The sequence below is a fragment of the Vibrio sp. 10N.222.49.C9 genome, from assembly GCF_041474985.1.
Lineage (GTDB): Bacteria > Pseudomonadota > Gammaproteobacteria > Enterobacterales > Vibrionaceae > Vibrio > Vibrio crassostreae_C.
This window is the reverse complement of sequence record NZ_JBFRVD010000042.1, coordinates 1-57,671: the sequence shown is the minus strand read 5'-3', so window position 1 is coordinate 57,671 and position 57,671 is coordinate 1. Positions and strand designations below refer to the sequence as shown.

Sequence of the window (57,671 nt, the reverse complement as noted above, 5' to 3'; positions counted from 1 at the left end):
AGGGGATACCTACGCCTTTGTCGTAGATTGCCATAAAGAGCTTGTCATCAATCATGTCACAACAAAACCACCAATGTTTACATTCATGGGGCTCTTCTGGATAAGCATGCCTACCAACATTGTCTAGCGTCTCCATGATTGCAACCCCCAATTCCCGACTCCGATTTGTAAAATCATCGTCATCTTTATCTAAGTAAAGCTCTACTAGATTCGCATGTATCTTCCTAGATAAAGCAATAACAATACTATTATTCCCTTGTATTACTGGTGACAACTTGTCATCAAGCATTGTCAACCTATCTTCTGATGACTTAAAATCACCTGAAGATTTAATGTTACGATTAACGACTTCAGATTTATCTGAATACACTACATTGATCTTTTTGCCTTTTTTACTAGTATCCACGAATGAATAAATGACAAGAAGAGCTGTAGCTTTCAAACTTTTTGTCTCTTTAAAAGAAATTGTAACTTCATTTGAGTTTGACAGCGCAATCCTCAATCTTTCTAGAAACAGAGCATTCTCATCATCAAAGTTGCTATCAATAATGTCAACATGGGTAGGAGCTAAGATTATTGGGTTATTTTTTGGGATAAAGCGACTAAAAGGTAATTTCACCTCTTTTTTCTGATACCGCTTCTTTCTGGGTGCTTTTTTGGCGGGCATACTTTTATACTCTACACAGTCTGCGGACAGCCGTTAATTTGGCCGTGAATGATGTATGTCGGAGCGCTAATGCATCATAGGTAATTTGCCATGCATCGCAGATTGTTATCGCTTTCACTCTAAATCACCGCCTTCATGACGGTGGTAACAACTTTCCCGATTACCGCGAACTCGTTGAGTTTCTCCTCATTCACGATAAACGAATCATATTCTTCTTTGTTGTCTGAGATGACGCTATAGCCCTCAGCCATGATGTCGTACTTCAGGCGTTTTATGTAAACGTGCTTTCCAATGCGAACAACATAGACACCATGCTTTACTGGGTGATCGAGTTCTCGGGTATCGACTAATACTTCATCGCCATCACTCAAGGTGTCTTCCATTGAGTCACCGTGGCAAATGATGATACGAGCATCTTCTTCTGTCAGACCGAAACGCCTTAGCCATAAGCATGGTAGGAATTCAGTCCTGAGTTGGTACTCGGTATCGTTTTGAGCACCAAACCCACAAGAAGCATAAACGTTGTACACAGGTACAGCGCACATATCGCCTATTTGAGAAGTGGCTTTTACAGACTTAACATTTGAAAGCTCTGTGACATTGTCATCGGTATTCCGAGAAGTTCGGTTAGCTTTACTGCTGCCAACATCTACTTGCCCTACTGACATATCGGCTGGTGTAGAAACTACGCTAGGTTCGGTTAAAGCTAATAGATACTTGGCCTCTGCTTCATCCGTAACGTATTTATCGATCACCTGTTTTTTTACATCAGGATGAAAGTTAGAAATATGGAACTCATAGGCATTATTGGATTTAGCCGACTTTCGCTTAGTCCAGCTATTTCTTTTAGCTTTTTGACTAACCCCTGTTATGGAGTTTGCCATTCCATCTAGTCCAACTAGTTCAGAACTACTAAACCACTCTTTCAAAACAAACACCCTCAAATAAAAGAAACCAAAAAAAGATCAAATCTATATTAAACAATTTCAATATAAACATTGACACTCACTAGTATCTGAAGCTTAATCAACTCAAACAAACTTAAACACTAGGTTTATCTTAATTGTATTTCAGACGAACTAAGATAAACACCGATTAAAAGTCATATATACCATATTCAGGATGTGGTGTAACGAGGGTAAATCCATGAATACGCTACCGAAGCCAAGATCTATAACACGCACAATGTTTTTTGACATGTTCAATACACCTGTCGTGCAAGTAAAGGACATCTGTGAGTACTTTTTAGATATGAAGTACGAAACAGCCAAAATGAAGATACGCAAACACGAGTTCCCTCTTCCTGCTTTTCAATCTCATGAACCAACAGCAAACAATGCTGGTACTAAAGCACCATGGTTTGTTCACGTTGATGATTTGGCTGAGTTTTATGACCGTAAACGAGCTGAAGCAAAAAAGGAATGGGAGTCAATTTATGGTCAATTTAGCCGTCATTGATATCCACCTTCGAAGCTAACCACTTTTCTTATGTTTCATAGTGAGTATCAGACATGGAAGTGAACCAGACAATGTGCGTCTTTTTAGCGGATGTACAAGAACAGTACAACGAAGCATGCAGCTTGTTTCGAGCACGACACCGTAACGAGCTAACAGACATAGCTAAAGCCTGTGGCCTTCGTTCAAACATGTTGCGTAACAAGCTGAATATCGAGCAACCGCACGTACTTTCTTTACCTGAAATGATGGCAATTTCTAAAGCTACGGATGACTACGTAATTTTAGAAGTTGTACTTCGCCAGTTAGGGCTAGTGACCGCTCATATTCCTGAAGGTGAAAGAGAAACGTTTATCAAACGTGCTCTAGACAACTCTGTGATTGCAGGAGAAATCTCTCAGCTTGCGTTAGACACGGCAGGCCAAAGAGCCCTGCCTCGCTCAACTCGAAACTCAATTATCAAAACGGCACAAGCTGGCATTAGCAACTTGGTGCTACTCATCAACGACCTAGAAGACCGCACAAGTGGTGCACACCCTTTCTTATGTATGGGTGTGGACTTGCTAGCCAACGGTGCGCCTTTACCCGGTCTCACTTAATTACGGGGTGTAATTATGAAAAAACCATTTATCGCGATTCAAATCAATTCATTAGAAGAAGCACTCAACATCGAGAATGTTGCGGCACTCGCTATCACCAAATATCAAACGAACGAAGTGGAAGGCCAAGAGCAACTACAGAATAACTTGATCGCAATGTGGCGCGGCATTCATAAACAAGCGGGTGACGCTCTCGACCAGTTCAAGGTTTGCCAGGAGGAATCACGATGAAAGCTCTACTCAAAACCATCACTTCAGGTGAAGACAAAATTTATGTCTACGAAGCTGGATATGTAGAAGGCGTGAAAGCTGCTCAAGCTTATTTAGCAGGCCCTGACGGATGGGGAGCTTCTATGTACTTCCCTTTGTATAAGGTCGAAGACTTCGCTCAAAACCAAACTCAGATTGCCAAGTTCCTTGAGCTTGCCAAAGAGAAACTCGGGATGGAGGCAGAACCATGCAATACGTACCTCACCCGAAACTAATTTTTTAGGAGCAATGACGTCATGAGTAATCTCGAAAATCACCTCTTTGAACAATCATTTGAACTCATTGCACAGCGCTTTAGTTCAAGTAACACAGAACAACAGCATGAATTGCTATGCCAATTAGATGCAATTGCTAAGAAGCAAACACCCATTGAAACGCATCGTTCTCAAGCTGACGTATTAGCCGATATTAAAAAGGCAATGGAAGGTGAACGTGCTCGTTTGTTTTTCGGGCATTCATTTCCTAGTTGGTATCGCAACGGTTCGATCGAACAAGTTTCACAGCTTCACCACTGGACGAGCTTAGATATGGGTAACCGCCACCTGTTTCTTGAAATGCTTGGTCTACGTGACCTAGGCCACTTTGATGATGAAGCGTTATATCAATTCGAACAGTTTTGTTTGTCAGCTGTGGGAGCGAACTGATGCTGAGTTATATAGCGGTAACTTTGAACAGCGGTGGCGGCGTGGTTCGTCACGCTGAAACAAATGAGGTAATGAACCTTCACTTAGGCGAGTTTGATACGCCAAAACTTGCAATTGAGTCAGCATGTGAGGCGTTGAACTGCGAACACGTTATGAATGGCGTGATCATAAAGGGCAATCAAACTGGCGGCCACATGATTATGGACACACAGGAGTTTAGCGAATTATGAGTGACGTTACTTTTAGACCAGCTAAATCGACGGCTGACTTGCCTATCACTTCTCCAATACATAAGCCCTGCCCTGATATGGCAGGAATGGAGAATCCAGATCCAAAGAAACGAGAGCGAGCGCGCTTTTTAGTGTCGAAGTTGCGCGAAAAACACGGCATTAAAAAGCGTGTTAAGGGCAACTCTCAGCCAATGAATTATGTGTGTAGTGAAAAAGGGTGCGCTGAACCTTGGGGCTCGGTAAGTAATGCGAATCCAGGGGATGTGAAGCAGTAAGCGATGAAGATCGAAACTCTGTACCATGTGGCCGGAGCCGTCCGGCCTATTGATGAAGTTAAAACTGCTAATGCCAGCTATGAAGCTGGTTTTTTAGGTTCTAAAATTCCTCACTACACAGAATACGAGCAACAATTGCTCGATTCTGGCGTGGTTAAATCTCTTCCTATTTACGACCGTGTTTTTAATCAAAAATCAAAACACGTTACAGATGTTAAGTTGGCAACTGAACATTTCAAAAGGCTAAATTCACACTCCAAACCCGACCGCGAAGCGGCGGCCGAAAGGCCGGAGACACTAGGCTTGTCCAAGGGCGCAAAAGTCCGACACGAGAAACAGCGCTTAAAGTTGGCTCGAATCAACAAGCGTGTGAAGGTTATTGGGCAGCCCATTGGCACCAAGACAGAGCTTGATAGCCGAATGGGCCATGAAAGCTTTGATGCGTTATACGCAAGTACAGAGCGAAATACCGCGCGAGTATTGCCACTGAAGCATGAGAAAAGGCCCCCTTTCGAGAGGAAGCTCTCCCCTATCTCTCTTCAACTGCAAAAACGAGACTGGTCTGGGCAAATGCGCGCTCAAATTGTTACCCAGACGCCCGCAGGAAATGCACCCGAGGCTAATTCGGGTACTCGTTATACGGAAAAGCTAACACCAAAGAGCGTTTCTAACATGTTCGAGAGCGGTGCATATGTTGCCCAATGCCATGAAGGGTTTACGACATTTCTGACTTTGACTTTTACACCGGCACAACGTCACGCCATTTTTGGCGCGATGGATGAAGGTATCGATGCTGACGGCCCGTTTACTCCAGTAGAGTTTGAACGAGATACAGGTGATCTTATTCCTGGCAAAGATGGCTTGTATACGCGGCTACCAAAACAACCTTTCAAAATCATTAAACCACTCGATACCAGTATTGGGCGCGAAACTTCCCGCTTTCTCGATGGCAGCAAAAAGATGTTTCACCGAGGTTGGTACACAGAAGATGGTGACTACGTTTCTGGGCAGTTCAAAGCGAAGCCTTCACCCTTCGGCCCTGATAGAGAGAAAGCAGATTTTCATTATATGTGGGTAGCCGAAAGCCCCATGAATGAAGACGGCGAACCCAACCCACACGTTCACCTGTTGTTGAAGTGGACGGTCGATAAAAAGCATTTCAAAGACTGGGCCAAACGTTTGGAATCTCTATGGGGTCATGGCATGGCTCACATCGAAAGAATTAGACAGCCCAAAGCAGCCAGTACTTATCTCATCAAAGCGGTTGGCTATGCGGCCAAAGGTAATAACGCAGACCAGGGTTTAATTAAGGGGAATCGCTACAGCATAGCGAGGGTCTCACGCGCACCAAGTTGGGAAACTCTTGCCTCGTTTGAAGCTGACAATATTACGGCTGTTATCCGTGAATTGGGTTACAAGCTTGAGCAGTGGAAAAAGCCTTTGCTGCGAACTATCTCACGTATCAATAAGCAAAAAGCTCAAACCGTGAAAGCGTCGAGTATCGCCAAGCAACAAGGCAAGCCTGAAGATCACCTGAAAAAACTTCAGTCGCGAATTATTCGCTTAGAACATGCGGCCAAGAAAACCACACAGCAAATGAAGTCACGGCAAATGCACGCTTCTAGTGGTAACCGGTTCTCAATAACTTTTGACGGTGATGAAGCCAAAGAACGGATGGATAACTTTTTAATGTGGGCAGCTGGCGCTAGAGGTTGGTCGATGACTTGTCGTGATATCGATTGTAGCGATTTAAAGCAAGAAGCCGATGAAACTTATCAAGCGCAATATCATCACTTTTTAGAACGGCGAGCTTATTGGCGATCGGTTCTTGGCGAACCTTACATACCCGAAGAACCCGATGAGGATGAAGTGAGTTATTGGCAAAGTGCCAAAGCAGATTATTTAGAAGGGAGATTACAATAATGCTAGTGACATGCCCAAAATGTGAAAGCAAAACTCGTATTGCGACCTCGCGTTCCATCAGTTCAGAAACGCGAGAGCTGTACTGCCAATGTTTAAACCTGAATTGCGGAAAAGTGTTTGTAGCGCATACGTCGTTCTCGCACTTCATTGAGCCAACAGGTCAGAAGCCAAGCTCAGAACTACAGCCCGAGCTGTGCAAAGGTGATGTGAACCAAATCGATATATTTGAATCAGAACAGCCAAGTACTTAAAACAAGCAGTCTAGACTACGGATATTTTGAATAAATGAACCTTATTCCTAAAAAGCGCCTTGATGCTTTGCTTGAAGTGTTCTCAAAAAGAGATATGCCAGAACAAACTCGCAAAGCCGTGAAGCTGGTGTTCGAGTCTGGCTATTCTTACGAGCTGGCTTCACTAAGAACTGGCGTATCAAGCAAGCGCGTTTCATTGGCCGTGCGCAAGCTAAACCAAATGGATGAGATCTTACTGAAGGCATATAGGGTGTGATGATGAATAGAAACTCAATGGATTTATACTTTACCCAAGAAATAAAGAGGCTTACTTAAGTAAGCTCCCAAAAATTTTTGATAGTCTTGTATTCTGGAGACCCAGTGTTGCTAGCTATATCGCGTAGTTGATACAACAGATATTCTGTGGAAACTCCGATTTTCATATCAGGGTCTTGAAGATATTTATCACAAATGTCATGTAGATCAGCCATGCTTTGAATTAATGGCTTCTGTGCTACTTTGCTTCCTTGTTGTTCATTTACTTCAGCTTTGTTAGAGATAAATCCAGCTGTTGGAATATCGGTTCGGCATATGCCAACGAATTCTGGCTTACCACCTCTTTCTACCCACCTAAAAAAACCAGTAACAAGAATGTCATCCTTTGCTAAGTCTCTTATCTTGTTCTTTTTGATGCTTGATTCTTCAGCGAGTTCCCTTGCCATACCATACCTAATCACACCTAAGAGATCGTCAGAGCCTGAATTTGAAATGTCATTCCAGTCTAAGGAGCCTGAACCTGTAGAGACTACGCTGTTAATACTTATTTGAGCGTTGCTATTTTGAATCCAAAAAACCAAATTGTTATCCGCAGTAAGAGCCAGCAAAGTAACGCCTATGTGATTGGAAAAACCTGATGATGCTATGTCTATAAGTTCCCCGTCTACTTGAGGGATCATGTTGTTAAAATTTACTGTAGTGTCAATGTTTGACAGGACTTTACCGGATGCTTCATTGGTGAGTAATGAACAATAATATGAAGTTTTACCTAGATGAATCAGACCACGTTTTGGGTATACATTACTCATCAAAGCTACTTTTTGTTCATTGAACAAATACCCTTGAGCTTGTGCCTTGTAGATTAGAAAATCAGTCAGTTTGCTTCGGCTTTCACTCCACCTTTTGAGTGTTCTTTTTTCGAAGTCTTTATGCAGTTCGAATCCCAAATCTATTTGGTTTATTAAATCTACATTGATTCCATTTGAATGAGATATTTTAGAACTACTTGGTAGCGTTTCAATTTCAAAGGCAGGAGTTTTGTCAGTTTTTAAGTTTTCTAAGAAACCAATAAATTCATCGGAGTTATTACAGTTAGTGTATTGCGACTCCAATTGACCTACATAGCTCAAGAAATTCTGTGACAATAGAACGGTTATACTCAAGTATGTTGTAGAAATGGCAATTATGGCTGGTATCAGCGAAAAAGCAGGAAATAGAGTTAACAACACACATAACACGAATAAAAAAATCGCAATTCGACCATGTGAGCTCAAGTGCTTGTGTTTGTAATACAGTACGGATAGGTTTTCTTGGAAGTGAAAGCGCACTAGGAACCTGCTTGAATTTTATTAAGTCATTGTTTATAAGAATCTATCATGGATAGTTGTATTAGGTGACCATATTTGTGGGATTTGAAAAATTTCTGTGAGATGAATAAAAGGAAATTACCCAATATGGACTATCTACTGTTACTCAATGAAACTGAGATTTACAAAGTTTACTGAAAACGAACGATCACGATCTTCGACGATCTCTAAATCCCCCATCTAAAACAGCCCTCGATGTAGATACATCGGGGGCTGTGCTCCAATACAACTACCGAAATGAAATGCGGTTCTAAGATCGCATAATTGCAGTGTGGAATTTTGGTGTGGAGGGGTGGGTGAGTCCGAACAGGGCCTGAGCGCCCTACTCCATCACTCATTTTATTCTCGCTGCCTAATTCTGATTTTCTTCTGTAGTTGGTGGCTTTTTGATGTGGGAACGACAGTACGAGCACGCTAGATGGAATGGGCTTAAGCTCAACATCCTCTCGACCGCCTTTGATGGTGGTAAGCGCTTGCAAGTCAGCGAAATCCCCTACTCTGACCTACCACACATCAAAGTCATGGGAACAAAAGCCCGTACATACACAATTGAAGCGGTGTTCGTTGGTTCCAGTTCTCTGGCTGATGCTAATGCCCTCATTGAAAACCTAGAAGCAACACCAACTGGCGAGCTAGAGCATCCTTGGTTGGGTGAGCTGGCGCTTGTCTTTGAAGGCGTATCTCAAAGCATCAGTACCAAGAAAGGCTTGGTCACGCTGAGTCTGAAGTTTGCTCGCGCTGGCTCTTCCCCTTCAATCACTGCTCCTACTTCAGTTCGTACAAAAACGCAGGCCAACATAGTCGAGAGCTTATCGAAACGTTCTTTCGTAAAAGAAGTAAACGGCTTGGATGTATCAGACATTCACAGAGTTCAGAGTGATGTCACCAGCGCATTGAACGTGTTGGTCGACATCACCAACCGTTTGAACCTTGAAGATGAAAACCTTCAAGACATTAACTACGCCATCAATAAAGCATTTTCGGCAGTGAGTAGCCTCAGCACCAACCCAACTGAGTTCGCTGACCTATTTTCTGCGTCAGTGAATGCGGTGGCCGATGGTGTTCAAGCTGAGCCTAATTCAAGTAATGAAGCGGTAGATAATTCACGCAGTGCTCAAGCTTTACTACTAGGTGAAGTGAAACCGGACACGCCAACTCAGCACCACAATGTACAAATGGTGACGGGCGCAGTGAAGATGAACAAAGACATCACACACCTAGAGAAAGGCGACCGTTTTGATATTACGCAGTCGGCTAAGCAGCCTGAAACCATCAATAATGATCTATCTACGTTGATTGTCGGTATCGATGAGCGCATCAAAGAGACCACCCAAGTATCGACGCTTGAAAGCATTGAGTTGTTCGACGCAGTCACGACATTAAAAAGTAATGTAAAGGTTCAGCAGGATAAGGTGGTCAGCGGCACTGCGCCTCATAGAACGGTGCAATCACCACGCTTTCAATCCGCGCTGACGATTGCGCACGATGAGTTCACTCAAGAAAAAATCATCACCAAAATGAATGCGCTGCAGCACCCGCTCTTCATTCGTGGTGACATTGCCGTGAGGGATGTGTCATGAATACGCTAACGATGCACATTGATGGCAAGCCGCGCACCTTCTATCAAGCGAATATCAACTACTCCATTGAACAGCTGGCCCACACGTTCAGCTGCTCAATTGAGCCTATGAGTATTGAAAGCCCGTTATCGGTCGAGTTCTTCCTTAACGACAAGTCGATTCTGATTGGTCAGATTGATGGTGTGTATCCCAATACCGATCCAAGCGCTCACGCTGTTTCCATTTCTGGCCGCTCGAAGAGTGCCAACATGATTGATTCACGCATCACGATGGATGCACTTTATAACTTGAACGTGGAAGAGCTACTTCGCCATGTCGCCAAGCCATATGGTTTGAAAGTGAAAAGCCTGGTGAAGAGTATGCCGGTCATCCCCGAGTTTCAGATAAATGCCGAATCACCGGTAGAGAACGTGGCGCAGCTCATTCGAGAGCAAGGCTTTATGTTGGTTGAGCGCAATGGCATGTTGATCATTGAAAACACCGCGCATGCAACTATCAGCAACATTGGCCTAGAAACGGGCAACAACATCGACAGCCTGAACATCAAGCGCACCTTCAATCAGCAATTTCACACCATTGATGTGCAAGGCCAGTGGGATGACGCAAGCTCACAGGTCGTCAATCCAAACGTCGATAGCTCACGCACCATGGTGATCACCTGTGACCAATTACAAAACCGAGAAGCTTGCCTGTCTCGTGCTAAATACGAGCGCAACCTCGCCATTGCTCAAAGCCTGACAGCATCAAGCACAATTGCCGACATATTCCCTGAGTTGGCCATTGATGGATTAAACCGAGTGATTCGAGTCGCTGACCAAGAGCAAAGCTTCAGTGAGATGTTGGTGATCAAGTCGCTTGGCCTATCAGTGTCTGAAAGCTCTACAGAAACATCGGTTGAGCTGTTTAGGCCGTTTAAGGAGCAAAGCTATGTCTAGTGCTCTGCAGCAACAACAGCGATTAATGGCCAGAATCAAAAACGTAATTGGTACCGGCACTGTCACAGGGGCAACCACAGGCCGGCTACAAATCAAAACCGCGACAGGCCGAACCAACGACAAGATAAAACGCGTGCACAACTACGGGTTTATGAGCCGTCCATTACCAGGGGCGAAAACTTACAACCTGTTCATTGGTGGAACCACATCTCGCGGCATTACCGTGAACGTAGAAGACGAACGTCACCAAATAGAGTTACAGCCTGGTGAAGTCGCGATGCTCGATGACAAAGGCAACCTTGTTCATTTTACGCAACAAGGCATCAAGATAAACGCCTGCGCAAAGTTAGAAGTGATATCCGCGCAAGAAACCACAGTGAACGCAACGGCTGTGAACGTTACTGCACCTAAGTCCACGTTTTCTGGTGATGTAGAAATAAGCGGTAATCTGAAAGTCACCAAGAACGCTGATGTGACCGGTTCTGTGGGTGGCGCATCCGGTACGTTCGGCGGTGTCAAAGTTGAAAAGCACGACCACGACTACACAGACGACGGGACAACCAGAACCACCAAAGGGCCAAATAAAGGATGAGCCATTTCAATTTAACCGCCCTAACGGCACCACTCAGCTCTAAAGAGGGATTAACACACGCTGTTTTACAGAGTGTTTATAACTACGCCGAATCCACTCAAAACGATCGCGCCCGTATGGCAAGCAATGAGCGTGGCGGCACTTGGAGCCATGAGTTGATAAGCGTAGTCGGCTCTCGTGACTGGACACTCAAGCGAGCCAAGCTCACAGACGAAACGCTCAGCCTCGCTAAACGGTTTTGTGAAGAGTCGCTCGCTTGGCTCATTACAGACGGCCTCGCTAAAGCGGTTGAGGTGTCAGTATGGCGAGAGAAGCCAAATCAGATGGGTCGTAATGTGATGATCACCCTAACCGATGGCTCTCAGTTTGATGTTCCACTTTCAAAGGTTAACCAATGAGTACACAACGAAGCCTAGACAGTCTGATTGCTCGCGCAGAAGCCAATCTGGTATCTGAAACAGGGCAAAACAACCCCGCAACCAAAGCGATAGCCGCTGCCATTGCTGGTGTCAGCTATGGGCAATATGGTTATCAAGATTTGCTGTTCAGGCAGCTGCACCCTGAAACCTGCTCTGAAGAGTGGTTATACCTACACGCCAATCGCCATAAAGCCCCTCGATTGCTGCCCACGTTCGCAACGGGCCGAGTCCAGTTCACTGAACTGGGTGGCACGGTGGTAATCAAAAAAGGCACCCGTTTAACGCATGCCAATCACGAGTACGAAACCACCAAAGAACAATACAGCAACGTCCCCGTTGATGTCATTGCACTTGAATCTGGCGTAGATAGTAATCTTTCCGAAGGTGCGGTGCTTACGTTAAGCGAAGGACTAAGCGGTATTGACCCAAACCGTGTGCTTTCACTTGGCATTGGCGGAGGCGCCAATATTGAAGAATTAGAACACTGGCGAGCGCGTGTCATCGTAGCATTTGAAAAGAACGAGCTGATTGGCAAAGCGACGGATTACGAAGTGTGGGCGGTATCGGCTCACTCGGATGTGGATTTTTCTTGGGCGCTTGATAACACCCCACAGCGAGGCATGGTTGAAGTGTATATCGGTGCGCGAGAAAACAACCCAACGTTAAACGCTGAAGTGGTCAAGTTAGTGCAAAACACGTTTGAACAAAATCGGCTTGCAGGTTGCCACCCATTGGCTCACCTACCAGAGCAAGTGCCACTTAATATAGAGATCCAAGGCATTGAAGACCAAGTGGTACGTGACGATGTGGTCACTGCACTCGAAAACTTAGTGAAAGAGAAAATGGGCAACATCGATCCGACAACCCAAAAGCCGGAATCCATCACCAATACCGAAATTGTTTTAACTATCTCTACCGTGACCAACAACTTTATTGTTCGCTCTCCGGTTGGAGAAGTCGCCATTAACAACAATCAGATACATGTATTAGGAGGTGTGACGTGGACACCTCCGACTTAATTATTGAATACAGTGCCGGAGATTTTGGAGGCGCCTATCGAGGGCTATTACCCAAAGGCGAATATTGGCAAGACACCGAGAACCTAGAGCTTGCCAACACCATCCAAGGCATTGCCAAAGACTTCAAGCAAACCCATGACGAGCTTGAACTGTCCCTATTAACTGAGTTTGAAGAGCAGCAATTTGGTTGGAAGATTTCAGACTATCAACGGCTCTTGATGACAATGGGTTCAAACGGTGTCGTGTATGACGAGGTCGCAAGCCCAAACCTCATCAAAATAGACCTGTATAGCTACAACAATGACGCGGCTTTTAAAGCACTAGAAGAAAAACGACTGCCTCACACAGAGTTTCATTGGATTTATCCATTAGCCGGTCGTGTCGCTGCTAATCAAAATACTGCAATGACGTTTACTCCTGAGTTTAACCAAGAACTGTCGATTAACGCCAACGCGCAATATCTATGTACCACAGCTATTACTTGGCTGCTAGAAATAGGAGATGACTCGTGAACCAATTACAAGCGATCCCAACAACGCATGGTTTGAGCATATTAACCAGTTCGCTCAAATCCACCATAAAGCAATTTAAACTACTGGGTAATATTGGACCTGAATCGGCTGATGTATATGAATTCTACAGCTCTACTATTCACGCCAGTTACTATGATGAAAATGGCGTCCTAACATTTGAAATGCGTTTACCAACCGAAACCCATTTTGATGAGTACATGTATAAGGTTCACATCGTTGATGATACGAGCGCTGTAGTCATTGAGTGTGTGACGCCGAAAGTCGCACTGCCTAAAGGTATAGGGGGGATATTGACGTTGAAATCAACGGTCACGGGCAGCCCTGGTGATCTTGTTTTCCAAAACAGTGACTTTCTTACTGAAACCGAATTTATCGCACGTTTTGCTTCTAAGATGCAGGCCATGCCATACGACCCCTCTCGAACTTACTCGACAGGTGAAACCTGCTATACGAAAGATGCTCAGACAGGCGAACTCTCATACTGGCAATGGTATTCAAATGTTGAAATGCTTTCGGGTAAAGATCCACTAGACTCCAACAATCGATTTACTAATTGGTCAGACACAACCAAGCCACCTTATTGGGTCCCTCATGTCTCTAGTGAAATTGGTTCAACCGTTTGGTTTGGCGGCACAATACCGCCAGAAACGATGCTAGTTGAAAATAATCAAGACGTACCTAAAGCGGTGTATTGGCGATTGGCCGCTAAGCGCCCAGAGCTTGTGGTTGGCAATGTGGTTCAACTACGTGAGTCTCAAGGACGTTATTTGCGTGCTGCTGATGGTGCTGAGTACGTTGTAGGGCAAACCCACGAAGATGCGATACGTAATCTAAAAGGTGGCGTATCTTCTGTTTACTCTCCTATAAAAATGGATTCAGGCGTATTAGAGTTGAAAGAGTACGGAAACAGTCCGGCTAAGGTAGGCGTCATAGGTGCTGACCCTGGAGGAAATCATTCCATTGAGTTCGATGCATCTAAGATGGTTCCGACAGCCAATCAAAACCAACCCGTAACGATGATTGAATGGAAGGGGCTAGTGATTTAATGACTCAATATTATTACCAATACGATAAAGTAACCAGGGTTGTCATGCATAAGCCTATTTCTGCTTTCATTGGCTCCAAATTACCACAAGTTCCCCGCGATGCGCTGACTATAGAGCCGCTACAAAAAAAAGAAGGCTTTGTAGTAATAGCTTGTGAATTTGACGAACGTGGTAAGCCATTCCTGACTAAATACATCGAAGATCATCGTGGCGAAATCATTTATGACCAAACGAATTGCAACAAATCGGAAACCGTTACCGAACTGGGTGAAATAAAAGAAGGTTGGACAGAGCTAAAACCTATTACTCAATTTGACGAGTGGATTAACAACGATTGGGTAACCAACCAAAGTAATAAATACATCGCTGAATATAACCAAGTCGACAACGTTCGCCGTGGGCTATACGCTCAGATATGCGATCCCTTAATTGCTGAAGCCAACATTAAGCGCTTACAAGGTTTTGAAGATGATGCACAAACAATAGAGGCTCAAGCCCTAGCTGCCCGTGACAAAATCCAAACAGAAAACCCTTGGCCGACACCGCCTACTAACTAACCTCAACCATATTCAAGCCTAGCTTAACCGCTGGGTTTTCTTTTCCTGCTCTCTGAACTTCTATATCTCGACACTAGAAATGCCATCAGTCCCCTTTAAAACTCAGTTAGATACACTGCTTATGGGGGAACTAATCATCTAGCTATAAGAGAGAAACCAATGAATGAATCAGAGGCAAAGGCACTCGTCGTATCACTACTCGATGTCACTGGCCTAAAGAAAATCTTCGCTTCCATTAGTGCAACCCTAATCAGTTTTGGCGTGAATGACGTACTCCAAGTTTTGTCTGTAGCGGTCGGTATTGGCGCAGGCATCATGGCTATTCGCCACTACGCTATTGCAACCAAACTCAGCCAAGCGCAGTTGGACAAGTTGAACTCAAAAAAAGAGGGTTCAGCATGAGCATAAAAACCAAAGCAATACAGGCGGTAGTGTGCTCAGTGGCCTCCGTTCTTGCTATTGTTTTTACCATTGATTCAGAGCTTACTACCAGTGAGCAAGGCCTTAGCCATGTCGCGAATGAAGAAGGTTGCAGACTCAAACCCTACCAATGCAGTGCCGATGTTTGGACTGCAGGGCTTGGTCATACAAGCGGTGTTACACCACAGATAGTGTTAACCGAGCAACAAGCGGCTGAGTATTTTGTTGAAGATATCTCAGCTGCCGAACAAGTGGTAAACAAACACATCAACCAAACCGCTAGCCAGGGCGAATACGACATGATGGTGAGCTTTGTCTTTAACCTTGGCGCCGGTAATTTCACGCGCTCTACCTTACTGAAGAAGTTTAACCAAGGTGATCATCAAGGCGCTTGTAACGAGTACCCAAGATGGGTGTTTGTGAATGGTAAAGACTGCCGACTCAAGCAAAGCAACTGTGCCGGTATTCCTAAACGCCGAACCAAAGAACAACAAGTTTGTTTGAATGGGTGGTGATCATGCTAAACCAATATCTAACTTTGTTTAAAGCCATCGCCTTTGCTGCTGCTCTTAGCGGTGTCGCTTATTGTTCGTATGACTACGGCGTAACCACCACTGAGGTCAAAGCCTTAAAAGCGCAAAATGCCCTATGGGACAAAGTAGAGCAAAAACAAAACGAGGCTTTTCAGCTCGCCGTAAAGCTCGCGAACCAAAAGCCAGATATTCGAATTGAGTTTCGAGAGATAGAAAAAGAGGTGATCAAGTATGCTCAACAGAACAGTGATAAGCAGTGCGTTGTTAACGATCCTGACTGGATGCACATCCGCGCCCAATCAGTGCAAGCGCATAATCGAGCAATCGGTATTCAGCAACCCTCCACCGTCCCTGATGGTGCCGCCAAAACCGCTACAGGTTACGAGCGAGACGCCGAAGTCTTAGCGGAAGATGTGGCGAACCTACAAACCTGTGCTGAAAATGCCCAACAGTTGCTATCATTACAGTCGTGGATCCAAGCATTTAAAACACAGTGATATACATATCTAGTGAAGGACTCTGCTTGTTCTTACGATGGGAATAATCGGTATCTCGACGTTAACTAAGCTTATTGTGTCTTGCCTTATTCTTCCTTATCTCTACAATGCGACGAACTCTTATTTATATTATAGTGAATTTTATGTTGTCTTATCGTAGGGAGCTTGATGGGCTTCGTGCTTTAGCTGTTATTGCTGTGATTATCTATCATGCCAAGCTGGAAATATTTGGTTTTCAGATCTTTCAAGGCGGATTTTTTGGTGTTGACGTTTTTTTTGTATTATCAGGATATTTGATTACTGGAATAATACGTAGTCAAATGGATAAAAACACATTCTCATTTCGGGAATTCTACTGGCGTAGAGCTAAGCGGATCGTACCAGCTCTCGTTACGATGTTATTGGCAACGTCAGTATTAGCCTACCTCATCTTACCGCCAAGTGACTTAGTCACTTATGCTAAATCACTTCAATCAGTCTTGTACTTTGGCTCAAACCATTTTTTTTATGGTGAAGATAGCTATACAGCCGCAGCTAATATATATAGCCCTTTGCTCCATACTTGGAGTCTATCAGTTGAATGGCAGTTCTATGTTGTATTTCCATTGATAATTTGGGGTGTAAATAAATTATCTCATCAACACCTATTTGGTGTGCTGCTTGTTTTAGCACTATTCTCATTACAAGCATCTCACTTTATAGTTAAAGCTGCCCCTGATATGGCTTTCTATCTTCTTCCCACAAGAGCATGGGAGTTGATATTGGGTGGCTTAGTTACTTTTTATAACCGACAAAATATTGAAAATACAATAAAAGGTAGCTTTACAGCTTTTGCACACCAATCTTTACCTGTCATTGGATTATTCCTTGTTGTCCATTCAATGATTTTCATTGGCCATGAAGTTGATCACCCTTCATTTATCACTTTGCTTCCTGTTTTAGGTACTTGTTTGTTCATTATGTTCTCTCACAAAGGTGAGGTTTCCAATGATATTTTATCCCTAAAACCCGTCGTTGCTATAGGTATAATTTCTTATTCTCTTTATTTATGGCATCAGCCTGTTTTCGCATTTTTCAGATGGATTAAACACGATTATTTCCGACCTGAACAATTTATATTATTGTCCGTGATATCTATAATTCTTTCAGTAGCAACATTTTACTTTGTTGAGGTGAGATTTAAGGATAAGATAATAGGGATATATAAGACGGCATCTATTTTTGCTATGTTAATTGCGTGTTTACTATATTCAATTGTTATTATTGATAAAGGTGGGTTGCCAAGTCGATATGGGGAATTATCGAAAGTCATGAATGAACTCAGTGGGTTAGGCCCGAACCGTGATATTCAAACAGATAAAAAGATAGTAGTAATTGGTGATAGTCATGCTGAAGCTTTAATCATTGGCCTGAAGTCAAACTTTCCAAATCATAAAATTGTATCGAAATATGGATATGGCTGCTTAGGCATACCTAATGTTAAAAGGTGGGATAGTTCGGAAAAAAGTTGGATCGAAAAACAGGCTAAAACGTGTAATGAAGATGTAACTCCAGATGTCGCCAATTACATTTCAACCCTTAAGGGTCAAACAATAGTATTTTCTGCTCGCTTACCCTGGTATTTAAGCAAAAAAATGTACGTAAATGAATATGGTGATAAAGAAGGCGGTGATAAAGATGGTTTCACTCCAGACTTTTTCCATGAATCAACAAATTCACTACCTTTAGAAGAAAACATTATTAATGGGCTGACATATTTTGCAAAAAACAACACACTTATTTTAATTTATCCAGTACCAGAAATTGCGATACACATTCCAAATCACATAAACAACCACCTAAGTAAACATATTAGCCTATCCGGAAAGGTAAAAGCTTTCAAAGAGTATGAATATCCGAAAATAAGCTTAAAACACTATATGGAGAGAGCAAGAGATAGTTTTTCTTTATTAGATAAAGTTAAAAGTAAGAACGTAATAAGAGTGTATCCACATAAAACCTTATGTGATGAGAAATATTGTTATACGGATAAAAACAAGCTTCCTTTATATTTTGATGATGACCATTTATCAAAATATGGCTCGGATATTATCAGTCAAGAGATCTCTAGCAAATTACCATAAATTAGTTTTTCCTCTTAAAACTGAGAGCCTAGGTCATATCTAGGCTCTTGTACTTTTTAGGGGTGATGACCGGTTGCCCCACAACATCATTCAATTCTTGCATCATATCAATCAGTGGCAGTAGTTCGTTCTTGTGGAACAGCCAATCGACCTTGTTCAAGTCGAGTGACGTAATACTCTCGCGTCGAATGCTCATCAACTCGATTGGCACACGGTGAACCGAAAGCACCTCGTTCATGGTTTGGTTCTTTACTTCTTTGTATGAGTCTTTGGCTTCCACCTGACCAATTGGTTTAAGCTCTGGGGCTTTGGTGTCTTTACCTTTGGCATTCACAAACAGGTTTTTAAACGCCATGCCTTCTTGAGCCTGCAGTTGTTTTTTGATGGCCTTTTCTTGTTTCTCTGTCATGGTTGGCTCATTCATATACAGCAAGTAACCTGCATGGTTACCGTTACGGTAGTACTGACGACGAAACAAGGTGGCATCATCGTTTAGCCAGATAGAGGTCAAAGAGCTAATGTGACTCGGCAAACCATACAGCTCTTGCGCTACATCGTAATCGCCCAAATGAAACACTTGGCCTTTCTTGTAGTCGATGCGCCCATCATCATCGTAAGCTCTTGGCTTGTACGTCCAACCTAAGTCTTCACGTCTACGCATATACAAAGCAGGTATGTGTTTGAGCTTAATAGGCTCACCCAGCCCTCCATAGCCTCGAATGACCTGTAAGTAGGCATTGCCAAAGGTTAAGTAGTCTTGAATAAAGCGCTTTGCATCTTGGCGTGAAAGTAATCCACTCAGCGCAATGGCATGCATTAACGTATTGCGCTTAAACTCAATCGCACTCGAATGCATCGGGTTCGTGCGCAGTGCCTTGGCTAAGGTATCGAGCGCAATCGGTGGTTCGTATAAACCATCAACCAACGCCACTTCTAAATAGCTCAGAATGTCGCTGTTCATCACGCTCACGGGGTTAGAAAATTCAATCTCTATCACTTGGCCTCTCCAAAATTAGGCTAGAAGAACTCGACACTGGTGTTGGTGTCATTGTTTATATCAATCGGCTCCCAACGCATTACATGCATCGAAGCCCAAGCTAAATCGGCATGAGAGCCAATTTTGCTGCGGTTAGAAACAAAGGTAATTTGGTTACTCACCTTAGTGGTTTGCTGGCGAATCATTAAGAACGAGTGAACGAGATCATCCCATTCCGCTTCAAACTGTAAGCGGCCGCTGTTAATGATTTCTCTCGACTTATAGGCCATCAATCGTTTCACTTCGGGTGAGTAATCCAGCTCGACCAAAGCTGGGTAAAACTTACGAACCAGCTCAGCGGTAGCCGAGCCTACGCCACTAGTATCCATGGCCATGTACACCACATTGTATTTCTCAGTAATGCCGCGAATGGTGTCGGCTTGTTGCTCATAGCTGGAGCCTTTAAGGCGAACCCTTTCGATGAATCGGAAAATTCCACCTTTGCGCTTTGGCTTCAACGCCACTACTAAGCCTGCATCGTCCGAGCTTTCACCCGTACCGCCACCTCTTGGGTCATAACCGACCAAAACCTCTGCGTTGCCTACTGGCCTTGCTTTCTCGTGGTCGACATCTTTCCAAAGTGAACTGTCTGCCTTACATGCCAGTAGCGCTTTCAGTGAGAAGAATGAAGCACTGTCGTCCAAAAACTTACAACGCAATAGGTTGTCGAAAATCTCTTTAACCGGATATTTACGCTTGAGCTTATCCATGTTGAAGAAGGTCGCGCCTTTCTGAATCGCATCATCCACCGTGATCATTTGACGGAAGATAAAATCGACACCTAAAGCACCGGCTTTTAGCGCCTTGTGGCTAATATCAATGCCGTGCTCTTTCTTGCCTTGCCATTTCGGGTAGGCTTCATGGGCCATGGTAGAAGGTGTCGAAATGTAAGTGGTGCGGAACTGCGATTGCATCGACATACCGCCCGCGTAATTATCTAAATCCGCAAAACCTGGGATCCAAAACACTTCATCCCAATACATGTGGCCGTTAAAACCTTGAGAGGTCGCTACGTTGGTGGACATAAAACCAAGGTTCGCACCGTTGCTGAGCTCGACGTCGTCCTTACCTTTTAGGTCAACTTCGCCAATCTCTAGCGCAAACTTACGAATGTAGTTTTTGAAGATATACGACTGCTTTTTCGACGCAGAGATAAACACCTGGTTGTCGCCAGTCAGCACCGCATCTTCAAACGCTTCAAAGGCAAAATAGAACGTAAGACCAATCTGCCGCGACTTAAGATAAAAGCGCACTTCATTGATCTCATCGTTTTGCTTATGGTCATGAATGTCCTTTTGGTATTCGAAGAAGGTTTTCTCTCGATACTCGTCCAACATCTCTTTGGTGATGTGGGATACATCGTTCTTCGTCTTATTTGGCTTGCGACCACGCTTATTCTCGCCATCACTTCGGCCAGCTGGTCGGTTGCGCCTTTGCTCAGCTTCATCACGTTTGAATTGCTGTTCGAGCAACATCTTGAGCTCACGCTCTTGGCTCTCAAGCTTTTGGTCAACCCACATCAAGTAAGCAATGCGCTGTCTCATCATTAATTCGACGGGCGCGTCATCCCTCAGCGTTTTCCAATCAAACTGAGTTATCCATTTTTGAACCGTGCGTGTGGCTACGCTAACCGTTTCTGCAATTTCAGCAGGCTTACGTTGGCGTAAAAACAGTCCCAAAGCTTTCGTTTGGTCGGCGGTATAGAGCGGTTCGCTAACAACATTATTTTCCATGTTTGCATAGTGCTACAGCGCCTGTGATTACTCAGCTTGAACGATTTCTATATCAAGTGTTTAGAACTAGGACAAATACAAAAAGGCAGAGGCATTGGGTAAATTGGAATCATCGAATTTAGGAGAGAAATGATGTTCAAGTCCGAGCCAATTTGCATTTTGAAGGCAGGGCCTACCGTTGATGGGCGTAACGTCCCACAGCAAGTGGTCGATGACATTGCTGAAAGCTATGACCCTAAAAAGTACAACGCGTTAATCAACGAAGAGCACTTTCAATGGAGCTGGAAGTACGGTTCCGTTTTATCCGCTGAAAAGCGTGATGATGAACTCTGGGCAATCATTAAGCCAAATTCAATGCTGCTGCGTACCGTTGAGAGCGGCCAGTTACTTCATACATCTGTTGAGTACCAAGAAGATTTTGGCAAAACAGGGAAGGCTTACCTCACGGGGCTTGCACTAACAGATAACCCAGCCTCTCTTGGCACCACTCAAATTCAATTATCCAATAAGTCAGATGATAAAACCTACGTGTCTACAGGGCAGACGGTGAATTTATCTTCTCTTTCAGGTCAAGACTCCGACCAAACGGATAAAGGTTTATTTAGCAAATTTCAAAGCTGGCTCAAGCGTAATCATGCTGATGAGCAGCTCTCACAACAACAGGATGAAGACGACATGAGCAAAAAAACAGAAGAGCTGCTTGAAGAGAGTATTGAGCAAAACAAAGTCCTATCTGGTCAATTAGGCCAACTGGTTACTCAACTCGCTTCTCAAAACAAACCAGAAGAAAAGCCTAACACCGGTGACGAAGAAACAGCACCCGAAGAAAACAAGCAAGTGATTGATCTGAAAGGTCAAGTCGAGACTCTGTCTTCACAGGTAGAAAACCTAACTGGTCAAATTGAAAAATTTAGCAAATTGACCGATGAAGAGCAGCGCAAGTTAGCCGGCGAAGGTAATGACGAAGAGCGCTACTTATAGGCTTCGACACGCCCTCAACCCATAACGAATTGAATTAGGTAAGAACATGCAAAAGCAGACCAAAATAAAACTCAGCGCCTACGTGAAAGCCGTGGCAGCGCAAAACGATGTAGATGATGCAACCGAGAAGTTTAACGTGAGCCCTAATGGTACTCAGCGCATTATCGCGGCTATCCGTGAAAGCAACTGGTTCCTAGGCAAAATCAACATCATCTCAGTGAAAAACCAAAAAGGAGAATCCATTGGTCTTGGCGCTACGGGCATGATTGCCAGTCGTACCGATACATCGGGCTCGGGCAAACGTACACCGAAAGATCATTCAAGCATGGGGGCGATGCCTTACATGTGTGAGCAAACGAACTTTGATACCGCGCTTCGTTACGCAAAACTGGACGCGTGGGCGCACCATAAGAACTTCAACGCCTTGATTAGTAAAGCAACCCGAGAGCAGATTGACGCCAATAAAATCACCATTGGTTGGTATGGCGTAAGTGTCGCTAAAAATACCGATGCTAGCGCTAATCCGAACGGTGAAGATGTGAATAAAGGTTGGTTCCAAGCCATGCGTGATCATAACGAAGATCGCTTAATCACCACGGGACAAAAAGCGGATGGTGAAATTCGTATCGGTGAAGGTGGTGACTTCATCAACCTAGACCTAGCCGTGCTTGAAACGAAAAACCTACTGCATGATGCCTGTGAAAATGACTCAAACCTTGTGGCCATCATCGGCTCTGACTTGCTTGCTTATGACAAAGCCAAGTTCTACGAAGCGCACGGTAATACGCCAAGCGAAAAAGGCAAAATTCAAGAACTGCAAGTCATCGGTACTTATGGCGGTCTGCCTGCAGTGAAAGTACCAGGCTTCCCTTCAACGGGCATCATGGTGACCAGTTACGACAACCTATCCATCTACATTCAAGAAGGTTCAGTTCGCCGCTCTACAGGTAAGAAGAACGACGAAAAAGACCAAATTGAAAACTTTGAGTCGATGAACATGGCTTACGTGATCGAAGAGATTGGCAAAGCTGCAGCCATTGAATTCAAAAACGTGAAGCTTTGGATTAACGAGGTTTGGCATTAAGCCAACCATTACAAACTAACACCCCCTCAATGCAGGCTCTATTGCTATTTCAGGTGCGCTTTGGTGCTAACTGTTATTCGCGATTGTCGGCCTGCATTCCCTAACACTGTAAGGATACATCATGGAATTTGTCGGTGATAAAAACGAGCGCTATGAATCTGAGTTGCCAGCCTCGGACAAATATCCAGCCCTGAAAATTTCAGAGTTTCAGTCTCTGTTCCATTTCCAAAGTAATGAAACAGAGGCAGGCATTCTGCATCACGCTACGGTGTCACGCATTAAGGTGCATTCTGAGTTGAAAGAAACCTTAATCCCCTTTTCTAGTTTGATGGCGTTATCTCAAGAACGCTTTGGTGATGATGACTCGGCCAAAACACTTTACAAGCAGGCCGTATTCGCACTGACCGCCGCTCAACTGATTAGCGTGCAAATGAGTGGTGACGCCACCGCCGAAGCAGCAGACCGACAAGAAGCGCTCACCAGTAAGAAAGAAGAGTGCGAAGTACAGTCCCGCCAAGCCATAGACATGTTGATTCACGCAGAAGAAACCTACTGCTTTGAGAGGGTGTAATGAAAGCGCTGCAAAGCTTAACAGACCTATTCAAAAGCCATGTAACTGATGCTGCCAAAATGGATGTGTGGGCGGAGGATGGCGCCTTATTTTGTGGTCAGGGTGTGGATGTCGATGGGTTTGAAATTGAGTATACCGCCATCGTTTTCTTACAAAGCGCCAAACTAGAGCCGCAAGTGTTGTTTATGCATTTAGTCAGCTGGCTCAATAAATTTGACCCAGAGCGAGCGGAAAAAGGCTTACCCATGCCGACGTTCGCGCTGGAGCCTCTCGATAAAGGTGCGTTTGATCTCAAGCTGAAAATTGATATTCGTGAAGAGTTCGACCTTCAAGAAAACGAACAAGGCAATTGGAAGCAAGGTGATACCCGTTATGAATGTGTCAGTGGATTCGAAGCGCGAGCCGATGAGGACCAACTCGGTGAATTGGTCTACTTTGTCGGCCACTTAGATGATTTGCCATGAGTGAATTAACCCTCGCGACGCCTGAGCAACTGACTCAAGTTGTGGAAAGTTTAGTGCTGACGGCCAGTGATAAGTTTGAGCTGAATAAACGCATGGCCAACCGCGCAAGGCAGTTCTTTCGTCAGCAAATTCGAGCTCAGCGAGATATAGACAACAACCCGTACCAAAGCCGAACGCGGAGAAAAACAACCCAACTATGGGATGGCACTCAAGCGCAGAACACCGTGAACAATAAAAACATGTTGCTTGGTTTTGGCCAGGCGTTAAGAACTCACGTTACAGAAGAGAGCTTTGAGGTTGGTCTAAAAGGCGTCGCAGGTCGCATTGGCCAAGAGCACAACCAAGGCGCTCAAGTGTCATTTACGACTCGTGTTAATGGTCACTACAACAGTAAAACAGGTCAATGGACAGGTGGCGTGAAAGCCAAACGCAATTACCAAATGCCCAAACGAACCTTCATTGGTTGGACGCCTGCTCTAGAGCGAGAGTTACTCGCCATGGCAGCGGAACACTTTGCACTAGAGGATGCAGCGTAATGGATAAACAACAAGTAGAGCAAACGGCGCTACCCACTTTCAAGATTAAGCCAGCGAAAACAAGTTTGATCGTGAAAGACCCAACAACCCGAGAGCCACTGAAAGCTTCAGGTGAAGATAAACCTCGTAACGCTTACTGGCTACGTCGACTCGCTGAAAAAAGTATCGTGGTCATCGATAAAACAGCCAAGCCCACAGCCCAAAAGGAAACTAAATAATGAGTATTGGTTTTGCTGAAGTACCCAGCACCGCTCGCGTTCCCGGTGTCTACATTGAAATTGATAATAGCCTGGCAAACAGCGCAGAAGACCTGCAAGTTATCTTGGCTATCGGTAATGCGGTCAGTGATGCAATGGTCGCGCCAAACAAAGTCACGCTTTGTATGGATGAGACGATTGCGGCAGCTTCGTTTGGTGCCAATAGCGACATAGTGGAAATGATCACCTATTTCCGTAAGCAAGATAAAACCATGCCTATCTTTGCGGTCAGTGTTGAAGATAGTGATACCGCAAGCGCCTTAGCCGCGTTGGGTGACGTTCAATATCACCACATCATGTGCTCATTGAACGACAGCACCACTATTCGTGAGTTAGGGGCTTTTCTTGAAGAGCGATATGGAGCCTTAGAGCAAGTACCAGGCATCGCGTATCTACCCAAGAAAGGCACACACGCAGAGCTCATCACCTTTGCACCAACAAGCAACTGCGCGTTAATCAACTTTCTGCCCATCAATAACTTGGGTGACTCTGCAGAAGCGCCACTGTCAGACGCGGCAGCGATTGGCGCATGGGTTGGTCAAATCGCCCCGTCATTGGCCATTGACCCTTGCAGACCCCTGCAAACGCTCAAGTTAAACGGTGTTTACTCATTGGCAGCACAAGAATGGGACTGGGCTGAACGTAACCTCTTTTTGTATGAAGGGTTAAGTACCTACACGGTGAACTCAGCGAATGAAGTGTTAGTCGAGCGCGCCGTTACCGCTTACACAGAAAACGCAGCTGGCGTAACGGACAACAGTTACCTTGATGTCATGACACCGGCAACCGCCATGTATTTTCGTCAGAAACAGCGTTCATTGATCTTAAGTGTCTACCCTCGCCATAAAGTTGCGAAAGACGGTACCAAGTTCGCCAAAGGTCAGCCGATTGTGACGCCGACTATGTTCAAAGCCAAGCTGTTGACCTTGTATCGAGATTTGGAATACCAAGGCATCGTGCAAGATTTCGATGGCTACAAAAAGTCGCTCATTGTCGAGCTAGATGAAACCAACAAGCAGCGCGTCAACTACCAAGATTCTCCGCAGTTCGTGAACGGTTTGATTATCGTTGCAGGCAAAATTCAATTTAGGAAGTAAGTCATGGGAACAAAAATTACTAGCCGTGCTGTCCTTAACGCCGGTTCATTGGGACGCCTTCCCATCAAAGAAGGGGCGGAATATGGCCTCGGCAACATGAAGCGCGAAACCATAATGGGTGACGATGGCCCTTTGGGTTTCTCTGAACAATTCTCGGATGCGCCTTTTATTAAATGCACCATCATTCACGCTCAAGACACCGATGAGAAAGCCATTGCTGATTTTGTGGGTGAAGACATCACCTTAGAAACGAACACAAACCGCGCTTACACCTTGAAAGGCGCATGGACAGTCGACCCGCTTACGGTTGCGATAAAAGATGGTCAGCTTGAAGTGCTCTTCAACGGTGACGAACTCATCCCGCAGTAAGGAGAAAGAACATGTTATCCATACTGATGAAACGAGAGGCTCAGAAGGCAAAGCCAGAACCGGTTGAAGCTATCGACAGTGTTGACGTAATGAACGAGTCAACAGTAAGCCAAGCCGTTCGCACCGCTTTTGCTGATAAGCCCTGGGAAGAAACGCAACTCGTGTTTAAGCAAGACCAAAGCTACCTACGCACATTGTCGGGTTCGAAAGAGAAAGATCCGTACAAGCAAGAGCTCATTAACAAGTACCGACCATTGGTTGAAAAGCTACTGGACACTCACAAAGGCGACTACGGCAACCTCGATGTGATGTGGTGCTTTTATATGTGGCACTTTGACCTTGGCCAGTTTGAAGAGATCCACGATGACTTTCGAGCGGCCATCGATGGCGGATTAGAAACACCGGCTAATTTCAAAGTGAATGGTCAAACGGGCTTCTGTGATTACGTCTTTAAGTACACGCACAAAGCGCACACAGAAAAGAAAGCGTACAAGCGCGAATACCTGCTTAAAGCCGTAAATGATTTACTGGCTGGTGAGCTTGCTACCAACGCCCCACTCAAAGTGAAAATGTTCCGCCTTGTCGGTGACTGGCACTTTGAAGCAGGCGACAAAGAAAAGGCGCACAACCTGTTTGAGCTAGTGATGAAGCTAGACCCGCAGAAAGGCGGCGTGAAGAAGAAACTTGAAGCATTACAAAAGGAGCTTGGCTATGACCAACCCCATTAAAGACGAGTCACAAGTCAAGGTCGCGGAGCTGGCCTCGCCTATTGAAAAAGACGGCAAAGCGCTGACGCATATTGATATCAGCAAGCCACACTCTGGGCATTTGCGCGGGTTGAGCTTGATAGATGTGTGCGGAATGAAGTTTGAAGCAGGACAAACTCTATTGCCTCGAATCTCTTGCTTGAATGAGCGTGACATTATCAATATGCCTCCAGAGAACTGGGCACCATTGCTCACGACACTTGCCTCTTTTTTCGTCGCGACGGAATAGTAATAGATCGAGTTGAAGACTATTACGCAGACATCGCCCTTGTGTTTCATTGGCCGCCAAGCGAAATAGACAAACTCAGCTACGACGACCTATTACTGTTTCGAGAGCTGGCCAGACAAAGGCACGAACAAACACCACAAGAGAGCGAATAAGCTCTCTTTTTTTGTATCAACAAAAGGCTATCCAGAATGAAAATGAAACTGTCTGTTCTCATGGATATGAAAGACAAAACTTCAGCCGTTCTCAAAGGGATGAGTGGCGAGAGCGATTATTACGCCAAGTCCATCAAGAAGGTACAGAAGACGCAGGCTGATGACTCTGCCGCAATGGGGATGATTGATTCTTTAAAAACGTCACGAAAAGCAATGGACAAGAACGCCATTGCGGTTGCTGCGGTCAGCGAAAAGCTTGAAGAGTTAAAAGTAAAAGCGGCAGGCGTTGAATCCCCAAGCGCTGCGCTCACGGAGAAAATCACAAAGCAGCAAGCTAAGCTGAGCAAACTGAACACTGAGCAAGAGGGTTACAAATCCCATTTAGAGAAGCTCGATACCCAGTTAAAAAAGACAGGAGTAAATACAGGGAATCTCGATGATGAGTACGACCGACTGAAACGAAGTTATAAGAAGCACGGTAAGGAAATTGGCAAGCTCAGTAAGCGTTATACCACCTTACAAAGAGTCATGAGCCCGATTCAAAAGCTAAGCCGTTCCATCAAATTTCCCAAGGTCGGCGCTGCAGCGGCAGGAAAAGGAGCCGCGCTGTTAAGTGGTTTGAGCTTTGCTGGGTTAGTAACACAAGTGAATGACGCGGCAGGTGAAATGGATAACCTAGCAAAGACATCGGCGACCCTAACCCTACCCATTCAAGAACTCCAAGCCATGCAGTCCCAAGCTGAACATGCGGGGGTAAGCTCTGATGCCCTGTCTAACTCTATGCTTCGCTTTACCAAGCGGCTTGGCGTACTGCAAAAAACGGGGGCTGGTGCGTTAGGCTCTTACCTCAAGAAGAGTGAGAACGCGCTGCATAAAGATTTACAAGGCGCGAAAGACACTAAGCAGGCTTATGAAATGCTCCTTGAAGAGTTTTCTCAGCTTGAAACGCCGCAAGAGCAAATGGCCTTTGCGGACGCGGCCTTTGGACAAGACGGTCGTAAAATGCTGATCATGTTACGTGAAGGCACTGAAGGGTTAACGGCAGCAAGAAAAGAACTTAATGCATTGGGTGGCGGTGCGACTGCAGAAGATGCGGCGAAAGCGGAAGCCTACAACGATGCTCTGCAAAAAATCGAAGAAAGCGTTCGCTCTATGAAGTTTGCAGCACTTGCCCCTATCATGGAAAAAGCAACCAAAGCATTCACCCAATTTTCTGAGAAGTTTAAGAACGCTGCTTGGCGAACCGACTTCATCGAAAAACTTATCCAAACCGTGGACGGTCTTTATCAAGGCTTTGAACTGCTAGGTAAAGGGCTTATTTGGTTAACGCAAAACTTCAAAGGGATTCTGGCGACGGTCGCTATTCTAAAAGTGGCTCTGATTGCTTTAAATGCGGCGGTTCTAGCAAACCCAATCGGGCTTATGGTGGCCGCGGTTGCCGCTGCAGTAATCGCGATCACTTATTTAATCGATAAGTTCATTGGCTTAGACAAAGTCATTAAATGGATTGGTGATGGCATTGGTTGGTTGTGGGATAAATTCAAAGCCCTAATCAACAAACTGCCAGACGCACTCATCCCTGACGGATGGAAAATTCAAACCGATGAAGCAAGCCAAGAAGTCGATAACTTAGCAGCCAAACTCAACCGTATTGAAGATAAGAGCGTGACGCTTGGCATTACGACCAATGAAACCCAAAACCGAACGGAGCGAACCCAAACTGAGCAAGGTTATTATGCTTATCAAGCAGGTGGCGTTGAGCCTGTTATGCAGGACGCAACGTATGGTTCGTTGGATAATCAAACCGAACAAGAGCCCCATGCTTATCAAGCTGGCGGATTCGAATCCACCAAGCAAAATGCAGCATATAGCCCATTGGGTAACCAGACCATAAAAAGTAAATCTGAAGTGTCCTTGACCATCAAGTCCGATAAACCCGTCGTAATTGAGAAAGCGCAAAGTGAAAAAGGCACAGATTTGAATTTGGATGTGGGGAATATGGCGGTGAGCTTTTAGTCTTCATGGTTGTGAACTATGATTTCATGTTTGGGCTAAACGACAGAATCGCTTGGTAATCACAATTAGAAAGTATCTATTCATAATATGATAAATGCCCCTCTTTTGCTTTCGGGAAGGATCTTAGCGTTTTTGACAACCTGAATTCCCCCCAAATACAGGTCATGTGATCTCCCAAAACCATAAGGTGTCAACAATGAGTGGCATGATGTGTGTCTTCGGCTCTTCAAGAATATCTTGCCTAACCTCGCCTAGCCTTTACAATACCGCCATGTTTCTTAATTATGATTTCGTATGTTGTCTTATCGTAGAGAGCTTGATGGTCTTAGAGCGTTAGCTGTTATCGCAGTGATTATCTATCACGCAAATTTAAAATTGTTTGGAGTTCAGTTATTCCAAGGTGGTTTTTTTGGGGTGGATGTGTTTTTTGTTCTATCTGGGTATCTGATTACTGGAATAATTCGTAATCAGATGGACCAAGGAACATTTTCATTCCGAGATTTTTATTGGCGAAGAGCCAAAAGAATTTTACCAGCTCTTTTAACCATGTTGTTGGTTACATCTGGTTTAGCTTACTTAATTTTGTTACCCGATGATTTGGTGACTTATGCTAGATCTCTTCAGTCAACTTTGTACTTTGGGTCTAATCACTTTTTTTATGGTGAAGATAGTTACACTGCGGTGGCGAGTATTTATCGGCCTTTACTCCATACTTGGAGCCTTTCTGTTGAATGGCAGTTCTATGTGGTTTTTCCGTTTATAGTTTGGGGGATTAATCGGTTTTTTCCAGAATACTTGTTCGGGATGCTTCTTATTTTAGCTTTAGTATCCTTACAATTTTCTAGCTTTATTGTGAAAGTTAATCCAGATATGGCTTTCTATCTCCTTCCTACAAGGTCATGGGAGCTAATACTTGGTGGTTTGGTTACTTTTTATAACAGAGCGAATGTTGAAAACTTAGCAAAGGGAAGTTTTGCATCCCTCGCATATCAATCATTACCTATTATCGGGTTATTCTTAATTGTTCACTCAATGACCTTTATTGGCCATGAAGTTCAGCACCCATCATTCATTACATTACTGCCTGTTTTGGGTACGTCTCTTTTCATCATGTTTTCTCACAAAGGCGAGGTATCTAATGATGCCATGTCTTTAAAACCGGTTGTAGGGATAGGTTTAATTTCATACTCGTTATATTTATGGCACCAACCTGTATTTGTGTTCTTTAGACTACTCAAGCATGACTACTTTAGGTTTGAGCAATTTTTATTACTATCATTGATAACAATAATTATGTCTACTCTTACCTACTATGGTGTAGAGCGTTTTTTTAGAAAGAACCGAACGTTAGTTTGTGTTTTTTTTATAGCTCTAACTTTTCTCTCATGCCTTTTTCTATCGATATTTATTATTAATAACCATGGTTTTCCTAAGAGGTTTTCCAATACCATCTTTACGAATTATGAAATTGACAATAGGAAGTTACAAATAGATAGTTGGGATTTATTGAAAGCTAGGTACTCTTCTAATCCAGACTTTGAAAAAGTAGAAAATAAGATATTAATTATAGGAAACTCTCATTCAAAAGATATATTTAATGCTTTTTCGCAAAATAAGAAAATTACTGAAGGATACGATTTCTTACGTTATGGGGTTGATCTTAGCTCTAAGCGCTCTCTGCCTCAGATAAACTGCTTTGATGAAAACAATAAAGAGTATTCAGAGGTTCGAGACTTGTTTTACAATAGCTCTAAATACATTGAATCTACGGCCATTATAATTAGTTCACTCTACGGAAGCTCAGACTGCTTGGGTAGAAAAGGAAAACATTCGAATATTACTGACCTAGAAGCTTTGCCTTATATTATAAAAAAGGCAAAGTCTGATGGTAAAAAGGTTTTCGTTTTTGGTGAAACAGCCATTTTTAATAATGTTATAAATTCAGGAAGTAAGATGGTGACATATGTTGATGTTGTTTTTGATAAATATAAACAAAACGGAGCGGTGCCACTTTCAAGTATTGTAAAAGAATCTGATAGATTATTAAAAGATAATATCTCTGACAATTCTAAAAAAAATAAAGACATAAAGGAAATAACAATCAAATTGGATGCTATATATATAGATAAGATATCATTAGTTTGTGATGATGAATTTTGCTCTTCTATCACCAGCGATGGCTATAAAACAATGTATGATCACCATCACTGGACTCTTAAAGGGGCGAAAATGTTTGGTAAGAGGTTGATAGATAGAGAGTTCCTAAAAAAATTCGATTGAGTTAGGTTATTCCGGTTAAATGAGATATCTACATTTGATCTGAATGTGTCACATAAAATCAGTGATGATGCAAACTATACAAATTTCCATAAATATCGTTGTGCATAGATAGTCGATTTAACGTAATGACACTGAATGTGCACAACAATCAACCCTTCGATCTAGCGGCGAGTTCACTGCTCGTACTAGCTACCCACAACTTGATTGGTAATACCTGAAGTTATTCATGTTTCACTGATTTAGCAAAATCACTGGCAAGATTTTTTCCAGTCCCCTGATGGGGTACATTTTCACCTCAAAAGTATTCCTTTCAATTTAGATGCCTCCTAGTGGCGGTAATGTAACTTGCTCAAACAAAAGCCCTTATCCATTTAAATAACGGCTTAGCATTAGTAAAGGGAGCAAAAATGGTCGTTAACCCACCAGAATTAGAACCGTTTTTCCATTTCGTTCGTGTGTCTATTGTCAATGCACTAGGTGGCGATGAAGGGGCATACTGTTCAAACGAAACACTAGAGCAATATATAAACGCAACCAATAGCAACATCACTCCGTTACTCTACGACTTCTTCGTAAAATTCGATTACTTGTACGCGCTGCAGCAAGCAAACGCGCCACTAAGTACCGAAGAATCAGAAGTGCTACTTTCAGCCCAAGACTTGATTGACGAAGTACACCTTACTGTCATGTGATCCCTTTCTTGTTAGTCCATCATAAGTGCTTAAAATAATTGGGGTGTACCAAAACCCCCCATCTTGCTAGCTAACTGCCCCACTTCGTTTATACTAGGCACAACTTACCTATAGGCTGTGATTTCAAAAAACTCATTGGTACACCTATAGTACACCTCATCCGATTGGAACCCTTACATCACATGGCTCTAAAACCCACAATCTACAAGTTTCGTATCTCTTTAACCGATATGAATCGCGACTATTACGACTCTTTCAATCTAACGGTTGCACAACACCCTTCTGAAACAGAACAGCGAATGATGGCTCGAATCATGGCTTTCTGTATCAATGCGTCTCCTGAACTTGAGTTCACTAAAGGGTTGTCTAGCATTGAAGAACCCGATTTATGGCAGAAGTCGTTAGACGATCAAATCCTAGAATGGGTTGATGTAGGCGAACCTGATCCAGAGCGTGTTAAGAAGGCAACTCGCCTATCTAAATCAGTACGCGTATTCAGCTTCAACACTAAATCAAACGTTTGGTGGGAGCAGAACAAAGGTAAATTCGGCTACCTAAAAGCTCAGATCGTTCGTCTAGACAACGATGGTATTGAGCAGCTAGCAGCGATGACACAACGTACGATGGATCTTTCAGTCATGCTGACGGGTAACTCTGCTTTCATTAACAGCGATACTCAATCGGCAGAAGTAACGTGGGAAGAGCTACAGAGTAATGACTGAGCGTCCAACCCCGAATAGTTCGCAAACAGAAGCTAGCCTGCAAGAAGAAGCCAAGCAGCAAGCCGACGCGCAGCAAGAAATCAAAGCCAAACAACAAGCTAGAACCAAGCTTCACCAGTGTTTAAAAGAAGCAGGTTTAGGTTCAGTCAAAGCGCTCTCGACAGGCTACGAGAAAGAGCTGTCGTCATTTATTGATGAAAACCACGCTTTGTTTAAACACGCTTGCGAGAACAAGCCGGAGAACTCTGCACGTCAGACGTTGCTTGGCTTGCTAACCAAGGAACATATCGATGCAAGCTATCGCTTTGAAAGCTATAAAGAAGCGAATGAGACGATGCAAAATGTATTCGATAATACTGTGGGCACTAAGCACAGTGACAAGTTTCAAAACTCTAACGCTCAACAGTTAAAACTAGTCACGCATTTGTGGTTGTTCATTCAAGGACGACTAGGAATGGATTACAGCCTAGCCAATGATCACGCAGCTGTAGCCGCTACGCTATTGTCTCGTATATCGAGAAGCAGTGATGATGAGATTCGCGTAGAGTTCATGGCCAGTTTTTACGATGGTTTGAACATCTATCAAGCCGAGAACAAGCCATCAGGTATTGTTCACCACTTAAAGCGTTTGTTTAACCTTTCTTAAGCACTCCCACCAGCGACTGATTCTAGTTACGCTCTATATGCTTTCAACAAACGTTAAGATATAGAGCGTGCTTTTTCTGCTTGGCCGCAACAGATTCCCTATTACGTTCATTCCTCACTTTAGGGAATGGCGAAAGTGAATAAGTCGCTCATTCTTCACTTTAGGGAATAACAGCATTCTCAGCCATTACAGTTGACTTCATTGCAGGCGTAAAAAAGCCCCGCATAAAGCGAGGCTTAGAATATTTTCAACGAACTTCAATTTACAAAGGCTAAATCACGTGCATCCAATAACGAAACGTATTAACGCAGGCCGTGTAAGAATTCGTGGCGCGTTGCTGGGTTTGATCTGAAGATACCGCCCAGAGCTGTTGTTGTCGTTTCGCTAGTCGCGTCCATTACACCGCGTGATTTCACGCAGTAGTGAACCGCATCCATGGTTACAGCAACGTCATCAGTTTCGAGTAGCGTTTGCAGTGCAACAAGGATCTGCTGCGTCATACGCTCTTGAACTTGTGGGCGCTGAGCAAAGAATCGAACAATACGGTTAATCTTTGAAAGGCCGATGATTTTCCCACGAGGGATATAAGCGACCGCAGTCTTACCATCAATCGTCACTAAGTGGTGCTCACAAGTACTGGTCACGGTAATGTCTTTTACTCGTACCATCTCACGAACGCCCATCTTGTTTTCGATTACCGTAATTTTAGGGAAATTGGCGTAATCCAAACCAGAGAAAATTTCATCCACGTACATTTTAGCAATACGTTGCGGTGTTTCTTCCAGACTATCGTCCGTAAGATCAAGTTCAAGGAGAGTGAGAATCTCACGCATATGGTGTTCGATTCGTTCCTTTTTCTCTTCTCGGCTAACCTGGTTTGGACTCATTGGTGTCTCTAAACCACGGCTTGCTAGCGCATCTTTAACCAACTTCGCTGATTCGCTAAGACCTGACATTGAACTTCCTCTTTTATTACCCCTTCTGGATGGCAAACAAGGATACTCGGAATTTTGAATAAATACACCCATATTTTAAGGGAGGTCATTATTTACGGGGCTTAAACTGTGCTAGAGTGGCTAGAATTTCGTTGGCGAACCAGGTGTTCTGATCATTATTTAACCACCATTGCCAACCACAAAATCAAAACAATAACGATCAAAGGATTTCAATTATGGGCTGTTGCGACGCTCCGGGCTTGATGCCAATTGAAGAAGCACTAGATAAGCTGCTATCGCCAATTCAACCTATTCGAACGACCTTATCACTGCCATTGGCAGAAGCATTGGGTTACGTACTTGCTGAAGATATTCTATCCCCTATTTTCGTACCTCCTTTTGATAACTCAGCAATGGACGGCTATGCACTGCGCTTAGCAGACCTAGAGAACGGTAAAGTGCTGCCTTTAGCGGGCAAGTCCTTTGCAGGTCAACCATTTGAAGGTGAATGGCCTGCAAACACCTGTATTCGCATTATGACTGGCGCAAAGATCCCGGAAGGTTGTGACGCCGTAATCATGCAAGAAAACACGGCTGAAACTGACGCTGGCATTGAGATTCAACAAGACGACATCAAGCTAAACAATAACATTCGCCCTACTGGTGACGACATCAAACAAGGCGATATCGTTCTTAGCCGTGGCGAACGTTTAACACCTCGTGACATTCCAATGATTGCTTCGCTCGGTGTGAGCCATGTAACTGTGGTACACAAGCCTAAAGTCGCTTTCTTCTCTACTGGCGATGAGCTCAAGCCATTAGGCCAACCGCTTGAAGACGGTCAGATCTACGACAGCAACCGCTACGGCATTAAACCGCTGATTGAAGCGTTTGGTTGTGAAGCGATTGACCTAGGTATTATTCCTGATTGCCCTGCAACGCTTAAAGAAACCTTTGTAAAAGCACAAGAACTGGCAGACGTAGTTGTCACCTCTGGTGGCGTAAGTGTCGGCGAAGCTGATTACACCAAAGACATTCTTGAAGAGCTTGGCGAAATCGGCTTTTGGAAACTAGCAATCAAACCAGGTAAACCATTCGCATTTGGTGAGCTAGACAACGCTTGGTTCTGTGGCCTACCGGGTAACCCAGTGTCAGCAATGATGACCATGTACGTGTTAGTTCAACCTATGCTGGCTAAACTTGCCGGTCACACTGCGTGGACAGCACCAGAATCGATTCCTGCGATCACTAAATCTGCATTCAAAAAAGGCCCAGGCCGTACTGATTATCAACGTGGTATTTACTCGATTGAAAACGGTAAGTTTGTAGTAGAAACAACAGGTAACCAAAGCTCTGGCGCTTTCCGCTCAATGAGCTTAGCAAACTGCTTTGTGGTACTAGAGCGCGAACGTGGCCGTGTTGAAGTCGGTGAAACGGTTCAGATTCAACTGTTTAACTCCACGCTTTACTAACGAGGCTTGCTGATGGAAATACTGTCTGACGCAGAGATGCTTCGCTATAACCGCCAGATCATTCTCAAGCAGTTTGATTTTGAGGGTCAAGAAGCGCTGAAACAGAGCTCGATTTTGGTGTTAGGTGCGGGTGGTTTAGGCTGTGCCTCTGCTCAATACCTTGCGACTGCGGGTATTGGTAAGCTAATGCTGATCGACGACGATGTTGTCGAGCTTTCAAACTTGCAACGACAAGTGCTTCACACCGATGCTGATATTGGTAAGAAGAAAGTCGTTTCAGCCGCTGAATCATTACAGGTGTTAAACCCACACCTTAGAGTTGAAACGGTCGACCACAGACTTGATGACGAGGCACTAGCAAAGCTCATTGAAGCGCATTCGTTAGTACTTGATGCCAGCGACAACGTTGAAACGCGCAATCAACTTAACCGTTTGTGTTACGCCTCAAAAACGCCACTTGTATCGGGCGCTGCGATTCGCATGGAAGGTCAGATTAGCGTATTCACTTATCAAGATGAAAATGCACCTTGCTACCAGTGCTTGAGCGCTCTATTCGGCAACGCTGCTCTAAGCTGTGTTGAAGCCGGTGTGATGGCACCTGTTGTTGGCATGGTTGGCGCGGCTCAGGCTTTGGAAGCTATCAAGGTTATTGCCGGGTTTGGACAACCAAAGCAAGGCAAGCTTTTGATTCTCGATGCCATGTCTCACAGCTGGCGTGAAATGAATTTAATGAAGATGCCTAATTGTTCGGTGTGTGGATAAGCTAAATCATATCCCCTCTTATCGAAAACTTAAGCCTTGACTATATGTTGGGGCTTTTTTATATCTCAACGTCAGCATCTCAACTCGCTTTATCAATTTGAAATACTCTATGAGAGATTAGTTTCATTTGAGTTCTCATTTTGAGAATACAATAAAAAAATCAGCACCACAAAATATAATCGTTAAAAATCAACGCGTTAAATTTGGCACATAACTTGTAACTATATTTATACCTTCCATCACAAGGATGTAGATATGAGAATTACAACGTTAAGTTTGCTATTAAGTGCCCCTCTAGTCGCCAACGCAGCGCCATTCGATACCTGCCCTAGTCAAGCATACCTCTTTCAGTCGAAACCCGTTGAAGTTTGGGGTGTAAACCTAGTAACAGGTTCAACCACACTGTTAGAAGACGATACGGGTATGAATGCCAATATAAATGGTGTCGGTTTCGACTTTCAAGACAGATATATTTATGGCTATGACACCACCAACAAACGTTTAGTGCGTCTTGGTCAAGACTTCCAAGCAGAAGTTATCAATACCAGTGGCTTACCAACCGATCACACTTTCTATGTCGGCGACGTCTATGACCATGTTTACTACTTGTATCGTACAGGTAAGGGACTATTTACTGTTGACCTCTCTCCTTTAGACTCTGATCCGAATGCGACCGTCACGGTCAACAAAATCGCAGGCAGCCCTGCAACTGTAAAACTGACTGATTTTGCTTTCCATCCAAGTGATGGCTCTTTATATGGTATCGACAATAACTCGGGTGGCTTGTACAGCTTCAACCCCACTACAGGCGCAGAAACCTACATTGGTGACACTGGAGAAACAGGGACATTTGGCGCAGGTTATTTCGATGTAAACGGCTACTACTACGTATCTCGAAACCAAGACGGTAAAATTTACCGTATCAATCTGTCTCCAGACAACGCGACCAATATCGCTGCTGGGATTGTTCCGGCGGTTGAATTTGTATCGAATGGCCCAGCTTCTGGTCAAAATGATGGCGCTCGTTGTGCGAACGCGCCTGTTGTAGATGAAGATTCAAACATCGACTTCGGTGACGCGCCAGATAGCTACCTGACTCTTCTCGCAAGTAATGGCCCTCGACATGAACTTGATGGCATCACATGGTTAGGTACAACACCTCCAGATGCGGATTTGGATGGTTATGTCACACCACAATCAGACGAAACCGTTGGAGTGGACGATGAATGGGCCAACGGTGGTATCGGTTTTGTAACTGCACTTGAAGCAGGGCTTGATTCAAAAGTAGTCATTGAAGCTTCAACAACCGGTTACCTTTCAGCTTGGATAGACTGGAACCAAGATGGCAGCTTCGATGGCGCCAACGAGCAAGTGTTTACAGATTACGCGCTCGATGCTGGTGAAAACGATCTGTTCCTTAATGTTGATATCAACGCATTGACCGGTACTACGTGGGCTAGATTTAGATTCAGCCAACAAACCAACCTGAGCTACTTTGGCGGTTCTACCTCTGGTGAGGTGGTCGATATTCAAGTCGATGTCCTTAACGATGGTGCCACCGCTCGTTACTTCCCAAGTGCTTCTGGCTACGCAACGCTCGCGTACGAAGATAACTGGCCTTATAAAGCCGACTACGACATGAACGATGCTGTTCTTATGTATCGCATTACTGAGATCCTTAAAGATGGAAAAGTCGTTAAGTCCACTATCGACGGCCGCCTAGCTGCTGTCGGGGCATCGTACAGAAATGGTTTTGCTGTTCGACTTCCTAACCTCGACCCGAGCTTGGTGAGTAGTGGTAGCTCTTACATGAAACACAACGGCGTATTCACTGACCTTGACCTAGAAGATGGACGTAGCGAAGCAATCTTTGTTATCGCCAATGACCTGACAGAAAAAATCAGCACTGGCTGTACCTTCTACCGCACCAGTAATGGATGTAAAGAAGATGAGCAGTTCTCGTTCCAAATTGGTATTACTTTAGCCGGTGACGGTGTGAGTACTGGCAGCTGGACCGATATGCCTTACGACCCGTTCATCTTCGCAACGCCTGGGTATTATCATGGTGAAAACCTACCTCTACATCCAGGACGCAGCTGGGAGGTTCACTTGCCAGACCAAGCTCCAACCGAAGCATTTGATACCACTAACCTCTTTGAAGCTGGTTTAGGCGTCGATGACAGTAATCCATCAACAGGTAAATACTTCAAAACAGTAGAAAACCACCCTTGGGCACTAATAGTGACTTCGGATGACGAATGGGAGTGGCCTTTAGAGTACGTCGATATTGTTACCGCTTACCCAGAGTTTAAAGAATACGCAGAATCCGGCGGTGAAACGAACCAAACATGGTACCAATCACCTGCAGACAACCAACGTTACGAACCATAAGGAGAGACGTTATGACTATTCACACTAAACAATATCGAGACAATCATTGCGTTGATTCAAGTCGCAATCTCTTTGAGGAAAAACGTATGTCTGTACAAAGCACTTGGAACATCAAGAAGTCACTAGCCGTTATTTTAGCTGCAGCGCCATTAGTATTAGCCGGCTGTGGAGGCGGCGGCGGTGGGGGCGGAAGTACATCTACGGCATCACCATCTACACCCTCGACACCTGCAACTCCGTCGAATCCGGTAACAGCAACGACTCCGGTAACAGCAACGCCTTCGCCGTCTCCCGCGACAAGTGCGGTAGCAGCGCAGAGCTATACGATGAGTGATTTGGTGGTACCTGATGGATTTGACTACAACTCTGTTGAACAGTTTGATCTCAACATTGACATCAGCAGCATTTCGACAGACCGTTCTTTTGTGACCGTTTATAGCCGCTTTAGTACAAGAGATGACTCAACCTTGAAGCCGGATTACTCCAGCAAGGTCATTGCGGGCCCACTAGATAACGGTGTGTTCGCCTCCAACTTTGCAGCACCAGTAAACCATGACGCACTCTTGATAGAGATTTGGTTTTACGATGGTCAACCTCCATTACAACAAGTGGTTTCTAGCGGCGACTCTCAGATTGTCTGGCAGTAAATTGTTTAACAGCAGGTAACTTGTCGTTAGCGAGATCTCTGACGAAACAGAGTCAAAATGAATTGTTTGTAAGTAGGAAGTGAGCAGAAATGCTCACTTTTTTATTTTCGTCGAAGAGCAGTTAATTCAGCTTTCTTAGCGAGTAGCATTCACTTTACCACCAACCTCACTTATATTTTCAACATAACCTTCAAAGACTTACTCTCATGAAACAGTTAAAAATAGGTCTATTTATCTTAATGTGTGGCGTAGGCGTGTTAGTTGCCCTTGCCTATTTCCCGCTAACATCAGAGACGGGGCAACGTATTCAAGCCAAAGTAATTTCGAACACGCTTACTCAATCCTTAGATGGGCACAGGCGTTATCTGACGGTTCAGACAAAAGATAATGACGTATTTCGGCTCTCGATTGCTCCTACCACAGACTGCCCTATTGATTCTGTGGTCGCGCTTGATACATTAAACAATCAAATAACCGGACAAAGCAGTTATCAGTTCATCCACTGTCGAGCTGCACAATAGCCATCGATGCAACAACGGTATTCGTAAAGCAACTGTATTCGCAAAAGCAACAGTAATCGCTCTACCACTGTATTCGCTAAAACAGTAAGAATCGCTAAAACAACAAGAATGGATATAACAATAATGAATCAGCCACTCATTTCACCACAACAACTTCAACAACGTTTGCTAGCAGAAGACAATATCATCATCCTCGACGCCAGCATCGAGTTTCAAATTCCAAGCGAGTCAGAAAAGATCAAAGGACAAATGATTCCTGGTGCTATTCGTTTTGACTACGACAAAGACTTTTGTAACAAGCACACTCTGCTTCCTCACATGTTTCCGAGCGAAAAACACTTCAACACTCGCGCAAAAGAAATTGGCATCAATCAAGACAGTACGATTGTGGTTTACGATAACTCCGGAACCTTCGCTTCTCCTCGTGCGTGGTGGATGTTTATGGCAATGGGACACAACGACGTATTCATCTTAGATGGCGGTTTGCCAGCTTGGATCGAAGCCGGTTACGCGACCGAGACTGACTATCGCACCGAAGTAAAAGCGGGCAATTTTGAAGGCCATATTCAAGACAACTACTTTGTCAGTGCTCAGCAGATTGAAGGTTACTCAACTGACAAGAGCGCAAACATTGTAGATGCTCGTTCTCAAGCTCGTTTCGATTCAGAAGTTCCTGAACCACGTGAAGGCTTGCGTAGTGGCCATATACCGAATTCTATTTGCCTACCATTTGCCCAAGTACTCAAAAACGGCAAGTTAAAGTCCCAAGAAGAGCTTATTGATATCTTTTCAACGCTAGAATTAACGCCTTCTCAACCTATGTTCTTTAGCTGTGGCTCTGGCGTAACAGCTTGCATCATATTATTAGCCGCTAAACTCGCTGGCTATAACGGTGAAATGGGTGTTTACGATGGTTCATGGACGGAATGGGGTGCTAACGACAAACTCCCTATCGCCGTGACTAAAAAGTAATTCAACTTCGCTCAATGCAACTATTATAATATACTGCGCATGCATAAAGAGCTTACTGATAATGATGGCCCCACGTCTCATGAAGTAAGCCTCTATGTCGCAGTCAACGCTATGTTCATTTGAGACCAAGACTCGATTCACGCCGTTTGATTTGTAACCCACATCAACTTGCTAACCATAATTCGTGATTAATCATAAACTAATCGTTATCGACGTTATGAATACTAATTTTTCACTCAAGAATCTCTGCTCGTAGTCGTTACACTATTTAATCATTAATACTTTCATCATTGATGTTTGTATTTTTCGTTGCATGAATCGCGCTGACAACCCAATAGTTTGTCACTTGCAGTCTGTTAAAAGTAGTAACCAACAAAGGCATCTCATGGCTCTATTTAAGCAAAATATCTGGTCGCTGTACGCGTTTGTCGTACTACTGACCCTGATACTTTTCGCCGCGTTGGGAATAACAAACTGGAAAGCAAACAGAGACGACTTCATAGAGCAGCAACACATTCAGGTTGAGCTTTTTTCTAGCTCCGTCAACTCGCTGCTGACCAGTCAAGAAGCCTTGTTAGAAGTGGTTGGCCATCAACTGGCTCAACAGTCTGATTTCACACGTACTGCATCTATCCAGATTAGGCCAATATTAGACAAGCTACTTGAGACCCACCCTGCGATAGCAGCGTTTGGCTTGTTGAACACCGACGGTGATTACCTCTCGATTAGCTCAAATCTCGAACTTGCGAATCAAAGGAACTTGCTGCAATACGCGCCAACCAGAGGCTCCTTCCTAGACGCCCTATCAAGCAGTAGCATGGTGCTTGGCCGTACCTATTTTCAAGATTCGTTGAATAGCTTAGTCATCCCGCTGAGAAAATCCATTTCGATCGATGGCAAGAAAACCGATGCAGTAATGACCGCAGGGCTACGATTAGACGCAACGATCGTATTTGAAAATAATGCTCACGCTGGAAGTTTCAATACACTAAGCCTGATCAGAAAAGACAGCTATCGCCAGTTTTATTCAAGTGATATTGAATCTGAGAGTGCCTATTCCTCTCCAGTCGGCAAAGATGTCATACAGCGTATTGCAAGTATCTTTACCGACCACTTCGGAATTAGCGTACAAGAAGCGATGAATGGGCAAGAAACCTATTCTTTTGTCGTCGACGATGAAGAGTACCACTCTTTGATGAGCGCGAAATACATCCCAAACTACAAATTATGGGTGGTAGGACGTACGGATCTAACTCACGTCGATAGTATATTCATACAAGAGTTCAGCATTCTTTTCGTTGCCTTTATTTTTCTTCAGTTTGGTTTCTACTTTTTGGTTAAGTCGATTGCCAAGAATGAACAACGGACTCGTAGCCAACTCATTTATCAGGCGAACCATGACCCTTTAACCTCTCTGCCAAACCGTTTGTACATGCGTAGAAACATTGGTAAATGGATTGACGATGAGTCAGAGCCGTTTTCGCTGTTGTTTATCGATATCGATAACTTTAAATGCGTCAATGACACCCACGGGCATGACTTTGGAGATAAGGTTCTCAAACAGATCGCTTTGCGTTTGATGAGGTTCCGATCTCGCCTCAGCCTATTGGTACGTGAATCCAGTGATGAGTTTTTGTTCTTGACGCCCTTGTCGAATGAAGCTGAAATTAAACGACTCGCCAAGCGCATTATTGAAGTGCTTTCTCAACCTTATGAAGTTGAAAGCGCTCAGTTTTTGTTAGGTTGCAGCATCGGCGTAGCGCGTTTCCCAGAACACGGAAAAGATCTGGATAGCCTGTTACGTTCTGCCGATATTTCAATGTACAAAGCGAAACAGCAGCAAAACTCGTACAGTATTTTCACAACGGAAATGCAAGATGCTCATCTCTACAAAATGAAAGTAGAACAAAGGCTACGCATCGCTATCGAGAAACAAACGCTGTTCATGGTTTTCCAACCGCTGGTTCGTGCAAATGAAAGTATTCATGGTGTAGAAGCACTCGTGCGCTGGATTGATGAGGAATTGGGTTTTGTTCCGCCAGATGTCTTTATACCGATAGCAGAGAACACGGGTTTAATGCAAAAACTGGGGACTTTTATTATTGAGTCCAGCATTATGCAGATCGCCCACTTGCACCGAACAACAGAACAAAAAATCGGGCTGTCGATCAACATATCAGTGCGTCAGTTTTCTCATCAATCCTTCTCTGAGCACTTGTTCGCGACACTAGAAAAGTATCAACTCTCTCCTAGCTGTGTAACGCTAGAAATTACCGAGAGCTTGTTCATTGAAGATGTGACTTTGGTGAAACCGACTTTTGAAGCCCTCAAAGAGAAGAATATAAAGATCTCTTTAGATGATTTCGGGACAGGTTATTCATCACTAAGTATGTTGAAAGCACTGCCTATCGATGAACTTAAAATCGATAAGAGCTTTATTGAGAACATTGCTGTCGATCAGCAGTCACTCACCATGGTGCAAAACATCATCGCAATCGGTAAGAACTTCGGCATGGTGGTATTAGCAGAAGGCGTAGAATCAAACGAACACTTCGCAATTCTAAAGGCATGTGGATGTGACTTAATGCAAGGCTATTACTTCTCTCGCCCTATTCCTTATGATGAGCTGGCTACTCACCTAAACAAGAAAGTGACCGAGCACGCGGAATGTTCTGTTTAAGAACGTGAGTTAAATAGACGAGCTAAATAAGGTAGGCGGCTAAACACCTACCTTATTTTCTAGGTATTTTCTGTTCAGTTATTTATTCATTTCACTTTTTATTCATTTCACTATGCATAACATCGATCAACTGCCCGGAAGGATCTCCTGATAATTCCCAAGTAAAAATGCCGCCTAGGTCTGATTTCTTCGCCCATTCTGCCTTTGCTTTAATAGAACGCTGATCTTCAAAAGATATGAATACTTTTTTATCTGGGTTCCACAAATAAGGTGCTTGAGCTTGCTCATCATACTTATACTCATAACCTTGTTTGCTGCTGTAGTTATTCATAAGATCCCAAAACATGAAGTAACCGTTTTCACCGGTACCAAACTGCGCCCCTTGTTCAGAAACTAGGTCACCTTTAGGCAGCTCTCCAGCAAAGTCTTTTGTCCCTTGCCAACCTCGACCATAAAAAGCCGCCCCGATCACGAGCTTCTCGCTAGGAATACCTTGCTCTATCATCTGATTAATGAAGACATCAGCTCCCATTCCCCACCAACTACGCTCGGTGGCATGTAAGTTTGTTGTGTGACCTGTTTGAGTTCCCCAGCCTCCGAGGAAGTCATACGTCATCGCAAACATGTTCGTCAGATATGGGCTAGCTGCGTTCCAGTCAATTTGAGCTGCCTTAGCACCAACACCGACAGCCGTTGAAAGCTCGTAATCTCTTTGAGTCGTCTTTGATAGAGCGTCCAAATCACTTCTGATTGTTTTTACTAAAAGAGTAAAAGCTTCACGCTCTAGCGCTTTTTGCTCATCCGTTAGTTTCGTCTCTGGGTTCCAAGGCGAAGTGGTTAAGCCGCCGCCTCCTGGGTATTCCCAATCAAGATCAATACCATCAAAGAAGTCGTATTTTTGGATCAATTCAACAGCAGTTTTTGAAAAGTGCGCAATGGCTTGAGGATCTTTCGCCATCGCATGGAAAGGTTCAGACATTGTCCACCCTCCAAATGAGGGCAAAATTTTGATATTTTGATTGTCGGCCTTCAGTTGAGCTAACTGGGCAAAGTGACCTTTATAGGCGACATCAACACCCACGTCTCCGAAATCGACTTCTAACGCAGCTTCTTTATCCACAATAATCGCGGTATATGGTTGTTTGTCTGCACATTGCTGCTGAATTTGTTTTTGGACGGGCTCACCAGCACCGCTATGAGGACCACACATGCTCAAGAAGGCGTAAATAATATGTGAGAGCTTGTCTGCAGGTATGTCGTCAACGGTATAAGGGTTGTCTTTATTCAGATATTGCCAATCCGCAAAATACCCTGCGACGACTTTATCATCGGCATGTACTGTAGGTGTGAGCATACAAGCCGTGGCTATTGAGCTAAGCCCAAAGATAGAAATAGATTTAAAGATAGAACTTGATTGGTCACTGTTGCTAGAAATAGCGTGTGTGATAAATGACAGTTTCATAATTATCTCCTTTAGTGTGGCTTAACATTAAAGAGTGATAATTCTTTCAACCGCTGAACAAATTCACTATTCGAGTCATGTCTAATAGTTATCCCCCTTATTGCACTGGTTTCATTAGGGGGATTTTCCATGATTACTCAAATAGTGAATTCAACGAAGCACAAATATCTTACTATTCACTGCCGTATGGTTTATTCACGCTAAGTTGTTCGTCCAAGTTAAGTACCGTCAAAGCATTACTTACGCTGGTCGCTATCACATCGACCACACCGGTTCTTAGTGCGCCTAATAGAGCTAATGGCTTACTGTTCTCCGCTGCAATGGCAATGACTTCCGCTATTGGGCGAAATTCTTCCAAGGCCAAACCAATCACACGGTCACTCATTACTGTGTTTGCTGTTTTACCGTGAACATCGAAAAAGTCATAACCCGCAAAGTCACCGACGACACCTTGTAATAAACGAGATTGAACGACCTCACCTGCGGTAAACCAGCCTAAGTCGACCATATAGCTGTTTTCGCTCATATCACCGATACCGACCAAAGCGACATCGGCTTTTCGAGCGAGATCGAGGGTCTGCTTAACGGTGCTGTTTTCCATGAATGCGGTTTTTTGCGCTTTATTCTCGGCATAAGCGGGCGCGTATAAGGTTTCAGAAGATCCACCGTACTTTTTGGCTAACTGCCTGCATATATGGTCGGCATTAAACATACCGCCTCTTGGGTGAATACCGCCGATACCACACACGAATTTGCAGTCTCGTGGCGTAATGACGCCAGTGTGATGAGCAACAGACGATACGTTTCGCCCTTGTCCTACTGTCACTACCATGCCGTTTTTCAGTGTACTGGTAAGGTAGTTAGACACTAAACCAGCAACCTGTAATCGCTGCTTCTCTTCATTTGGTTGGTCTAGTGCCACAAGCGCACGCTTTACACCAAATCGTTCGATCAAACGTTGCTCGATCTTCGCACTAAAGACGGGGTGATATTTCACGGTGATCTCAACAATGCCCTCATCTCGGGCTTGCTTGAGCATTCGACCAACCTTTGCACGGGAGATAGAGTACTTTTTAGATATCTCTTCTTGCGTGGCACCATCTTGATAATAAGCAACCGCTACTTCAGTGAGGAGATCAGTGTTTTCTTCGGAAACATCTTGGATATTCTTACTCATATACCACTCAACCAATATTTAACAATTATTTTACCTGCTTGAAGAACAAATGTTCGATGCTTAAGCAAGTGATACACAAGTTTACACCCCAAACATATGTAACAGCAAGGTACATTTGCTCATAGTCATAACCATGATTTTGTTGTTGATTAATTCACCTCACTTTGCTCGTTAAACGTTTGCTTGCATAGCCCATGATTACTAGAGCGAAATATATTTGACTGAAGTCACCATACAGTACTATTTACCGTTGACTTTGGGGCTAGATCGGATAAATATGGCTACATCATTTACTCATCGAGCGATCAAATGTTCTGTGCAAATGTTCGTTCGGAGAAAAATTTAAATTAATGTAAGTTTGGCTCACTGGTACAACCATTGAGAACTTCATTAGTTAGCTTGCAAATGCCCACACCTCTCCCATTAATGAGGTGTTATGCGATACATAGGATGATCAAAATGAGCAATAAATTAGAGCAACTTCGTAAACTAACAACTGTTGTAGCTGACACTGGCGATATCGAAGCTATCAGCAAGTACACTCCTGAAGATGCAACAACTAACCCATCTCTAATTCTTAAAGCTGCTCAAATTGCTGAGTACGCTCCTCTAATCGATGCTTCTATCGAATACGCAAAAGCGCAAAGCGGTGATAAAGCACAGCAAGTTCAAGATACTTGCGACATGCTTAACGTGAACATCGGTAAAGAAATCCTAAAAGTTGTACCTGGCCGTATCTCTACTGAAGTAGATGCTCGTCTTTCTTACGACATGGAAGGCAGCGTTGCTAAAGCTCGTCAACTTATCAAAATGTACAACGACGCTGGTATCACTAACGACCGCATCCTTATCAAACTGGCTTCTACTTGGGAAGGCATCCGTGCTGCTGAAATCCTAGAGAAAGAAGGCATCAACTGTAACCTAACGCTTCTATTCTCTTTCGCTCAAGCTCGCGCTTGTGCTGAAGCTGGCGTATTCCTAATCTCTCCTTTCGTTGGTCGCATCATGGACTGGTACAAAGCGAAAGAAGGTCGTGATTTCGAAGCTTCAGAAGATCCAGGCGTAATCTCTGTTTCAGATATCTACAACTACTACAAAGACCACGGCTACAAAACTGTTGTTATGGGCGCAAGCTTCCGTAACATCGGCGAGATCCTTGAACTTGCTGGTTGTGACCGTCTAACTATCGCTCCTCAACTTCTAGCAGACCTAGAAGCAGCAGAAGGCGAAGTAGTAGAGAAGCTTATCGACTCTAACGGTACTAAAGAGCGTCCAGCAGCGATGACTCACGCTGAGTTCCTATGGGACCACAACCAAGATGCAATGGCTGTTGAGAAACTGGCTGAAGGCATCCGCAACTTCGCCGTTGACCAAGGCAAACTAGAAGACATGATCGCAGCTAAGCTGTAATCACTCTTACCAAATTCAAATAGGGGAACGTTCAGTTCCCCTACTTTTATCAATTTTGTTTTTCTTAATTTTTATTCGGAAGTTCTTATGAATCGCAAACATCTAGCTAACGCTATTCGTGCTCTAAGCATGGACGGCGTACAACAAGCAAACTCTGGTCACCCAGGCGCACCTATGGGTATGGCAGACATCGCTGAAGTACTTTGGCGCTCTCACCTAAACCATAACCCAGCAAACCCAGAGTGGGCTGACCGCGACCGTTTTATCCTGTCTAACGGCCACGGCTCAATGCTGATTTACTCTCTGCTTCACCTAGCAGGTTACGAGCTTTCAATTGAAGATCTTAAAAACTTCCGTCAACTGCATTCTAAGACTCCAGGTCACCCAGAGTACGGCTACGCACCAGGCATCGAAACGACTACAGGCCCTCTAGGTCAAGGCATCACCAACGCTGTTGGTATGGCAATGGCAGAGAAAGCGCTAGCAGCACAGTTCAACAAAGAAGGCCACGACATCGTAGACCACTACACTTATGCATTCATGGGTGATGGCTGTCTGATGGAAGGTATTTCTCACGAAGCATGTTCTCTAGCAGGTACGCTTGGTCTTGGTAAGCTGGTTGCTTTCTGGGATGACAACGGTATCTCTATCGATGGCGAAGTTGAAGGTTGGTTCTCTGACGATACACCTAAGCGTTTCGAAGCTTACGGCTGGCACGTAATCCCAGCGGTAGATGGTCACGATTCTGACGCTATCAACGCAGCGATTGAAGCGGCTAAAGCAGACCCTCGCCCTACTCTAATCTGCACTAAAACAGTGATTGGCTTTGGTTCTCCAAACAAAGCAGGTACGCACGACTGTCACGGTGCTCCACTAGGCGCTGAAGAAATTGCAGCAACACGTAAAGAATTAGGTTGGGAGCACGGTCCTTTTGAAATTCCGTCGGAAGTTTACTCAGAGTGGGATGCGAAAGAAGCAGGCGCAGCTAAGGAAGCAGCGTGGAACGAGAAACTTGCAGCTTATGAAGCAGCATACCCTGAGCTGGCAGCAGAATTTAAACGCCGCGTAAACGGTGACCTACCAGCTGAGTGGGAAGAGAAAGCATCGGCAATCATCGCTGATCTTCAAGCTAACCCAGCAAACATCGCATCACGTAAAGCATCTCAAAATGCTCTAGAAGCGTTCGGTGCTATGCTACCTGAATTCATGGGCGGCTCGGCTGACCTTGCGCCTTCTAACCTAACTATGTGGTCGGGTTCTAAGTCTCTTGAAGCAACTGACTTCTCTGGTAACTACATCCACTACGGTGTACGTGAATTCGGTATGACGGCTATCATGAACGGTATCGCTCTGCACGGTGGTTTCGTACCATACGGCGCAACGTTCCTAATGTTCATGGAATACGCTCGTAACGCTATGCGTATGGCTGCTCTGATGAAAGTTCAGAACATCCAAGTTTACACGCACGACTCTATCGGCTTAGGCGAAGATGGTCCTACTCACCAACCGGTTGAACAGATCGCTTCTCTACGTCTAACGCCAAACATGAGCACATGGCGTCCATGTGACCAAGTTGAGTCTGCTGTTGCTTGGAAACTAGCAATCGAGCGTAAAGATGGTCCTTCTGCACTTATCTTCTCTCGTCAAAACCTTGCACAACAAGATCGTGACGCTGAGCAAGTAGCAAACATCGCTAAGGGTGGTTACATCCTGAAAGATTGTGAAGGCAAGCCAGAGCTTATCCTTATCGCAACGGGTTCTGAAGTTGAGCTAGCGGTTAACGCTGCTGCTGAGCTAACGGCTGAAGGTAAGAAAGTACGCGTAGTTTCTATGCCTGCTACTGATGCGTTCGACAAACAAGACGCGCAGTACCGTGAGTCTGTACTTCCATCTGACGTAACGGCACGTATCGCTGTAGAAGCTGGCATCGCTGACTTCTGGTACAAGTACGTTGGTTTCGGTGGCAAGATCATCGGTATGACAACGTTCGGCGAATCTGCACCAGCAGGTGAGCTATTCAAGATGTTCGGTTTCACTACTGAAAACGTAGTAAACACAGCGAAAGAGCTTCTAGCTTAATCTTAAATACATTGTCTCGCCCTTCAATGGGTTGATGCATACAGAAAGCCCCGCATGAAAATGCGGGGCTTTTTTTGTCTTTTCTCTCATTCGGATTAAATCTAACGGCTATTTTTCTTCGAAACGCTTTGCCAGTTGGTAGAACTCATTGACTCGTTCTTTTAGCTCTGTGGAGTGGTCTTTCACAGAATGCGTTGCCACTAAGTTTTGTTCTGCGGTCGAGGCGATAGACTGCATATGCAGATTGACTTCACTCGACAGCTCACGTTGCTTATGAGCAGAACTTTCAACAGACTGCATGAGTTCATTCATGGATTGCATTAGGTTTTCGACTTCCGACAAGCGCTCTGCACTCACCTTCGCAACATCACCACATGCGTCCGTTTGCTTACGGTTCGCCAGAATATCTTTTTGCCACCCTTCAATCGTCGTTAGCATGGTATCGATGCTCTCTTTGATCTGAACCGTAGCCTTTGAGGTTCGACCCGACAATGCACGGACTTCGTCGGCAACAACGGCAAAGCCTCGTCCTTGCTCGCCCGCTCTCGCCGCTTCAATCGCAGCGTTCAGGGCCAACAAGTTGGTTTGTTCGGCGATTCCACCAATCTCTTCCATTATCTTGCTTACGCTCTGCGCTTGATCGCTCAGTTGGTAAGTCGTTTGAGTCGCCTTTTCAGCCTGAGAAGCTAGGCTCTCTAAGTTTTGATGAGTTTGATTAATGCTTTCTTTAGCGCCAGCACAGGTTTGCAAAGTCACATCAACAATCTTATGCGCTTCTTCTGTGCGAGAAGAGACCTCATTGGCGGTGACTTCAACCTCTTCAGTCGCCTCTCGTACTTGAAGAATGTCCTTAGTCTGTTGATCTAAAGCATCTGAAACTTGATAAGAAGTCGCGTTAAGATTGTCGGCTAAATCTTGTAACGGCTTAGCTGAATCAGTCATACGGCCTAACACTGTTCTGATTCGAGCAGATAGCAACTTCAAATGGAAATCGGCGATAGAGAACTTACTATTACCAGAGTAGACGAGACGACTCACACTATCGAATTTCGACTGCAACTTTTTAAGCTGTAAAGGCGTATCAACAAGCTCTTGTCTGAATAAGAGTGCCAACGCAGAAACAGGAAGTAAGCTTAGTAACCATCGCGACATTTGCCCTACTTCAACGAGGTTTGAAATTAACGGCGCAGCCAAAGAGCCTAACAACACCGCATAACGAACACTGTCACTGATCTGTAACGACCATTGACGACCCGACGTCTCTGCTTTCAATAAGCTTTGGTAAGCCTTATCCGCGACTTGTACCCATTCGTTTTTCGGCTTAACACGAACAGACTGATAGCCACTCACCTTTCCGCCATCGTAAATAGGGGTAACGTAAGCATCAACCCAGTAGTAACCACCGGATTGGGTTTTATTTTTTACGATACCGCGCCACGCTTTACCTTGCTTTAGGTTAACCCACATATCAGCAAAAGCGGCTTTCGGCATATCGTTATGCCTTACGATATTGTGGTGTTGCCCTAGCAATTCTTGTTGGCTGTATTCCGCTATGCGACAAAAAGCATCATTACTGTACGTAATCACGCCTTTTAAATCAGTGGTAGAGACAAGTTGTTCGTTTTCGCTGAGAAGCGTTTCACGATATTGAGTAGATGAGCTGACAGTCATTATATTAACTTAGGTTAATTATTATTTTAGGCGAGGAATATATACAATTATTAAAGTTATGACAAAATGTGAACGTCACATTTTGTGTAAATGCCTGCTATTTATACAAATATTAGCTAAGTACCTCACAAAGCTAATATCTTCACTATCTTCTCATGCCAACAGTCACGACTCATCTAAGTTTACGGCAGTGGTAAATTTCACGGTTCTCATTGAGACAGAGGTATGGAATTTACGAATATTCAGATCTTTGCGTAGTACTCGCTCCACAAAGTCTTCGTAGGCTTGAATGTCTTTGACCGTCACAATCAGCATGAAATCAAAGCTGCCTGATATCTGATAGCACTGCGTGACCTCTTCTGCCTTTGAAATAGAATGGCGAAAGATTTGGTAAATATCCCCTCGATCACGCTCCATTTCCACGGACACAACCAAAGTCATCTTACTGCCGGTCAGTTCTGGATTAATGATGGACACACCACCGACAATCACGCCCTCTTCTCTCAGCCGTTTCACTCGCTTTAAGCAAGCAGGCGGTGACAACCCGACCAACTCTGCTATTGTTAAATTTCACGTCATTGAAACACTGAAAGTTACTCTCAATACTCTAATTATTGATATTTTGAGTAAAAATAATTTGAGCATGGGTATTTACTAATGACTCAGTTATTACATGCGTATTTTAAAACACCGATAATAAAAAATTATCTTATTAGTTAGAACCCAACGCCTTGTATAAAGCGCCCTCCAGAATAATAACCACGACCTAATCAATGTTATTAAACATCCAAACTATCAACTATTCATTCAACAAAACCCATTAAATAACTGACAATAGAATAAATAGCACTCCTTATTTTATATTAACTCTAAATGTTGAAACCGGAACGAATAATTAATTGTAATAATTATCCATTTGATTGGTAAATTTTATAAATATATTTTGTTACATAATCAAAACTGATGGCTTGATATGATAATGTCACACAAAACAATGGCTTTAATGGTTCTAATTTTTTCCTCACTGTCACAGGCTTCCACTATTGAGAACGACGAACTATTGTTGAAGTCATTGATAAAACAAGGTGTTATCTGTTCAGGCTTAACCTATGAGGAAAATCAAGAAGCTTTGCGTATCTATCTCAACGCTAAAAAAGTGAAGAGCACCCCGTTTGATTCAAAAAATAGAAAAGAGACAACCAATACAAAAGAGATAGAAGGTAAAAAACATACAACAAACACACGTCAGTTAAATAAGACACCACAAGAGTGTATTAGGCCAAACTCGGACAACAGATCCGAATAAGGCAAGTTGATACTGATATCGACATGGAAATATAAAAAGGAAATATAATGAAAATGATGAGAAAAACATTGTTGGCTTCAGCAATGCTTACTCTATTTAGCGTCAGTGGTTATGCAAAAACACCTATTGATTTAGGCGTAGTTAATGAAGACAAACTCATTGAAATGCTAGTTAGACAAGGCTTAGTCGACCAAGATGCAACCGATGCGGCAAAGCGCGATGCGCTTGACCGTTACTTGAAAAATAAAATCAATTCCGGTTTCAAAGGCGATGCTCAATTCGGAAAAAAAGCACTTGAGCAACGCGCAAAAATACTCAAAGCCATAGAAAAAGGGTCTGGCGTTAAAAAAGCGAGTGTCTTTGCTTTAGAAGTCGGCACCAAGCGCACCGATAAAGTACTCGCTCTATTGGTCGATTTCCCTGATTTGAACTGGGATGACAACAAGTTGACCGAAGAGCACACGCAGATGCTCTACGAGAGCTACAACCCTGAACATTATCAAGAGTTGTTGTTTTCAAATTCTGGCTACACAGGGCCAAATGGCGAAAACCTAATCTCGATGCGCCAATATTACCAAAGCGAATCAGGCGACAGTTACAGCGTTTCAGGTCAAGCGGCAGGTTGGTATCGCGCCTCTAAGCCTGCGTCATTCTATGGTGGCAACTCCCCTACCACCGACAACGACCTAAACGCCCAAGAACTGGTTCGTGAAGCGCTGAATCAACTGGCTCAAGATCCGAGTATCAACCTTGCCGATTACGACATCGAAGATCGTTACGATTACGACGGTGACGGAAATTTCCGCGAACCCGATGGTATGATTGACCACCTGATGGTGTTTCATGCATCGGTAGGCGAAGAAGCCGGTGGTGGCGTGTTAGGCCCTGATGCGATTTGGTCTCACCGATTCAACCTTGGTCGCACTCATGTACTGGAAGGTACTTCTAGCTCGCTTCCAGATCGATTTGGTGGCCAATACGCGGCGTTCGATTACACCATTCAACCGATTGATGCGGCTGCAGGTGTTTGTGCCCACGAATATGGCCATGATTTAGGCTTACCAGACGAGTATGACACGCAATACACAGGCAGAGGCGAACCGGTTTCTTACTGGTCAATCATGTCTTCGGGCAGTTGGGCTGGTCAAATTGGTGGTACACAACCAACGGCATTCAGCTCTTGGGCAAAACACTTCCTACAGAAATCGATTGGCGGACGTTGGGTTAACGATGATCAGCTCTCGATTGATGACCTAGAAGACAATCCACAAGTGTATACGCTGTTCCAAACAACGGATAACAGTCGTCCTAACATGATCAAAGTGGATCTTCCTGAAAAGCAGATTGAAAGTCTGAAACCCTTTGAGGGCGAGTATTCATTCCACTCTCAAAAAGGCGATGATCTGAAAAACAGTATGACTCGCAAGTTGATGATCCCAGCGGGTGATTCTGCACTGCTGTCTTTCAAAACTTGGTATGAGATTGAAAAAGACTACGACTTTGCGCGCGTGCTAATCAACGGACAAGCCATTGCAGGAAACATTACCTCAATGGACGATCCATACAACACGGACCTCGTTCCTGCTATTGGCGGCGAATCTGGCGGATGGGTCGACGCTGAGTTCGACGTTTCACAATGGGCAGGCCAAGAAGTGGAACTGTCTTTTGAATACATCACCGATGGCGGCTTAGCAATGGAAGGCTTCTATTTAGATAACCTTGCTGTTGTTGTCGATGGTGAAGTGACCTCAATAGACGATGGTGAAAGCAACTCCACCTTCGCCCTTAATGGTTACAAGCTGAGTAATGGATTCCATCAAGCGCAGCACTACTATCTATTGCAATGGCGCAGCCACATGGATGTTGATGAAGGCCTAGCGAACATCAAACGCATGGGACAACTGATGTCATTCGACCCTGGCTTGATCATTTGGTACGTCGACGAATCACTAACCGACAACTGGGTAGGTAAACACCCTGGTGAAGGTTGGTTAGGCGTGGTCGATGCAGACCAAAATGCAATGGTGTGGGCAAACTCTGGTGAAGCGGCTCAAACACGCTACCAAGTTCGAGACGCAGCGTTTTCACTCAAAGATCATACTCCAATGCGTCTTGTAAACAGCGACAACGATGTACTCGAAGATACCAGTTTGGTTGGCAATGCTAGCTTCTCGGATGACCAAGATTACACATCGCCTCAAGCACCAGATTCAGGACGCATCCTGACGGAGTTTGGTTTAGCGGTCGATATTGTGAATCAGAGTGATAACAACGAATACGGTGTGGTTCGCTTATCTAAAGTAAGCCAACACAACATCGTTCCTACTGCGAACTTCGAGCTTAATGTGACTGGTCTGACTGTTTCTGCAAACAACTTCAGCTCAGACCAAGACGGTGAGATCGCCCGTTACCTATGGGACTTTGGGAACGGCACAACAAGTAACGAAGTGGCACCAACTTGGTCTTACGAGCAAGCGGGCGAATACACGGTGAACTTGACTGTTGTCGACGACAAAGGCGCTACCGCTTCATTTAGCTCCGTAGTGAGTGTTGAATCTCCAAACGCCCTTCCAGAAGCGAGCGCGAAGTACATTCACTTGGGCCGCTGGGTAACCATGTGGTCTACAAGTTCAGACAGCGATGGTCGTATTGTTGATACCGAGTGGACACTTCCAAACGGAAAGGTGAAACGAGGTCGCACATTCACGTCAATCTTCCCTTCATACGGAAAGCACGAGGTGACACTGAAGATAATCGATGACCAAGGTGGGATTACCACTAAGACAATTTTGGTCGACCTGTAAATCATCGCTGGCTCTGTCATGCGTATTTACAACACAAGCTTAAGTACTGTTGTCACAGGATATAAGCCACGACAGCAGTTTTAAGAAAACGTTATTATTTAAGCCGTAAGCAAAGGCCCTACCGATTTGGTAGGGCTTTTTATTGGTCGCAGTTCGAGATACTAGGGTTTTAATCACAGTAACAAATTTACTGAACCACCATTCGATGAGCCATTACACAGGCTGCTTTTGAATACGCGATTTACGAGCACTGAATGCGAACAGCAAGATAACAGCTAACACGAATGGTATTACGTAGATATTGAGGTTCTGCCACCCTGCTGTCGATTCTAGCCAGCCAGAGAGCATCGCTGTAATCGTCACACAGCCAAAGACAATAAATTCATTAAACGCTTGTGCCTTAGCTTTATTCTGCGATTGGTAGGACTGACTAAACAAACCTGTTGCCGCGATAAACATGAAGTTCCACCCGACACCAAGCACAACTAGAGCCGCTCTGAAGTGCCAAATAGATTCGCCATGAATGTTAATCGCGATACAGACAACGAACAGCACCCCACCCGCTAAGATCATCATTCTTGAGCCAAACTTCTCGATAAGTGAACCAGTAAAGAATGCAGGAACAAACATCCCCAATACGTGCCACTCAATGACGCCCGCTGCTTTGGTAAAGTCAAAGCCACAACCAATCATTGCCAATGGCGTTGCTGTCATCAGGATATTCATCACCGCATAAGCGACCATGGCAGCAAACACTGCGCCAATAAAGTTAGGCGCTTTTACTATCACACTGAGAGGATCGGATTTAGGTGCCTGACTATTAAAAGAGACTTTTGGAAACTGAATTGTTTGTAAGATGAGTAACGCAAGAATGTTCAATCCAATCAAAGAAGCAAAAGCACCAATGTACAAGCCATCTTGCGACCACTGTTGCGACATAATCGCCAAATTTGGCCCTAATACCGCGGCTAAAACGCCACCAGCCATCGAGATAGAGATCGCTCGATGACGTGCATTTTCATCACACACCTCGATTGCAGCAAAACGATAAAGCGTGCCAAAACCTATGCCTATCCCAAGTAAGAACGTAGCGAAACAAAACAGATAGAAATTTTGCTGAGACAGTGCGTAGGTGGCAAGACTAGCTCCTGTAATGCCAACCACATTACCAATGCTAAATCCTCTCTTTCTCCCTAACTTGCCTGAAATTAAAGATGCAGGAATAGTGGCTGCCATTAGACCCAAAAACTGCAGTGCAACCGGCAAGGTGATCATGCTGACACTGGGTGCAATCTGCTTACCGATCAAACCAATCACAGAGATCAGTAATATGTTACCCGTCATCAACAAGGCCTGACACAGTGAGAGCAGCCAAACATTTCTATTCATCTTCGTTCCTAAATATGAGCACAGTTGGTCAATAGACCAAAAATTCAACAAAGTCGCAACACTTTGTTACTCATAGCAACTCTACAAAGCGACCAATAGACCAATAGACCAATATAAAGTGCTACCACCACATGACTTTGATTAGCGTTACTTCATAGACAGGATCTTAAG

General features: G+C 44.3%; 59 protein-coding genes and 1 pseudogene (1 of these 60 running past the window's edge). 49 read left to right on the top strand and 11 right to left on the bottom strand.

What is annotated here, in order from left to right:
• Both AB4585_RS17930 and AB4585_RS17925 read right to left on the bottom strand, forming a co-directional pair.
• On the bottom strand, positions 1-667 hold the 5' portion of the coding sequence (locus AB4585_RS17930) for a hypothetical protein (protein WP_372170483.1). It extends 380 nt beyond the left edge of the window; only the first 667 of its 1,047 coding nucleotides appear in the window; its start codon is at positions 665-667; the stop codon falls past the left edge of the window.
• Between the two features lie 119 nt (positions 668-786).
• A complete protein-coding gene (locus tag AB4585_RS17925; protein ID WP_372170481.1) occupies positions 787-1,596 on the bottom strand; it encodes a S24 family peptidase in 810 nt (269 codons plus the stop codon).
• 268 nt (positions 1,597-1,864) lie between these two features.
• On the opposite strand from AB4585_RS17925, the gene AB4585_RS17920 reads away from it, so the two are divergent.
• The 10 genes from AB4585_RS17920 to AB4585_RS17875 are packed head-to-tail and all read left to right on the top strand — an operon-like array spanning position 1,865 to position 6,570.
• The gene (locus AB4585_RS17920) at positions 1,865-2,125 is read left to right on the top strand and encodes a pyocin activator PrtN family protein (protein ID WP_231900688.1); all 261 of its coding nucleotides are present in this window, start codon (positions 1,865-1,867) and stop codon (positions 2,123-2,125) included.
• Positions 2,126-2,178: 53 nt separating this feature from the next.
• The gene (locus AB4585_RS17915) at positions 2,179-2,721 is read left to right on the top strand and encodes a phage regulatory CII family protein (RefSeq protein WP_102461690.1); all 543 of its coding nucleotides are present in this window, start codon (positions 2,179-2,181) and stop codon (positions 2,719-2,721) included.
• Positions 2,722-2,736: 15 nt separating this feature from the next.
• Positions 2,737-2,952, top strand: coding sequence for a hypothetical protein (locus tag AB4585_RS17910; protein ID WP_372170478.1), 216 nt, complete (start codon positions 2,737-2,739; stop codon positions 2,950-2,952).
• Positions 2,949-3,206 carry a hypothetical protein gene (locus AB4585_RS17905; protein WP_372170476.1) on the top strand — a complete coding sequence of 86 codons (258 nt, stop codon included), beginning with the start codon at positions 2,949-2,951 and terminating at the stop codon, positions 3,204-3,206. Before AB4585_RS17910 ends, AB4585_RS17905 begins: the two co-directional genes overlap by 4 nt.
• Before the next feature lie 21 nt (positions 3,207-3,227).
• Positions 3,228-3,635 (top strand): hypothetical protein, encoded by a 408-nt coding sequence (locus tag AB4585_RS17900; RefSeq protein ID WP_372170473.1) that lies wholly within the window; start codon positions 3,228-3,230, stop codon positions 3,633-3,635.
• Positions 3,635-3,865: a hypothetical protein gene (locus AB4585_RS17895; protein ID WP_372170470.1), complete on the top strand. Its 231-nt coding sequence runs from the start codon at positions 3,635-3,637 to the stop codon at positions 3,863-3,865. The genes AB4585_RS17900 and AB4585_RS17895 overlap by 1 nt, the downstream gene beginning before the upstream one ends.
• Positions 3,862-4,140 (top strand): hypothetical protein, encoded by a 279-nt coding sequence (locus AB4585_RS17890; RefSeq protein WP_102291327.1) that lies wholly within the window; start codon positions 3,862-3,864, stop codon positions 4,138-4,140. Before AB4585_RS17895 ends, AB4585_RS17890 begins: the two co-directional genes overlap by 4 nt.
• Before the next feature lie 3 nt (positions 4,141-4,143).
• Entirely contained in the window at positions 4,144-6,063 is a 1,920-nt protein-coding gene (locus tag AB4585_RS17885) for a hypothetical protein (RefSeq protein ID WP_372170467.1), read from the top strand.
• On the top strand, positions 6,063-6,314 hold the full coding sequence (locus tag AB4585_RS17880; protein ID WP_102579380.1) for an ogr/Delta-like zinc finger family protein: 252 nt from the start codon (positions 6,063-6,065) through the stop codon (positions 6,312-6,314). Before AB4585_RS17885 ends, AB4585_RS17880 begins: the two co-directional genes overlap by 1 nt.
• A 34-nt stretch (positions 6,315-6,348) precedes the next feature.
• Positions 6,349-6,570, top strand: a complete 222-nt coding sequence (locus AB4585_RS17875) for a hypothetical protein (protein WP_102461712.1) — start codon at positions 6,349-6,351, stop codon at positions 6,568-6,570.
• Between the two features lie 55 nt (positions 6,571-6,625).
• On the opposite strand, the gene AB4585_RS17870 is transcribed toward AB4585_RS17875, so the two are convergent.
• The gene (locus tag AB4585_RS17870) at positions 6,626-7,699 is read right to left on the bottom strand and encodes a hypothetical protein (RefSeq protein WP_372170465.1); all 1,074 of its coding nucleotides are present in this window, start codon (positions 7,697-7,699) and stop codon (positions 6,626-6,628) included.
• A 626-nt stretch (positions 7,700-8,325) separates the two neighbouring features.
• On the opposite strand from AB4585_RS17870, the gene AB4585_RS17865 reads away from it, so the two are divergent.
• From AB4585_RS17865 to AB4585_RS17810, 12 genes are all read left to right on the top strand, one after another.
• Positions 8,326-9,516 (top strand): DNA circularization N-terminal domain-containing protein, encoded by a 1,191-nt coding sequence (locus AB4585_RS17865; protein WP_372170462.1) that lies wholly within the window; start codon positions 8,326-8,328, stop codon positions 9,514-9,516.
• Positions 9,513-10,451 (top strand): phage tail protein, encoded by a 939-nt coding sequence (locus AB4585_RS17860; protein WP_102371036.1) that lies wholly within the window; start codon positions 9,513-9,515, stop codon positions 10,449-10,451. Before AB4585_RS17865 ends, AB4585_RS17860 begins: the two co-directional genes overlap by 4 nt.
• A complete protein-coding gene (locus AB4585_RS17855) occupies positions 10,444-11,043 on the top strand; it encodes a phage baseplate assembly protein V (RefSeq protein ID WP_108208237.1) in 600 nt (199 codons plus the stop codon). The genes AB4585_RS17860 and AB4585_RS17855 overlap by 8 nt, the downstream gene beginning before the upstream one ends.
• Positions 11,040-11,441: a phage GP46 family protein gene (locus AB4585_RS17850; RefSeq protein ID WP_108208238.1), complete on the top strand. Its 402-nt coding sequence runs from the start codon at positions 11,040-11,042 to the stop codon at positions 11,439-11,441. The genes AB4585_RS17855 and AB4585_RS17850 overlap by 4 nt, the downstream gene beginning before the upstream one ends.
• A complete protein-coding gene (locus AB4585_RS17845; protein WP_108208239.1) occupies positions 11,438-12,481 on the top strand; it encodes a baseplate J/gp47 family protein in 1,044 nt (347 codons plus the stop codon). Before AB4585_RS17850 ends, AB4585_RS17845 begins: the two co-directional genes overlap by 4 nt.
• The gene (locus AB4585_RS17840) at positions 12,463-12,993 is read left to right on the top strand and encodes a hypothetical protein (protein WP_372170458.1); all 531 of its coding nucleotides are present in this window, start codon (positions 12,463-12,465) and stop codon (positions 12,991-12,993) included. Before AB4585_RS17845 ends, AB4585_RS17840 begins: the two co-directional genes overlap by 19 nt.
• Complete coding sequence (locus tag AB4585_RS17835; protein ID WP_372170456.1) at positions 12,990-14,060, top strand: hypothetical protein; 1,071 nt, start codon at positions 12,990-12,992, stop codon at positions 14,058-14,060. The genes AB4585_RS17840 and AB4585_RS17835 overlap by 4 nt, the downstream gene beginning before the upstream one ends.
• A gap of 44 nt (positions 14,061-14,104) precedes the next feature.
• Positions 14,105-14,617 (top strand): hypothetical protein, encoded by a 513-nt coding sequence (locus AB4585_RS17830; protein WP_372170454.1) that lies wholly within the window; start codon positions 14,105-14,107, stop codon positions 14,615-14,617.
• 159 nt (positions 14,618-14,776) lie between these two features.
• A complete protein-coding gene (locus tag AB4585_RS17825) occupies positions 14,777-15,019 on the top strand; it encodes a hypothetical protein (RefSeq protein WP_061016042.1) in 243 nt (80 codons plus the stop codon).
• A complete protein-coding gene (locus AB4585_RS17820; protein WP_372170452.1) occupies positions 15,016-15,552 on the top strand; it encodes a lysozyme in 537 nt (178 codons plus the stop codon). Before AB4585_RS17825 ends, AB4585_RS17820 begins: the two co-directional genes overlap by 4 nt.
• A gap of 2 nt (positions 15,553-15,554) precedes the next feature.
• Positions 15,555-16,067 (top strand): hypothetical protein, encoded by a 513-nt coding sequence (locus AB4585_RS17815; RefSeq protein ID WP_372170450.1) that lies wholly within the window; start codon positions 15,555-15,557, stop codon positions 16,065-16,067.
• A gap of 143 nt (positions 16,068-16,210) precedes the next feature.
• A complete protein-coding gene (locus AB4585_RS17810) occupies positions 16,211-18,190 on the top strand; it encodes an acyltransferase family protein (protein ID WP_372170448.1) in 1,980 nt (659 codons plus the stop codon).
• Positions 18,191-18,218: 28 nt separating this feature from the next.
• Here the strand turns inward: AB4585_RS17810 and AB4585_RS17805 are convergent, their stop codons facing one another.
• Both AB4585_RS17805 and AB4585_RS17800 read right to left on the bottom strand, forming a co-directional pair.
• Positions 18,219-19,187: a phage portal protein gene (locus tag AB4585_RS17805; RefSeq protein WP_372170446.1), complete on the bottom strand. Its 969-nt coding sequence runs from the start codon at positions 19,185-19,187 to the stop codon at positions 18,219-18,221.
• A 20-nt stretch (positions 19,188-19,207) separates the two neighbouring features.
• The gene (locus AB4585_RS17800; protein WP_372170444.1) at positions 19,208-20,959 is read right to left on the bottom strand and encodes a terminase large subunit domain-containing protein; all 1,752 of its coding nucleotides are present in this window, start codon (positions 20,957-20,959) and stop codon (positions 19,208-19,210) included.
• 132 nt (positions 20,960-21,091) lie between these two features.
• Between AB4585_RS17800 and AB4585_RS17795 the strand changes: the two genes are divergently transcribed.
• From AB4585_RS17795 to AB4585_RS17720, 16 genes are all read left to right on the top strand, one after another.
• A complete protein-coding gene (locus tag AB4585_RS17795) occupies positions 21,092-21,940 on the top strand; it encodes a GPO family capsid scaffolding protein (protein ID WP_372170494.1) in 849 nt (282 codons plus the stop codon).
• 46 nt (positions 21,941-21,986) lie between these two features.
• Complete coding sequence (locus AB4585_RS17790) at positions 21,987-23,024, top strand: phage major capsid protein, P2 family (RefSeq protein WP_372170442.1); 1,038 nt, start codon at positions 21,987-21,989, stop codon at positions 23,022-23,024.
• A gap of 121 nt (positions 23,025-23,145) precedes the next feature.
• Entirely contained in the window at positions 23,146-23,595 is a 450-nt protein-coding gene (locus AB4585_RS17785; RefSeq protein WP_372170441.1) for a head completion/stabilization protein, read from the top strand.
• Positions 23,595-24,059: a phage tail protein gene (locus AB4585_RS17780; RefSeq protein ID WP_372170439.1), complete on the top strand. Its 465-nt coding sequence runs from the start codon at positions 23,595-23,597 to the stop codon at positions 24,057-24,059. The genes AB4585_RS17785 and AB4585_RS17780 overlap by 1 nt, the downstream gene beginning before the upstream one ends.
• Positions 24,056-24,595, top strand: coding sequence for a phage virion morphogenesis protein (locus tag AB4585_RS17775; protein ID WP_017109409.1), 540 nt, complete (start codon positions 24,056-24,058; stop codon positions 24,593-24,595). The genes AB4585_RS17780 and AB4585_RS17775 overlap by 4 nt, the downstream gene beginning before the upstream one ends.
• Entirely contained in the window at positions 24,595-24,813 is a 219-nt protein-coding gene (locus AB4585_RS17770) for a DUF2635 domain-containing protein (protein ID WP_372170438.1), read from the top strand. The genes AB4585_RS17775 and AB4585_RS17770 overlap by 1 nt, the downstream gene beginning before the upstream one ends.
• Positions 24,813-25,949: a phage tail sheath subtilisin-like domain-containing protein gene (locus AB4585_RS17765; protein WP_372170436.1), complete on the top strand. Its 1,137-nt coding sequence runs from the start codon at positions 24,813-24,815 to the stop codon at positions 25,947-25,949. The genes AB4585_RS17770 and AB4585_RS17765 overlap by 1 nt, the downstream gene beginning before the upstream one ends.
• Positions 25,950-25,952: 3 nt before the next feature.
• Entirely contained in the window at positions 25,953-26,318 is a 366-nt protein-coding gene (locus tag AB4585_RS17760) for a phage tail tube protein (protein WP_061016063.1), read from the top strand.
• An 11-nt stretch (positions 26,319-26,329) separates the two neighbouring features.
• Positions 26,330-27,046 carry a phage terminase small subunit gene (gene gpM / locus AB4585_RS17755; RefSeq protein WP_372170434.1) on the top strand — a complete coding sequence of 239 codons (717 nt, stop codon included), beginning with the start codon at positions 26,330-26,332 and terminating at the stop codon, positions 27,044-27,046.
• Positions 27,030-27,314 (top strand): phage tail assembly protein, encoded by a 285-nt coding sequence (locus tag AB4585_RS17750; RefSeq protein WP_004737238.1) that lies wholly within the window; start codon positions 27,030-27,032, stop codon positions 27,312-27,314. Before gpM ends, AB4585_RS17750 begins: the two co-directional genes overlap by 17 nt.
• Positions 27,263-27,466, top strand: a complete 204-nt coding sequence (locus AB4585_RS17745; protein WP_308812906.1) for a GpE family phage tail protein — start codon at positions 27,263-27,265, stop codon at positions 27,464-27,466. The genes AB4585_RS17750 and AB4585_RS17745 overlap by 52 nt, the downstream gene beginning before the upstream one ends.
• A 36-nt stretch (positions 27,467-27,502) precedes the next feature.
• The gene (locus AB4585_RS17740) at positions 27,503-29,482 is read left to right on the top strand and encodes a hypothetical protein (RefSeq protein WP_372170432.1); all 1,980 of its coding nucleotides are present in this window, start codon (positions 27,503-27,505) and stop codon (positions 29,480-29,482) included.
• Between the two features lie 294 nt (positions 29,483-29,776).
• Positions 29,777-31,762 (top strand): acyltransferase family protein, encoded by a 1,986-nt coding sequence (locus AB4585_RS17735; protein WP_372170430.1) that lies wholly within the window; start codon positions 29,777-29,779, stop codon positions 31,760-31,762.
• Positions 31,763-32,169: 407 nt separating this feature from the next.
• Positions 32,170-32,454, top strand: coding sequence for a hypothetical protein (locus AB4585_RS17730; RefSeq protein ID WP_372170429.1), 285 nt, complete (start codon positions 32,170-32,172; stop codon positions 32,452-32,454).
• A gap of 182 nt (positions 32,455-32,636) precedes the next feature.
• Complete coding sequence (locus tag AB4585_RS17725; protein WP_017061727.1) at positions 32,637-33,176, top strand: YaeQ family protein; 540 nt, start codon at positions 32,637-32,639, stop codon at positions 33,174-33,176.
• Complete coding sequence (locus AB4585_RS17720) at positions 33,169-33,822, top strand: hypothetical protein (protein WP_372170427.1); 654 nt, start codon at positions 33,169-33,171, stop codon at positions 33,820-33,822. Before AB4585_RS17725 ends, AB4585_RS17720 begins: the two co-directional genes overlap by 8 nt.
• 302 nt (positions 33,823-34,124) lie before the next feature.
• On the opposite strand, the gene folE is transcribed toward AB4585_RS17720, so the two are convergent.
• Positions 34,125-34,778, bottom strand: coding sequence for a GTP cyclohydrolase I FolE (gene folE / locus AB4585_RS17715; RefSeq protein WP_017061725.1), 654 nt, complete (start codon positions 34,776-34,778; stop codon positions 34,125-34,127).
• Positions 34,779-34,993: 215 nt separating this feature from the next.
• On the opposite strand from folE, the gene moeA reads away from it, so the two are divergent.
• The 7 genes from moeA to AB4585_RS17680 all read left to right on the top strand — a co-directional run bounded on the left by moeA (position 34,994) and on the right by AB4585_RS17680 (position 44,202).
• Entirely contained in the window at positions 34,994-36,229 is a 1,236-nt protein-coding gene (gene moeA / locus AB4585_RS17710; RefSeq protein ID WP_017064436.1) for a molybdopterin molybdotransferase MoeA, read from the top strand.
• A 12-nt stretch (positions 36,230-36,241) separates the two neighbouring features.
• Positions 36,242-36,991: a molybdopterin-synthase adenylyltransferase MoeB gene (gene moeB, locus AB4585_RS17705; RefSeq protein ID WP_372050988.1), complete on the top strand. Its 750-nt coding sequence runs from the start codon at positions 36,242-36,244 to the stop codon at positions 36,989-36,991.
• 255 nt (positions 36,992-37,246) lie between these two features.
• Positions 37,247-39,382 (top strand): LruC domain-containing protein, encoded by a 2,136-nt coding sequence (locus AB4585_RS17700; protein ID WP_372170424.1) that lies wholly within the window; start codon positions 37,247-37,249, stop codon positions 39,380-39,382.
• 11 nt (positions 39,383-39,393) lie between these two features.
• A complete protein-coding gene (locus tag AB4585_RS17695; RefSeq protein WP_017064433.1) occupies positions 39,394-40,029 on the top strand; it encodes a hypothetical protein in 636 nt (211 codons plus the stop codon).
• A 206-nt stretch (positions 40,030-40,235) separates the two neighbouring features.
• Positions 40,236-40,550, top strand: coding sequence for a hypothetical protein (locus tag AB4585_RS17690; protein ID WP_017061706.1), 315 nt, complete (start codon positions 40,236-40,238; stop codon positions 40,548-40,550).
• 123 nt (positions 40,551-40,673) lie between these two features.
• Positions 40,674-41,522 carry a sulfurtransferase gene (locus AB4585_RS17685; protein ID WP_017065718.1) on the top strand — a complete coding sequence of 283 codons (849 nt, stop codon included), beginning with the start codon at positions 40,674-40,676 and terminating at the stop codon, positions 41,520-41,522.
• Between the two features lie 385 nt (positions 41,523-41,907).
• Positions 41,908-44,202 carry a bifunctional diguanylate cyclase/phosphodiesterase gene (locus AB4585_RS17680; protein WP_102333910.1) on the top strand — a complete coding sequence of 765 codons (2,295 nt, stop codon included), beginning with the start codon at positions 41,908-41,910 and terminating at the stop codon, positions 44,200-44,202.
• A gap of 91 nt (positions 44,203-44,293) precedes the next feature.
• Here AB4585_RS17680 and AB4585_RS17675 read toward each other — a convergent pair whose 3' ends face one another.
• Together AB4585_RS17675 and AB4585_RS17670 are read right to left on the bottom strand one after the other, a co-directional pair.
• On the bottom strand, positions 44,294-45,664 hold the full coding sequence (locus AB4585_RS17675; protein WP_170962816.1) for a glycoside hydrolase family 18 protein: 1,371 nt from the start codon (positions 45,662-45,664) through the stop codon (positions 44,294-44,296).
• Between the two features lie 172 nt (positions 45,665-45,836).
• Positions 45,837-46,841 (bottom strand): sugar-binding transcriptional regulator, encoded by a 1,005-nt coding sequence (locus AB4585_RS17670; protein ID WP_017064428.1) that lies wholly within the window; start codon positions 46,839-46,841, stop codon positions 45,837-45,839.
• Between the two features lie 459 nt (positions 46,842-47,300).
• On the opposite strand from AB4585_RS17670, the gene tal reads away from it, so the two are divergent.
• Together tal and tkt are read left to right on the top strand one after the other, a co-directional pair.
• Positions 47,301-48,251, top strand: coding sequence for a transaldolase (tal, locus tag AB4585_RS17665; protein WP_009845571.1), 951 nt, complete (start codon positions 47,301-47,303; stop codon positions 48,249-48,251).
• Between the two features lie 87 nt (positions 48,252-48,338).
• Positions 48,339-50,330: a transketolase gene (tkt, locus tag AB4585_RS17660; protein WP_372154396.1), complete on the top strand. Its 1,992-nt coding sequence runs from the start codon at positions 48,339-48,341 to the stop codon at positions 50,328-50,330.
• Positions 50,331-50,438: 108 nt separating this feature from the next.
• Here tkt and AB4585_RS17655 read toward each other — a convergent pair whose 3' ends face one another.
• Entirely contained in the window at positions 50,439-52,001 is a 1,563-nt protein-coding gene (locus AB4585_RS17655) for a methyl-accepting chemotaxis protein (protein WP_372170420.1), read from the bottom strand.
• A gap of 165 nt (positions 52,002-52,166) precedes the next feature.
• Positions 52,167-52,571: pseudogene (locus tag AB4585_RS17650) on the bottom strand (Lrp/AsnC family transcriptional regulator); the annotation flags it as partial.
• A gap of 409 nt (positions 52,572-52,980) precedes the next feature.
• On the opposite strand from AB4585_RS17650, the gene AB4585_RS17645 reads away from it, so the two are divergent.
• Together AB4585_RS17645 and AB4585_RS17640 are read left to right on the top strand one after the other, a co-directional pair.
• Positions 52,981-53,307 (top strand): hypothetical protein, encoded by a 327-nt coding sequence (locus AB4585_RS17645; RefSeq protein WP_017064423.1) that lies wholly within the window; start codon positions 52,981-52,983, stop codon positions 53,305-53,307.
• Between the two features lie 47 nt (positions 53,308-53,354).
• Positions 53,355-56,111 carry an immune inhibitor A domain-containing protein gene (locus tag AB4585_RS17640; RefSeq protein ID WP_372170417.1) on the top strand — a complete coding sequence of 919 codons (2,757 nt, stop codon included), beginning with the start codon at positions 53,355-53,357 and terminating at the stop codon, positions 56,109-56,111.
• A 213-nt stretch (positions 56,112-56,324) separates the two neighbouring features.
• Here the strand turns inward: AB4585_RS17640 and AB4585_RS17635 are convergent, their stop codons facing one another.
• Positions 56,325-57,500, bottom strand: a complete 1,176-nt coding sequence (locus AB4585_RS17635) for an MFS transporter (RefSeq protein WP_372154400.1) — start codon at positions 57,498-57,500, stop codon at positions 56,325-56,327.
• Between the last annotated feature and the right edge of the window lie 171 nt (positions 57,501-57,671).

Bases quoted from the DNA above. Each gene is read 5' to 3' on its own strand.
- AB4585_RS17920 (WP_231900688.1), top strand. From the start codon at position 1,865: ATGTTCAATACACCTGTCGTGCAAGTAAAGGACATCTGTGAGTACTTT.
- AB4585_RS17915 (WP_102461690.1), top strand. From the start codon at position 2,179: ATGGAAGTGAACCAGACAATGTGCGTCTTTTTAGCGGATGTACAAGAA.
- AB4585_RS17910 (WP_372170478.1), top strand. From the start codon at position 2,737: ATGAAAAAACCATTTATCGCGATTCAAATCAATTCATTAGAAGAAGCA.
- AB4585_RS17905 (WP_372170476.1), top strand. From the start codon at position 2,949: ATGAAAGCTCTACTCAAAACCATCACTTCAGGTGAAGACAAAATTTAT.
- AB4585_RS17900 (WP_372170473.1), top strand. From the start codon at position 3,228: ATGAGTAATCTCGAAAATCACCTCTTTGAACAATCATTTGAACTCATT.
- AB4585_RS17895 (WP_372170470.1), top strand. From the start codon at position 3,635: ATGCTGAGTTATATAGCGGTAACTTTGAACAGCGGTGGCGGCGTGGTT.
- AB4585_RS17890 (WP_102291327.1), top strand. From the start codon at position 3,862: ATGAGTGACGTTACTTTTAGACCAGCTAAATCGACGGCTGACTTGCCT.
- AB4585_RS17885 (WP_372170467.1), top strand. From the start codon at position 4,144: ATGAAGATCGAAACTCTGTACCATGTGGCCGGAGCCGTCCGGCCTATT.
- AB4585_RS17880 (WP_102579380.1), top strand. From the start codon at position 6,063: ATGCTAGTGACATGCCCAAAATGTGAAAGCAAAACTCGTATTGCGACC.
- AB4585_RS17875 (WP_102461712.1), top strand. From the start codon at position 6,349: ATGAACCTTATTCCTAAAAAGCGCCTTGATGCTTTGCTTGAAGTGTTC.
- AB4585_RS17865 (WP_372170462.1), top strand. From the start codon at position 8,326: ATGTGGGAACGACAGTACGAGCACGCTAGATGGAATGGGCTTAAGCTC.
- AB4585_RS17860 (WP_102371036.1), top strand. From the start codon at position 9,513: ATGAATACGCTAACGATGCACATTGATGGCAAGCCGCGCACCTTCTAT.
- AB4585_RS17855 (WP_108208237.1), top strand. From the start codon at position 10,444: ATGTCTAGTGCTCTGCAGCAACAACAGCGATTAATGGCCAGAATCAAA.
- AB4585_RS17850 (WP_108208238.1), top strand. From the start codon at position 11,040: ATGAGCCATTTCAATTTAACCGCCCTAACGGCACCACTCAGCTCTAAA.
- AB4585_RS17845 (WP_108208239.1), top strand. From the start codon at position 11,438: ATGAGTACACAACGAAGCCTAGACAGTCTGATTGCTCGCGCAGAAGCC.
- AB4585_RS17830 (WP_372170454.1), top strand. From the start codon at position 14,105: ATGCATAAGCCTATTTCTGCTTTCATTGGCTCCAAATTACCACAAGTT.
- AB4585_RS17825 (WP_061016042.1), top strand. From the start codon at position 14,777: ATGAATGAATCAGAGGCAAAGGCACTCGTCGTATCACTACTCGATGTC.
- AB4585_RS17820 (WP_372170452.1), top strand. From the start codon at position 15,016: ATGAGCATAAAAACCAAAGCAATACAGGCGGTAGTGTGCTCAGTGGCC.
- AB4585_RS17815 (WP_372170450.1), top strand. From the start codon at position 15,555: ATGCTAAACCAATATCTAACTTTGTTTAAAGCCATCGCCTTTGCTGCT.
- AB4585_RS17810 (WP_372170448.1), top strand. From the start codon at position 16,211: ATGTTGTCTTATCGTAGGGAGCTTGATGGGCTTCGTGCTTTAGCTGTT.
- AB4585_RS17800 (WP_372170444.1), bottom strand. From the start codon at position 20,959: ATGGAAAATAATGTTGTTAGCGAACCGCTCTATACCGCCGACCAAACG.
- AB4585_RS17795 (WP_372170494.1), top strand. From the start codon at position 21,092: ATGTTCAAGTCCGAGCCAATTTGCATTTTGAAGGCAGGGCCTACCGTT.
- AB4585_RS17790 (WP_372170442.1), top strand. From the start codon at position 21,987: ATGCAAAAGCAGACCAAAATAAAACTCAGCGCCTACGTGAAAGCCGTG.
- AB4585_RS17785 (WP_372170441.1), top strand. From the start codon at position 23,146: ATGGAATTTGTCGGTGATAAAAACGAGCGCTATGAATCTGAGTTGCCA.
- AB4585_RS17780 (WP_372170439.1), top strand. From the start codon at position 23,595: ATGAAAGCGCTGCAAAGCTTAACAGACCTATTCAAAAGCCATGTAACT.
- AB4585_RS17775 (WP_017109409.1), top strand. From the start codon at position 24,056: ATGAGTGAATTAACCCTCGCGACGCCTGAGCAACTGACTCAAGTTGTG.
- AB4585_RS17770 (WP_372170438.1), top strand. From the start codon at position 24,595: ATGGATAAACAACAAGTAGAGCAAACGGCGCTACCCACTTTCAAGATT.
- AB4585_RS17765 (WP_372170436.1), top strand. From the start codon at position 24,813: ATGAGTATTGGTTTTGCTGAAGTACCCAGCACCGCTCGCGTTCCCGGT.
- AB4585_RS17760 (WP_061016063.1), top strand. From the start codon at position 25,953: ATGGGAACAAAAATTACTAGCCGTGCTGTCCTTAACGCCGGTTCATTG.
- gpM (WP_372170434.1), top strand. From the start codon at position 26,330: ATGTTATCCATACTGATGAAACGAGAGGCTCAGAAGGCAAAGCCAGAA.
- AB4585_RS17750 (WP_004737238.1), top strand. From the start codon at position 27,030: ATGACCAACCCCATTAAAGACGAGTCACAAGTCAAGGTCGCGGAGCTG.
- AB4585_RS17740 (WP_372170432.1), top strand. From the start codon at position 27,503: ATGAAAATGAAACTGTCTGTTCTCATGGATATGAAAGACAAAACTTCA.
- AB4585_RS17735 (WP_372170430.1), top strand. From the start codon at position 29,777: ATGTTGTCTTATCGTAGAGAGCTTGATGGTCTTAGAGCGTTAGCTGTT.
- AB4585_RS17730 (WP_372170429.1), top strand. From the start codon at position 32,170: ATGGTCGTTAACCCACCAGAATTAGAACCGTTTTTCCATTTCGTTCGT.
- AB4585_RS17725 (WP_017061727.1), top strand. From the start codon at position 32,637: ATGGCTCTAAAACCCACAATCTACAAGTTTCGTATCTCTTTAACCGAT.
- AB4585_RS17720 (WP_372170427.1), top strand. From the start codon at position 33,169: ATGACTGAGCGTCCAACCCCGAATAGTTCGCAAACAGAAGCTAGCCTG.
- folE (WP_017061725.1), bottom strand. From the start codon at position 34,778: ATGTCAGGTCTTAGCGAATCAGCGAAGTTGGTTAAAGATGCGCTAGCA.
- moeA (WP_017064436.1), top strand. From the start codon at position 34,994: ATGGGCTGTTGCGACGCTCCGGGCTTGATGCCAATTGAAGAAGCACTA.
- moeB (WP_372050988.1), top strand. From the start codon at position 36,242: ATGGAAATACTGTCTGACGCAGAGATGCTTCGCTATAACCGCCAGATC.
- AB4585_RS17700 (WP_372170424.1), top strand. From the start codon at position 37,247: ATGAGAATTACAACGTTAAGTTTGCTATTAAGTGCCCCTCTAGTCGCC.
- AB4585_RS17695 (WP_017064433.1), top strand. From the start codon at position 39,394: ATGACTATTCACACTAAACAATATCGAGACAATCATTGCGTTGATTCA.
- AB4585_RS17690 (WP_017061706.1), top strand. From the start codon at position 40,236: ATGAAACAGTTAAAAATAGGTCTATTTATCTTAATGTGTGGCGTAGGC.
- AB4585_RS17685 (WP_017065718.1), top strand. From the start codon at position 40,674: ATGAATCAGCCACTCATTTCACCACAACAACTTCAACAACGTTTGCTA.
- AB4585_RS17680 (WP_102333910.1), top strand. From the start codon at position 41,908: ATGGCTCTATTTAAGCAAAATATCTGGTCGCTGTACGCGTTTGTCGTA.
- AB4585_RS17675 (WP_170962816.1), bottom strand. From the start codon at position 45,664: ATGAAACTGTCATTTATCACACACGCTATTTCTAGCAACAGTGACCAA.
- AB4585_RS17670 (WP_017064428.1), bottom strand. From the start codon at position 46,841: ATGAGTAAGAATATCCAAGATGTTTCCGAAGAAAACACTGATCTCCTC.
- tal (WP_009845571.1), top strand. From the start codon at position 47,301: ATGAGCAATAAATTAGAGCAACTTCGTAAACTAACAACTGTTGTAGCT.
- tkt (WP_372154396.1), top strand. From the start codon at position 48,339: ATGAATCGCAAACATCTAGCTAACGCTATTCGTGCTCTAAGCATGGAC.
- AB4585_RS17655 (WP_372170420.1), bottom strand. From the start codon at position 52,001: ATGACTGTCAGCTCATCTACTCAATATCGTGAAACGCTTCTCAGCGAA.
- AB4585_RS17645 (WP_017064423.1), top strand. From the start codon at position 52,981: ATGTCACACAAAACAATGGCTTTAATGGTTCTAATTTTTTCCTCACTG.
- AB4585_RS17640 (WP_372170417.1), top strand. From the start codon at position 53,355: ATGAAAATGATGAGAAAAACATTGTTGGCTTCAGCAATGCTTACTCTA.
- AB4585_RS17635 (WP_372154400.1), bottom strand. From the start codon at position 57,500: ATGAATAGAAATGTTTGGCTGCTCTCACTGTGTCAGGCCTTGTTGATG.